General features: G+C 40.7%; 42 protein-coding genes (1 of these 42 running past the window's edge). 27 read left to right on the top strand and 15 right to left on the bottom strand.

What is annotated here, in order from left to right; translation table 11 throughout:
- Positions 1–1232, top strand: the 3' portion of a protein-coding gene (locus tag H6G76_RS19725; protein ID WP_190704288.1) for a GMC oxidoreductase. The gene continues 310 nt to the left of window position 1, outside the view; 1232 of the gene's 1542 nt are visible here — the last part of the coding sequence; the start codon falls outside the window, past its left edge; it ends in the stop codon at positions 1230–1232.
- A gap of 61 nt (positions 1233–1293) precedes the next feature.
- On the opposite strand, the gene H6G76_RS19720 is transcribed toward H6G76_RS19725, so the two are convergent.
- The 4 genes from H6G76_RS19720 to H6G76_RS19705 all read right to left on the bottom strand — a co-directional run bounded on the left by H6G76_RS19720 (position 1294) and on the right by H6G76_RS19705 (position 6043).
- Entirely contained in the window at positions 1294–2559 is a 1266-nt protein-coding gene (locus H6G76_RS19720) for a glycosyltransferase (RefSeq protein WP_190704285.1), read from the bottom strand.
- Positions 2560–2683: 124 nt separating this feature from the next.
- Entirely contained in the window at positions 2684–3943 is a 1260-nt protein-coding gene (locus H6G76_RS19715; protein ID WP_190704282.1) for a glycosyltransferase family 2 protein, read from the bottom strand.
- Between the two features lie 209 nt (positions 3944–4152).
- Positions 4153–5412, bottom strand: a complete 1260-nt coding sequence (locus H6G76_RS19710; RefSeq protein WP_190704280.1) for a glycosyltransferase family 2 protein — start codon at positions 5410–5412, stop codon at positions 4153–4155.
- A 163-nt stretch (positions 5413–5575) separates the two neighbouring features.
- Positions 5576–6043, bottom strand: coding sequence for a DUF2141 domain-containing protein (locus tag H6G76_RS19705; RefSeq protein ID WP_190704277.1), 468 nt, complete (start codon positions 6041–6043; stop codon positions 5576–5578).
- On the opposite strand from H6G76_RS19705, the gene H6G76_RS37760 reads away from it, so the two are divergent.
- Positions 6042–6173 (top strand): hypothetical protein, encoded by a 132-nt coding sequence (locus H6G76_RS37760; protein ID WP_277883113.1) that lies wholly within the window; start codon positions 6042–6044, stop codon positions 6171–6173. The genes H6G76_RS19705 and H6G76_RS37760 overlap by 2 nt on opposite strands.
- On the opposite strand, the gene H6G76_RS19700 is transcribed toward H6G76_RS37760, so the two are convergent.
- The 3 genes from H6G76_RS19700 to H6G76_RS19690 all read right to left on the bottom strand — a co-directional run bounded on the left by H6G76_RS19700 (position 6166) and on the right by H6G76_RS19690 (position 9722).
- The gene (locus H6G76_RS19700) at positions 6166–7167 is read right to left on the bottom strand and encodes an NAD(P)-dependent oxidoreductase (RefSeq protein ID WP_190704273.1); all 1002 of its coding nucleotides are present in this window, start codon (positions 7165–7167) and stop codon (positions 6166–6168) included. The genes H6G76_RS37760 and H6G76_RS19700 overlap by 8 nt on opposite strands.
- 121 nt (positions 7168–7288) lie before the next feature.
- Complete coding sequence (gene devC / locus H6G76_RS19695; protein ID WP_190704270.1) at positions 7289–8467, bottom strand: ABC transporter permease DevC; 1179 nt, start codon at positions 8465–8467, stop codon at positions 7289–7291.
- Positions 8468–8516: 49 nt separating this feature from the next.
- Positions 8517–9722 carry an ABC exporter membrane fusion protein gene (locus H6G76_RS19690; protein WP_190704267.1) on the bottom strand — a complete coding sequence of 402 codons (1206 nt, stop codon included), beginning with the start codon at positions 9720–9722 and terminating at the stop codon, positions 8517–8519.
- A gap of 714 nt (positions 9723–10436) precedes the next feature.
- On the opposite strand from H6G76_RS19690, the gene H6G76_RS19685 reads away from it, so the two are divergent.
- The 13 genes from H6G76_RS19685 (at position 10437) to H6G76_RS19625 (ending at position 36391) form a co-directional block, all read left to right on the top strand.
- Positions 10437–11777 (top strand): ParB N-terminal domain-containing protein, encoded by a 1341-nt coding sequence (locus H6G76_RS19685; RefSeq protein ID WP_190704264.1) that lies wholly within the window; start codon positions 10437–10439, stop codon positions 11775–11777.
- An 871-nt stretch (positions 11778–12648) separates the two neighbouring features.
- Positions 12649–12927 (top strand): hypothetical protein, encoded by a 279-nt coding sequence (locus H6G76_RS19680; protein ID WP_190704261.1) that lies wholly within the window; start codon positions 12649–12651, stop codon positions 12925–12927.
- A 262-nt stretch (positions 12928–13189) separates the two neighbouring features.
- The gene (locus H6G76_RS19675; protein WP_190704258.1) at positions 13190–18592 is read left to right on the top strand and encodes a type I polyketide synthase; all 5403 of its coding nucleotides are present in this window, start codon (positions 13190–13192) and stop codon (positions 18590–18592) included.
- 148 nt (positions 18593–18740) lie between these two features.
- Positions 18741–20471, top strand: coding sequence for an SDR family NAD(P)-dependent oxidoreductase (locus tag H6G76_RS19670; RefSeq protein WP_190704254.1), 1731 nt, complete (start codon positions 18741–18743; stop codon positions 20469–20471).
- Between the two features lie 272 nt (positions 20472–20743).
- Entirely contained in the window at positions 20744–22111 is a 1368-nt protein-coding gene (locus H6G76_RS19665) for a polyketide synthase (RefSeq protein ID WP_190704252.1), read from the top strand.
- A 97-nt stretch (positions 22112–22208) separates the two neighbouring features.
- A complete protein-coding gene (locus H6G76_RS19660; RefSeq protein WP_190704249.1) occupies positions 22209–25505 on the top strand; it encodes a type I polyketide synthase in 3297 nt (1098 codons plus the stop codon).
- Between the two features lie 231 nt (positions 25506–25736).
- Positions 25737–27380 (top strand): PfaD family polyunsaturated fatty acid/polyketide biosynthesis protein, encoded by a 1644-nt coding sequence (locus H6G76_RS19655; RefSeq protein WP_190704341.1) that lies wholly within the window; start codon positions 25737–25739, stop codon positions 27378–27380.
- Between the two features lie 15 nt (positions 27381–27395).
- Positions 27396–28910: a thioester reductase domain-containing protein gene (locus tag H6G76_RS19650; protein ID WP_190704246.1), complete on the top strand. Its 1515-nt coding sequence runs from the start codon at positions 27396–27398 to the stop codon at positions 28908–28910.
- 447 nt (positions 28911–29357) lie between these two features.
- Positions 29358–30239, top strand: a complete 882-nt coding sequence (locus H6G76_RS19645; RefSeq protein WP_190704245.1) for a hypothetical protein — start codon at positions 29358–29360, stop codon at positions 30237–30239.
- Between the two features lie 31 nt (positions 30240–30270).
- Positions 30271–31290 carry a fatty acid desaturase gene (locus H6G76_RS19640; protein WP_190704242.1) on the top strand — a complete coding sequence of 340 codons (1020 nt, stop codon included), beginning with the start codon at positions 30271–30273 and terminating at the stop codon, positions 31288–31290.
- A 64-nt stretch (positions 31291–31354) separates the two neighbouring features.
- Entirely contained in the window at positions 31355–31975 is a 621-nt protein-coding gene (locus H6G76_RS19635; protein WP_190704240.1) for a hypothetical protein, read from the top strand.
- Between the two features lie 90 nt (positions 31976–32065).
- Complete coding sequence (locus H6G76_RS19630) at positions 32066–34897, top strand: hybrid sensor histidine kinase/response regulator (protein WP_190704237.1); 2832 nt, start codon at positions 32066–32068, stop codon at positions 34895–34897.
- Positions 34898–34948: 51 nt separating this feature from the next.
- Complete coding sequence (locus H6G76_RS19625; protein ID WP_190704234.1) at positions 34949–36391, top strand: response regulator; 1443 nt, start codon at positions 34949–34951, stop codon at positions 36389–36391.
- A gap of 104 nt (positions 36392–36495) precedes the next feature.
- Here the strand turns inward: H6G76_RS19625 and hetI are convergent, their stop codons facing one another.
- From hetI to yidD, 6 genes are all read right to left on the bottom strand, one after another.
- A complete protein-coding gene (gene hetI / locus H6G76_RS19620) occupies positions 36496–37221 on the bottom strand; it encodes a 4'-phosphopantetheinyl transferase HetI (protein ID WP_190704231.1) in 726 nt (241 codons plus the stop codon).
- A 135-nt stretch (positions 37222–37356) separates the two neighbouring features.
- A complete protein-coding gene (locus H6G76_RS19615) occupies positions 37357–37524 on the bottom strand; it encodes a hypothetical protein (RefSeq protein WP_190704228.1) in 168 nt (55 codons plus the stop codon).
- 10 nt (positions 37525–37534) lie between these two features.
- Positions 37535–37930, bottom strand: coding sequence for a carboxymuconolactone decarboxylase family protein (locus tag H6G76_RS19610; RefSeq protein WP_190704225.1), 396 nt, complete (start codon positions 37928–37930; stop codon positions 37535–37537).
- 196 nt (positions 37931–38126) lie between these two features.
- Positions 38127–39410 (bottom strand): hypothetical protein, encoded by a 1284-nt coding sequence (locus tag H6G76_RS19605; RefSeq protein WP_190704222.1) that lies wholly within the window; start codon positions 39408–39410, stop codon positions 38127–38129.
- Between the two features lie 75 nt (positions 39411–39485).
- Positions 39486–40151 carry a hypothetical protein gene (locus H6G76_RS19600; RefSeq protein WP_190704338.1) on the bottom strand — a complete coding sequence of 222 codons (666 nt, stop codon included), beginning with the start codon at positions 40149–40151 and terminating at the stop codon, positions 39486–39488.
- A 1042-nt stretch (positions 40152–41193) separates the two neighbouring features.
- Entirely contained in the window at positions 41194–41730 is a 537-nt protein-coding gene (gene yidD, locus H6G76_RS19595; protein WP_190704219.1) for a membrane protein insertion efficiency factor YidD, read from the bottom strand.
- 224 nt (positions 41731–41954) lie between these two features.
- Here yidD and chlP point away from each other — a divergent pair, with 224 nt between their 5' ends.
- Positions 41955–43175, top strand: coding sequence for a geranylgeranyl reductase (gene chlP / locus H6G76_RS19590; protein WP_397333725.1), 1221 nt, complete (start codon positions 41955–41957; stop codon positions 43173–43175).
- Between the two features lie 622 nt (positions 43176–43797).
- On the opposite strand, the gene H6G76_RS19585 is transcribed toward chlP, so the two are convergent.
- Positions 43798–44529 carry a response regulator transcription factor gene (locus H6G76_RS19585; protein WP_190704214.1) on the bottom strand — a complete coding sequence of 244 codons (732 nt, stop codon included), beginning with the start codon at positions 44527–44529 and terminating at the stop codon, positions 43798–43800.
- Between the two features lie 154 nt (positions 44530–44683).
- Here H6G76_RS19585 and H6G76_RS19580 point away from each other — a divergent pair, with 154 nt between their 5' ends.
- From H6G76_RS19580 to H6G76_RS19545, 8 genes are all read left to right on the top strand, one after another.
- The gene (locus tag H6G76_RS19580) at positions 44684–45736 is read left to right on the top strand and encodes a YheT family hydrolase (RefSeq protein ID WP_190704211.1); all 1053 of its coding nucleotides are present in this window, start codon (positions 44684–44686) and stop codon (positions 45734–45736) included.
- Positions 45737–45908: 172 nt separating this feature from the next.
- Positions 45909–47369, top strand: a complete 1461-nt coding sequence (locus tag H6G76_RS19575) for an alkaline phosphatase PhoX (RefSeq protein ID WP_190704208.1) — start codon at positions 45909–45911, stop codon at positions 47367–47369.
- A gap of 266 nt (positions 47370–47635) precedes the next feature.
- The gene (locus H6G76_RS19570; RefSeq protein WP_242056463.1) at positions 47636–50347 is read left to right on the top strand and encodes an MASE1 domain-containing protein; all 2712 of its coding nucleotides are present in this window, start codon (positions 47636–47638) and stop codon (positions 50345–50347) included.
- Between the two features lie 103 nt (positions 50348–50450).
- Positions 50451–50960, top strand: a complete 510-nt coding sequence (locus tag H6G76_RS19565) for a nuclear transport factor 2 family protein (RefSeq protein ID WP_313934804.1) — start codon at positions 50451–50453, stop codon at positions 50958–50960.
- Between the two features lie 59 nt (positions 50961–51019).
- Complete coding sequence (locus H6G76_RS19560) at positions 51020–51259, top strand: TIGR02450 family Trp-rich protein (protein WP_190704205.1); 240 nt, start codon at positions 51020–51022, stop codon at positions 51257–51259.
- A 680-nt stretch (positions 51260–51939) separates the two neighbouring features.
- On the top strand, positions 51940–52806 hold the full coding sequence (gene bchL, locus H6G76_RS19555) for a ferredoxin:protochlorophyllide reductase (ATP-dependent) iron-sulfur ATP-binding protein (protein ID WP_313934803.1): 867 nt from the start codon (positions 51940–51942) through the stop codon (positions 52804–52806).
- Between the two features lie 29 nt (positions 52807–52835).
- On the top strand, positions 52836–53549 hold the full coding sequence (locus H6G76_RS19550; protein ID WP_190704202.1) for a DUF5331 domain-containing protein: 714 nt from the start codon (positions 52836–52838) through the stop codon (positions 53547–53549).
- A 143-nt stretch (positions 53550–53692) separates the two neighbouring features.
- On the top strand, positions 53693–55096 hold the full coding sequence (locus H6G76_RS19545) for a ferredoxin:protochlorophyllide reductase (ATP-dependent) subunit N (protein ID WP_190704200.1): 1404 nt from the start codon (positions 53693–53695) through the stop codon (positions 55094–55096).
- Positions 55097–55334: 238 nt separating this feature from the next.
- Here the strand turns inward: H6G76_RS19545 and H6G76_RS19540 are convergent, their stop codons facing one another.
- Positions 55335–55841 (bottom strand): MarR family winged helix-turn-helix transcriptional regulator, encoded by a 507-nt coding sequence (locus H6G76_RS19540; protein ID WP_190704197.1) that lies wholly within the window; start codon positions 55839–55841, stop codon positions 55335–55337.
- A 111-nt stretch (positions 55842–55952) separates the two neighbouring features.
- On the opposite strand from H6G76_RS19540, the gene H6G76_RS19535 reads away from it, so the two are divergent.
- The 3 genes from H6G76_RS19535 (at position 55953) to H6G76_RS19525 (ending at position 57616) form a co-directional block, all read left to right on the top strand.
- On the top strand, positions 55953–56444 hold the full coding sequence (locus H6G76_RS19535) for a DMT family transporter (RefSeq protein WP_190704196.1): 492 nt from the start codon (positions 55953–55955) through the stop codon (positions 56442–56444).
- 19 nt (positions 56445–56463) lie between these two features.
- A complete protein-coding gene (locus tag H6G76_RS19530) occupies positions 56464–56937 on the top strand; it encodes a DMT family transporter (RefSeq protein ID WP_190704193.1) in 474 nt (157 codons plus the stop codon).
- A 115-nt stretch (positions 56938–57052) separates the two neighbouring features.
- Positions 57053–57616 carry a DUF1349 domain-containing protein gene (locus H6G76_RS19525; RefSeq protein WP_190704191.1) on the top strand — a complete coding sequence of 188 codons (564 nt, stop codon included), beginning with the start codon at positions 57053–57055 and terminating at the stop codon, positions 57614–57616.
- Positions 57617–57671: the final 55 nt, after the last annotated feature.

Below are 57671 nucleotides of genomic sequence, written 5' to 3'. Positions count from 1 at the left end.
ATCAAGGTGGTATTTCTCCTGAATGGCCTTTAAAATATCAAGACTTTGCTCCTTATTATGACCAAGCAGAGCAACTTTACGAAGTACATGGAAAACGTGGTTTAGACCCTAACGAACCACCAACTAACTATGAATATCCTTTTTCAGCTATCAGCCATGAACCTTATGTTGCAGAAATTTATTACAGTCTCAAAAATCAAGGTTTACATCCTTTTAATCTGCCTTTAGCAGTTAAATTAAACGAAGTAAATCGTCATTTAAGTACTTGTATTCGTTGTGATACTTGTGATGGTTTTCCTTGTATGATTAATGCTAAAGGTGATGCTGATATTAATGGTATTCGTCCAGCGATCGCCTATAATAATCTCACATTAATTACCCAAGCAAAAGTCATCCGTTTACACACCAGCACATCTGGGCGAGAAGTCACAGGCGTAGAAGCAGAAATTCAAGGTCAGCGACAAATATTTTCTGGCAATATTGTGGTTGTAGCTGGCGGTGCAATTAACTCCGCAGCATTATTATTAAAATCTGCTAATGACAAACACCCGCATGGTTTAGCTAACAGTTCACAGCTTGTAGGGCGAAATTACATGGTACATAATTGTGCTGTGGTGATGACATTAAGCACAAAACCAAACCCTACAATTTTCCCCAAAACTTTAGCTGTCACCGATTTTTATTGGGGGGAAAAAGACTTTGATTATCCAATGGGTAGTGTACAATCCCTTGGCAATATTCATAAAGATAGAATTCTTGCCTATGGGCCACCATTAATGCCCAACTTTATTGCTGAAAAGATTGCCAACCATTCTATTGCTTGGTGGGTAATGAATGAAGATTTACCTGATGAGAATAATCGTATATCTGTCCAAGATGATAAAATTACCATTAACTACAAAAGCAACAATGAAGTCGCATTTAATCGTTTAATTAAACGTTGGATAGAAGTTTTAAAATCTATTGCACAAGGATCACAAACCAAACAAAATTCATTACATATTACTCAACATCTTGGTTTAGATGCGGTGGGACATCAATGCGGAACCTGTCGTTTTGGCGAAGATCCCAGCACTTCTGTATTAGATATTAATTGCCGCACTCACGATGTTGATAACCTTTATGTTGTCGATGGGAGCTTTTTCCCCTCCAGTGCTGCTGTTAATCCATCGCTAACAATTATGGCTAATGCATTGCGGGTAGGCGAACATTTGTTGGCAAGAATGAAATAGTTAACATGAGCGATCGCCCAAATAGTAATATACTATTGGGCGATTCGCTTTACCTAGTTAATCAAACAGGTATTGGTTCTTTGCCTTTTTTTGCTTGCACCACATCGTAAAGTTTGGCTTCAAACTTCTCCATGCAAGCAGACCAATCATACTGAAGTATGGAAGGACGAGCCTCTTGACTCATTGCGGCCTTGAGTTCAGGATTCTCTAGAATTGTAATCACCTTGTGAGCAAAATCTATTGGGTTATTAGGTTCTGCTAAAAAGCCATTTCGACCAGAGAATACTTGTTCTGATGTAGAGGGTGCAGTCACCGCCACTACGGGAGTTCCTGACGCTAAGGCTTCGTTGGTTGTTGTGCAGAAGTTTTCTGTTACTGAGGGATTAACAAATACATCTGCACGCGCAAACCAACCTAGCAGTTCTGTACCATGAGACTCACCCCAAATAGTAATACCAGAACCGAATTTTTCAGCACGCCGACGAATTTCGGTATCTAAGGGGCCGCTACCAACAATCACTAAATGCACATCAGGAATTTTAGCTGCAATGATGGGGAACGCATCTATTAATTGGGGGACATTTTTTTCTGCTGTCACACGTCCCACAAATAAGAGAGTCGGTCTATTGTCGTTAGGGATAGGGTTATGAACTATGTTACGAGGATGGAATTTCTCGCAATTAATCCCTTGATAAGGTAGATATTCACTAAGTTTACATTGCAGTTGTTGGTATTTAACAAGCTGTTCGCGTGAAGAAAATAGATTAAGGTCGTAAGTCTCGCTGAACTGCTTCACCAACAGAGGAATGATTGGGCGTAAAAAGCTAAAGAATACATCGCCTAAGTAATATCTGATATAGGCAACAATATCAGTGTGGAAAACGGAGATGATTGGTGTATTAGTTTGTTTGGCGTATTCCACACCAATAGGACGACCATATCCTTGTAAAAAGCCTGAGTATAATCCTCTCATTTGTGCAGCTTCTTCAACCACAATAATGTCGGGTTGAAATTCTGCCAGTAGTTTAGTATCACTCCAATTTCGATAGTTTAATGGTTGGGGTAGAGATTTATAGAATATTAAAGGCTGTGTGGGAAATGAGTAAGACGAAAGATTAGGAAAAGCCTTTAACTCATCTAGCCCAGGCATGGGGCGATCGCTTATCTTTTTAGGATACTGATCATTAATTTCTGGGTGAACAAGCAAAACTTGATGCCCTTGTTCTAGCAACCAGCGAACTCTTTGATGGACTGCAACCGAAACCCCTGTCAGAAAGGGCGCGTACAATCCTGTAAATAAAGCAATGCGTAGCTGTTGCTGATGCATAATTCTAGTTAATTTGTTATTTTCTGAGAGCTAAATCAGTGTTGAAAAACTGAACTATCTGCTCACACCGAAAAGAATTAAATCTAGGATTTACGCATTGAGAGATTCTAAGGTAATTATCAGTTTATAGAGAAACTTTGCGATCGCTTGGTTGATCTACCATCTGATAAGGAAGATATTCTACGAGGCGAATATTCCACGGACTTTGAACTTGATAAGTCACACCACGCCAATGGACTGTTGGCATCTGAAACGATGCTAGCATTGCTAACCCATAAATCCATTGTGTGAATGGAAGTGCGATCGCTATCTTGCAGATTATAGCTGCTGATAATTTTGTCACCTGTTGACCTTGAACGTGAATTTCTGGCTGTACTGCTAACTCTAAAACTAGAATCAGCATCACTAATGCCAACATATAACTCACATACCAACTGAGAGCTAAATTCGCACTCTCTCCATCTCCAATCAACAAAGCAGCCAAAAACACTACTAACAAGAAATTCGGCAACAAAATTGTAAATATCACATCAGCAGCTACAGCTGGCCACAAAGGATGGTACAAGCGAGAAGATAACAATTGGCGTTGAAACCAATATCTTAAACTCGGTAAATCACACTCTTCTCGATTCAACATAATCAGAGAAGGCACAAACTTGACTTGCAGCTTGTGTTTACCCAAGACACTACGAATCATTGTGTCTTCGCCAAAAGCTTTACTCCATTTATCTAGCAGTCCCGTTTGGCGTAGCACGGCTGTTTTGATAGCCAAAGTCCCGCCCCAAGGAATTCCATAGAGGAACATTTGTACAAGTGCAGATACATTCCAGATGTAACGTACTAAAGTACCCCAATACCGACCTGTCGGGATATACCAACGATTCCCAGTTGTTGCACCTACTTTAGGATGGTTGAGAGGTGTAACTAAATCCCGCAACCAGTTGGGATGCACTACTGTATCAGCATCAACTAAGGCCACCACCTCGTAAGACTCATCTAGTTCCGAAACAGCTTGGATGAGAGAACTACATTTAAGACTACAAGTATTGTGGACTATTTTGAGTGGCTTGATGTCAACGTTAGTTGCACTGACTTCGTTGATAGTATCTTGGGCTATTTGCCATGCAGGGTCTTCGATGCTATCAATAACCAACTTCACATCATATTGAGGGTAATTCTGATGGAATAGCGATCGCAAGCAATTAGGTAAAAATGGATCAGCACCACGAAGGCAAAGAATCACTGCCGTTTTTGGAAGTTCCTCATCTAACAATGGGTCTTGTGGTCGTGAAGAGAGACACCACAACAACGCCAGCACTGAACAAATCTGAATAGCTAACCAACTCAACAAGCACCTAGATAGGAAGATTATCAATTCATTCATTTTTGATAAACTCTACGCAATTGAATCTGAAAGATGAGCTATAAATTGCTCTTTTAACTCAGCAAAATAGACAGTCAACTGACGCAGGATTTACACAGAGTTTGTCAGACAAGCTGGGCTTTAGATCCCCAGCTTCTCTAAGAAGTCGGGGATCTTTTTATTCATGAATTCTCTTTTCTAGCCTCTAATCTCTAGCCCCCAGACCCTAATCACAAAGATATTTTGCTATCTACTGGTTGATCCAAAAAATCATAGGCGTGATATTCAACTAATCGGATGTTCCAAGGGCCTTGTACACGATAAATTGCACCCCGCCATTTAACTGTTGACCTCAACAAAGAAGAAAGCATTGCTAAACCATATACCCACTGTGTTAACGGAATGGCAATCAACATTTTTAATATTGTGCCAACTGATAACTTAGTTACTGGCTGACCTTGAGCTAAAATCACTGGCCTGACTCCTAACTCTAATGTCAACATGAGTAAGAGTAATCCCAAAGTATAAATGCTATACGAGCGAAACAATAAAGCTGCTGTTTCCCATCTTTCATCCCACAACGACACCAGCAATAAAATAATGGCTGTAGTCGGAAATAAAATGCTAGAAACCAAATCACCAACTACAGCCAGCCATTGAGGATGATAAAGTCGAGAGTATAAAAACAGCCGCTTGAGATGATCTATTAAGCCTAATAAATCGCACTCTTCACGATTGAGCATAATTAAAGAAGGCACGAACTTGATTTGCATCCCATGTTTTTTCAAAATTTTATGCATCATCAAGTCTTCATTCAAGGCTTTTCCCCACATATCCAACATTCCGGTGTGACGTAGCACTGCTGTTTTTATTGCTAAAGTACCACCCCAAGGAATGCCAAATAAAAACATCTGCACCACTGTAGATACATTACCTGCATAGCGCACTAAAGAACCCCAATACTTACCAGTAGGTGCATACCAACGATTACCAGTGGTCGCGCCTACTTTGGGATTTGATAAAGGACTAACTAATTCTCGTAACCAGTTAGGATGAACTACTGTATCAGCGTCAACGAAAGCCACAACCTCGTAAGAGTCATCCAATTCGCTAATAACTTGTAATAGCGCGCTGCACTTGAGGCTACAATTGTGACGAATTACCCTTAAGTAGTTGATTTCAACGTTAGTTGCACCTAGCTGATTGATAGTATCGTAGGCTATTTGCCAGGCTGGATCTGCTTGACTATCGACAACTAGCTTTAGATCATATTGTGGGTAATTTTGAGTTAGGAGCGATCGCAAACATTCAGGTAAAAACGGGTCGGCTCCACGTAGAGAAAGAATCACCGCCGTTTTGGGTAATTGCTCATCTACTAATGAGCTTCTTTTGCTAAAGTGCAAGTAGAACACAAAGACAAGTGCTAGACACACCTGAATAGCCAGCCAACCCAGCAAAGACTTAGACAGGAATATCGTCAACTGTTCCATTTAATTATCAGTCTCCGGCCTTGAGAGAGGTGGGGGAGCAGGGGAGCAGGGGAGCCAGCGCGTTGGGCGGGTTTCCCGACTTGAAGCGACTGGCGTGAGCAGAGGAGCAAAGGGAGTAAGTTCTTCCGTGTCTCCTCTATTCTCTTTGTCTCCCTCGTCTCATCTAGGGATCGAGTGAATATTTCATGACGATATTGATGCTGGTGTTTTTATTGACAACAAAGCTGGCATCGCGGAACTTTGGTGTACCTGTTTGCACAGAAACAGTAGGATTTTTGGATAGTCCAAAACCTTCTTTTGGGATACCGAAGAAGTCGGTGTTTAACTTGCGATCGCCATTTTGATCATCAACTATAGCTACCGCATAAGTGCCATGTTTTAAGCCAGGGAATTTTTTAATAACAGAAGTGCCTGTAATTTTAGCGCAGCCACTTTGTACTTCACTTTTATCGCTCATAGGAAATCCTTTTTCCCCGGCATAAATGCGAAAGCAAATATCACCTTTTTGATGGCGAACATTATTAACTGTGATTGTTAGTGAGGCGGTTTGTTCTGCGGTAACTGGCTTAATACAATAAATGCTAACTAAAGAAGAAAGCACAAAGTAATACCAACGTGCAATTTTACGCATGATGATTCATGAAGAGGTAATGTTTGTTGTTTTTAAACGCAGAGGTGCGCTGAGGTTAACGCGGAGATACGCTAAGTCTCTGCGTCCTTGGCGTTCTTGGCGGTTCATTAAAGCCGATTCTACTACTTAACTAGTTTTTGGATATCGGTTTTTTGCACCCATTCGTGTGTCCGGCGCAAGCCTTCTTCGAGGTCAATTTTGGGTTTGTAATCTAACAAAGTTTGAGCTTTATCGATGGAATAAGCGTAGGGACGAGTCATGAAATCGACTGATTCTGGAAGAATATCAGCTTTTTTGCGAAATAGTTTTTGTCCTTGACTGCGGATTTTGAGAAATAGCTTAATTTCATCTTTTGATACAGACATAGGAGCCTGTAAACCTTCAGTAGCAGCCAAGCGCATAAAATACTCTTTCCAGGTAGTTTCTTGACCGTCGGTGATATTAAAAACTTCTCCGTAAGCTTCTTTTTGGATGGCTAAAAAGATGGCATCAATCAGATTATCTACATATAAATGATTGATAACTCCTTTACCATCGTTGGCATAAGCAAATAGCTTTTGCCGCATCATCAAAAGTGGTCTAATTATCCAAGGGATACATCCAGGTCCGTAGACATCACCAGCACGAAGCACAATAATACCGAAGTCTGGCGGAGAATTTAGGGGTAAGAGTTCTATTTCTGCTTCGATTTTGGTCTGACAGTAAGGATTGTTATCGCTAGATAAAGGGCCGGATTCGGTCACATTATTGGGATAATCGAAGCCATATACTAACGTGCTGGAGAGGTGGACGAAAGTTTTTACGCCAGCATTCTTGGCAGCTTTCGCAATGTTGATAGTACCGTTGACGTTGATTTCTCGAAATTCTTTGATGGGGCCAGCTTCTTGGGTAAGTTGTGCTGTGTGAAGAACGATGTCTACTCCCTGACAAGCTTTTTGGGCAATTTTAGGGTCAGTAATATTGCCAACGATAATTTCTACACCTATATTTTGTGCTATGTTGCGATCGCTAGAACTTTGCAGTCCGCGCACCTTCATTCCCTGCGCTATGGCTAACTCGGCTGCACGCAAGCCGATAAAATCATCAATCCCAGTAATCAGGAGAGTTTTGTTTTCTAAGTTCATCAGAGGTTATTAACTTACTAAAGTTTGAATGTTTTAGGTGATAGGTGAAAGGTAACAAGTGCCAGAGTTATTGCTACATCAATAAAGTAGTATTTAACCTCTACTCACAACTCCCCACTCCCTAAAAAATATCTGCTGGGTCAGCAGAACGTAATTTGTTAATAGCAAGTGCGCCAGATGTAATACACATCAAAACTGCTGAAATAAACACAATCAAGGCGTTATTTGCATTCATCATGATGGGTAATTTTGTGGCTTCCATTGCAAAGTCGTACAAAATTATGGAAGTCAAAAATCCGGGAATGTATGAAAAAACAGCCAAGATTAAAGCTTGTTGAAAGACAATGTTTAACAAATAAGAGTTGGGATAACCAATTGCTTTTAAAGTCGCATAGGCAATAAATTGAGTGGCAATATTACTGTAGAGAATTTGATAAACAATCACTACGCCAACTACAGAAGCCATTGTCAACATTAGGTTAAGAATAAAACCGATTGGTGTTCTATCTGCCCAATATTGTTTCTCAAAATTTATAAAGCCTTGACGATTAAAAACTAGGACATCATTAGGTAAGTTGGCTTGCAAATTCTTTAAAACTTTTTCTTTATCAGCACCTGATTTAAGAGTAATTACACCTATATCAATTTTTTCTGCTGGACGAGTATTAGGATTTATCCGCAGAAACGTGGAGTCGCTGACAATTAAGTTCCCATCCACACCAAAGGAAGGCCCCAAGCTAAATAGTCCACCTACTCTGACGTTGTAGCCAATTGGGCCATCAAAAGGAAATATTTCAATTGTTTGTTCAGTATCTCCCTGGTCAAATTTGGCAGCAATTGGCCCAAACTCTGGACGAGAATTCCGGTCAAAAAGCATGACATCAGGAATTTTGAGTTTGTCCAAGTTTTGCTCAACTTCGGGAATATTCATCACCGGATTTCCTGGGTCGAAGCCAATCACATAGATAGAATACTTCTCACCAGTATCAGGATTTTTTAACTTCGCAAATTGCAAGTACATGGGGCTAACAGAATCAACGCCTTCAAACCCCAAAGATTGATACAAACGAGTTCTCGAAAAGCTTTGATTAGATGTCAAAGACTTATATTGTGAACTAACTAAAAATAAATCTCCGCGTAAGCTTTGATGCACGGCGGTAGCACTAGAATACAGTGCATCTTGAAACCCTAGCTGCACAAACATTAGCAGCACAATAAAGGCAATGCCAGCTACAGCAACGACAAAACGAATCTTTTGTTGGGCTAGCTGTAGCCATGCTAAAGGAATCTTGAAATTCATGGATTCACTTATTATTTATCATTTGTTATTTGTAACTTTTGACCATTGACTATATGTGAATAGATACATCCACTTGCAAGTTAGTCATCCGAGCTACTTTTTGACTATCTGCGGGATTATCGATAGATATTTTTACCTCAACAATTCTCCGGTCTGTATCAGATCGGGGATTGAGGCTAAAGATACTTTGTTTATCAACTTGCCAACCAATTTCTTTGACGGTTCCTTGTAATTTTCCGGCAAATGCAGCACTAGTAATACTAGCTTTTTGACCTACACGTACTTTTTGAATATCGGTTTGATATACTTCTGCAACTACATACATTTGCGATATCTTACCAATTTCTGCAAAACCAGAGGTGTTGATAACTTCGCCAGTCTTGGCGTGAATTTTGAGAATTCTGCCGTCAATAGGAGCTTTAATGTAAGTTAAATCTTGGTCGGCTTTGGCTTGTTTAATTGCTGTGACAGCACTTTTAACTTCAGTTTGTGCTGCTTCAACGTCTACAGAGCGTACCTCGCTAATACTGTTGAGTCTGGCTTTGCCTTCTTTAAGTTGGTCTTGCAGGGTGTTTTGTGTACGAGTAAGAGCAGCTTTTGCTTCTGTTAGTTGTTCTTGTGTTGTCTTGAGTTGTAAAGCTTTACTGTCAGCAACAGAAGCCGCGATCGCACCTTGTTTATATAGTTGCTGATAACGATCGTTTTCGGTTTGAGCGTTGTCTACTTGAGCTTGAATACGGTTAATTGTTGCCTGTTGAGTCGCAACTTCTCCTTTTAATTGAGACTCTAAATTTGCAATGGTCGCTTTTTGTGCGTCGATATCTCCTGATTTCGCACCAGCTTTTACCTGTGCTAATTTAGCTTTGGCAACTTGCAATTTATCTAAAGATTGTTGTAAGGCGGCTGTAGCACGACCATAATCTTCTAAATACGCCAATACTTGTCCAACTTTGACTTCATCACCTTCTCTCACCAACAGTCTTTCAACTCTTACACCGTTGATGGAATTCGGCGCAGACAAATAAGTAACTTTACCTTCTGGTTGCAAACGTCCTAAAGCAGTGATTGCAACTTTCACCGGGGCAGGTGTTGTTGGAGTTGTCTGAGTGGTTTGAACTGGGACACGATTTAATTTTGGGGCAACAGTGTAGAAAGTTCCTAGCCCAGCCGCAGCTACAGTGATAGAAGCTGCTAAAATTATTTGCCACCGACTTAAGGGTTTTGTAAAGAACTGGCTGTATCTTTTTAGTGCCATATTTTTATTCCAATTGTGCTATGCCAGGGAACAGCCAAAATGACTGATAATTAAGGTGAAGAATGAAGTTTGAAAAATTTCCTACTACTTCATAATTCACGCTTCATACTTTTTGTACAGTTCTATGGAAATTGTTGTACGCCTTTACACCACTATTTGTTACTAACTTTGCAGATAAATAACAGAAGGCGGTACTCTAAATCTTTCTAATTTTTATCCTAATTTTGCTTTAAATCCAGTAGTCTAAAATACGATAGTGCTAACTAAAAAATTTAACTTTATTGAAATGAAGCGTTTAGAAATACTGGATAAACTGTGTCTAATTATTGCAAAGCAATTGAAGATTGTCAACTAATTAGCATTGCTGAAGTTAGCTTTTAATGACTATCAGGAAGGTAAGAGGTAAGAGGTTACAGGTTATAGCAATAAGCCTTATGTTTTTTGTTACTAACAATGTGTGTTATTCAATACAATTCTATTTATTTTATAAATAAAAGTCCTTGTTTAAACTCACTTGTAAAGCCAGTAAATAAACACAACAATTATTCTGTAACCTCTAACCTGTTACCTGTCACCTCAATTCTGTAATCTTCATCACTTTTCATCTATTTCAGGAACAAAATTTTAGAATTAAACTCACTAAATAAAAGGTTTCATCTTAATTTTGCGTGTTATCTTGGGTGTTTTAACTGAATTTATATAAAAACAGTAATTATGCCTGAAGTTTCTATCAATCAAATTCATATAGGTTCTAACCGCCGTCCTGTTAATGCTCATAAAGTTAATGAGTTAAAAGACTCAATTAAGACTAATGGTTTATTAAATCCCATTACGGTAGATCAGAATTTGACCTTGATTGCTGGGCTACATCGCCTCACAGCTTGTAAGCTTTTGGGGTTAGAAAGCATTGAATGTAATGTTGTTAACTATCAAGATGCTGACCAAGCGCGGTTGGCGGAAATTGACGAAAATTTGATTCGCAACGAGCTAGAACCCCTAGAGCGTTCAGAACTGTGGTTAGAACGCGACCAGATTTTAGAACGGATGGGACTGCGAGCGAAGGTCGGAGATAACCAACATACTCTCAAAGGTGGTGAAACCATTTCACCACCTCCCAAACGCACTATCGAGTTAGCGAAGGAAGTTGGTTACTCTGAGCGCACCTTTCAGCATGGAAAACAAATTGCTAAAAGTATCCATCCAGATGTCAAACAGATGATTAAAGGTACACCCTTGGCTGATAGTCCCACCATACTATTAAAAATCGCCAGGGCTGGTAGCGAAGAACGCATTTTAGCTGAAGCCGCACAAAAGGCTTTGGAATTAGCCCAAAAACAAGGAGATAAACAAGCAGCAGCACAGCAAGCTCAATTAATTGCAGAAGCTAAGAAAAAGCAAAAAGAGTTACAGACATTAGCCTTTAAAAGTGCTATGGCGGAGAAAGAAGCTAAATTGACGCTGAAAAAGGTGCAACGCCAGATAGAACAAGTAATTGAGCTACCAAAAGCCAATCTAGAACCCGCCATAAAAATTGGTGAGGAATGGATGCTAGGAAGACATTTAGTTTATTGTGGCGATACTTACACTTCACAGTTTCGGAATTTGTTACCTTCAGATGCAGCACTGGCGATCGCTACTGTCTCCTCTACATGGCAACATAATTATTTAGTAGACGAAGCCAGGGTTGTGGCTGTCCTCCGTTCTGAAGGACAAATTTACGATTTTTACAAAAATAACAAAATGCCATTTCAGTATGAGTTGTTAGTAAATAACCTTTATATAGGCATTTTTTCGCATCATTCAATAGCTAAACCACAATCCCCAATTCATATAGAAGGTATTGAAAGCGTTGTTAATTACTTAATTAATTTCTACACCAGTCCCAATAATTTTGTGATTGCTCCGTTTATGGGACATGGTGAAATACTCATTGCTTGCGAAAGATTGGGACGCATCTGTTTTATTGGGGATGAAAACTCTCAATTAGTTAATCGCGGCGTGATGCGTTGGCAGCAATGGACTAGCAAGCCAGCGAAAAAAATGCTGAGTGTTTAATAAATAGAAGGCAGGATGGGAAATTTTAAAGTTGATTCTGCCTACTTACTTACCATTAAAAACTTATGAATGAGAAGTTAGTTTCTTGTGGGATGGGTGTCTTCACCCGTCCTAGATTTAGGCCGGGCAAGATGCCTACCCACAAGATATATATTTGTTATTGCCAAATCTTAAACAATCTGAACCGTCTTTGCTTCTGTAACTTCTTTGGCAGATATACATTTCAATAGTTTAAATGTTTGCAATTCGTAAAATGTTATTGAAAGATTGTTTATTATGTACTTTCCAAATATTTAATCTTTGCTTGTTAAATAACTTCTTAGTGTTGGTTTGTGGATTATTTTAGAAATTCATCAAAAAGTTAGTTCACATTATGAGGCTCTGCTGAAAAAACAAGATATATGCTGATGTATTTATTCATGATTTTTCTACTGAACACCCTGATTTTAGTAATATCTATGAAATTAAGCTGTGGTTGGGATGGAGATGGCGATCGCTGCAATCATCAAACACTAAATATAAGTTGCCAAATATACTTGAAATGCAGATTGTATTTATCATCAACATCTGTCAAAAGCCAGATTTTTTTCTTAAAATCCCTTGAAGAAATGATTTAGTTTATGTGAAGTGTGCTATTCTTTTTATTAATTCAACTCTTTTAAGCCGCACGGAAACAGAACACATTTATCGCGCTTGAAGATGAGAAACCTAATATACAAAGTCGCATCACCATCACCTTGTAACTGTTGAGTTTTTTTCGTCAAATTGCTGTGAAATTCAAAGTAGAGGTGATGTTCTTTCGGTAACGAACTTGTCAACTTTTCTGGGTCGAATTTCGTACAATATATTATCCTGGACGTTGAAACTGGCTATGGCATTTATCAAGATACAGAACGTTGTCATTAATACCAGCTACGTTGCTGCTGTTAGGCTAGATAATCAAACGAGTTTGGGAGAAAAAAGCGTTTCTGTCCTCATGGCTACTCCTAAGTTTCCAGTGTTCCAGTTGGATACAATCACACAAAACTTCTACCACTACGAATGGCTTGAATTCACTGGTCAAGCAGCTAACGCGCTCCAAGATTACTTTACCAGTTTCAACAACGTTATTGACTTGCTACCGCAATATCAAGAAAAGTGTGAAGTATGAAATAGGGAGTAGAGAATGGGGAGTAGGGAGTAAGGAGTGGAAGAGATAGGGGAAATATAAATTATTATTCCCTTCTGCCTCCTGCCTCCTGCTATAATTCTTCACCTTGATTTGTATTGTGTGGTGTTTGTTAGGAAAAAAGCATTTAGCCTTCACGCATAGGATAGCTAGTTGCTTGTCACAACAGACAGATACTTTTTGACGGGTAACAAAGACTACTGTAGCTTCACAATCCACAGTAATTAAAAACTGTCTATGTCCTATGTCTGCTTATTCAATTGATACTGCTTTGGCGGAATTAGAAGCCCAGATCAACAGTTGTGAAAAAACTTTGATTAGGTATATAGAGGAAAAAAAAATGACGACAGACAAACCAATGTCGATTAACAAACTTAACAGACGACTGGAACAAAATCCTATAGCAATCGTTGGCATGGCTTCGCTATTTGCGAAGGCCAGAAATTTGCGGGAATATTGGCAAAATATCATTAATAAAATCGATTGTATTACTGATGTTCCTCCCTCCCACTGGAGCGTAGAAGATTATTACGACCCCAACCCCAGAACCCCAGAAGATAAAACTTATTGTAAACGTGGTGGCTTTATTCCAGAGGTTGATTTTAACCCGATGGAATTTGGTATTCCCCCCAGCATTTTAGAAGTAACTGATGTTTCGCAGTTATTAAGTTTGGTCATTGCCAAAGAAGCAATGGAAGATGCTGGTTATGGAGAGTCACGCGAGTTTAGCCGCGAAACTATCGGGGTAGTTCTCGGTGTGGCGATGGCTAAACAGTTGGGAATGCCACTAGCTGCACGGTTAGAGTATCCTATCTGGGAAAAGGTTCTCAAAAGCAGTGGTTTGTCTGACGAAGATACCAAAAAAATCGTTGACAAAATTAAAGCTGCTTACGTCAAGTGGGATGAAAACGCCTTCCCCGGAATGCTGGCTAACGTCGTGGCTGGACGCATTGCCAACCGCTTGAACTTTGGCGGTATCAACTGTGTAGTTGACGCGGCTTGTGCTAGTTCCTTCGGTGCTTTGAAATTAGCTATCAGCGAACTAATCGAACATCGCGCTGACATGATGCTGACTGGTGGTGTGGATACCGACAACACCATCATGGCTTACATCTCCTTCAGCAAAACCCCGGCGGTTTCCCCTAGTGAAAGTGTCAAACCATTCGATGCGAAATCTGATGGGATGATGCTGGGTGAAGGTATTGGGATGATTGTTCTCAAGCGTTTGGAAGATGCTGAAAGAGACAACGATAAAATCTACGCCGTAATTAAAGGTATCGGTACTTCTAGCGATGGCCGCTACAAGAGTATTTATGCACCACGCAAAGAAGGTCAAGTAACTGCCTTACGCCGCGCTTACGAAGATGCTGGTTTCTCTCCTGCTACCGTTGGTCTGATGGAAGCCCACGGTACCGGCACAATGGCTGGCGACCCTACCGAATTTGGTTCTTTAAGAGACTTCTTTGGTGATCACGACCAGAAACGGCAGCACATCGCTTTAGGTAGTGTGAAATCTCAAATCGGACACACCAAAGCGGCTGCGGGTGCGGCAAGTTTAATTAAAACGGCTTTGGCACTGCATCACAAAATTTTACCGCCAACTATTAATATTACTGAGCCGAACCCCAAACTCGACATTAACAACTCGGCATTTTATCTTAATACTGAAACAAGACCTTGGATTCGTCCAGAAGGCGACGCACCAAGACGTGCAGGTGTAAGTTCCTTCGGCTTTGGTGGTACAAACTACCACGTAGTTTTGGAAGAATACGAAGCCGGACAAAATCAGCCTTACCGCATACACAGCACACCCCAAGAAATCCTGCTGTTTGCTGATAACCCAGCGCAACTACTCAGCAAGTGTGAAGCAGATTTATGGAAGTTGCAATCAGAAGGCGGTGAGAGACATTTTTCTCAGTTGGTGCAAGATAGTCAATCACTAGAAATTCCCCAAACTGCTGCGAGAGTTGGGTTTGTCGCTGAAAACCTGCAAGAAGCTTGCAAGTTACTGCAAACCAGCATCGACTGGTTGAAACTCAAAGGTGCAGCCGCATCTTGGGAACATCCTCAAGGTATTTATTACCGCGCCTCCGGGATGGAATTAGGCGGTAAAGTTGTTGCACTGTTCTCTGGTCAAGGTTCCCAATACCTAGAAATGGGTCGGGAATTAGTGATGAACTTCCCTGAGATGCAGCGTTTGCATGGTTTCATGGATAGTTTGTTAATCAAAGATAACTTGCAGCCTCTCTCAGAAATTGTCTTCCCTCGCCCGACATTTGAAGAAGCAGAGAAAAATGCTCAAGTTGCAGCACTGCAACGTACAGAATACGCTCAACCTGCAATTGGTGTATTTAGTGCTGGGTTGTATTCCATCCTGCAAAAAGCTGGTTTCAAATCTGATTTCGTAGCCGGACACAGCTTTGGTGAATTAACAGCATTGTGGGCTGCGGGTGTATTAAGTGAAGCAGATTACTTGTTCTTGGTGAAATCTCGCGGTCAAGCAATGGCAGCGCCAGAAGACCCAGACCACGACGCAGGCACAATGTTGGCTGTCAAAGAAGACATCAACAAAATTGAGCCGATACTGAAGCATTATCCGCAAGTATCAATTGCTAACTTCAATTCTCCGACTCAGGTAGTCTTGGCAGGGCCGACCGCAGAAATCGCTAAAGTGCGCCGGACTTTGCAAGAACACGGCTACGCGGCTGTACAGTTACCTGTTTCTGCGGCTTTCCACACTTCGCTGATTGCGTTTGCACAGAAATCCTTTGCGATCGCTACAAAATCAGTCAAATTCAATACCGCAACAATTCCAGTTTTCAGCAATGTTACTGGCAAGCCTTATCCCCAAGACCCTACGGGAATGCAGCGCATCCTGGAAACTCACCTGGCAAGTTCGGTGTTGTTTAAACAGGAAATTGAGAATATTTACGCGGCTGGTGGTTCTTGCTTTGTGGAATTCGGGCCGAAAAGAATTCTGACTAATTTAGTTAAGGATATTTTAGGCGATCGCCCTCATATTACCATCGCCTTGAATCCTAGCACTCAGAAGAACAGCGATCGTTCTCTGCGAGAAGCAGCAGTACAAATGCGCGTCATTGGGATGCAATTGAAGAATCTTGACCCCTATCAAGTTCAACCTGTACTACCTCCGGCGGAGAAGAAGAAAACCTTAAGTGTGCGTCTCAATGGGATTAACTACGTTTCGGAGAAAACTAGAAACGGTTTCAAGGAAGCGTTGGAGAGTGGACATAAGGTTTCGTTACCTGCTGCGCCTGCACCAGTGGTTAGTGCTACCCCGGAATTTTCTGAAACGAACCGCCAAGAACGGCAAGAAATAAGAGTTTCAGAGAGTTCAGGTGTAAGTTTTCAAGAAATAATCAAACCGGAACCCGCACCTGAAGTTACTTCCATAACAAGTATTACTGAACCAGAAATGAATCCTGCGATCCTTTCTAATCAACTAGCCCAGGAAACTGATATGCCAACACCTGAAAACTTGGTAAATTACCAGCGAATGCTAGAAAGCTTAGAGTACCTGCTGACGCAATTCCAAAAGAATCAATCTGATAACTTACAAACTCACGGTCAGTATCTCAATCATCAGATGGAATACACGAAAGCGTTCTTCCAACTGATGCAGCAGCAAAACGCTTTGTTCGCTAACGCCAAGTCTTCCCAAGAGGTAGCGCAACTGAAGCTAGTGGTTATGGAAGGTGTCGAACGCAGCATGATGCAGTTTCACGCCCAACAAGGTGAAACTCTCCGCATCCATGAGCAATATCTTCTGGAACAGGTGGAATACGCCAAAAACTTCTTTAATCTCATTCAGCAACAATATTCACAGTTGATTGCTGGTGGTGTCACAGTTGAAGCAACCCCAGTCAGTGATACACCCGTACCTGCAACCACTAAAATTGTTGCACCAACCACTCCAGTAGTTGAGCCTGTAGCAAAAAACGGCAATGGTAACGGTCATATTTCTAAACCTGTTGAAACACCAGTCGCACCAGCACCTCAACCTGTAGCAGTTGCACCCGCGCCTGTAATTGAAACACCAGTCGCACCCACACCTCAGCCTGTAGCAGTTGCACCCGCGCCTGTAATCGAAACACCAGTTGTTCCAGTGCCTGTAGTTGAAGCACCTGTTGTTTTTACTCCCACGCCGGTAGTTGAAACACCCGCACCAGTAGTCCAAATTCCTACACCTCAGCCTGTAGCAGTAGTTAGCGTACCTGTTGTAGCTACACCTGCGGTTGATGTCTCTGACTTAGACAAAAACCTGCTGGCAATTATCAGCGATAAAACTGGCTACCCAGTCGAGATGCTCGAATTAGAGATGGATATGGAAGCCGACTTGGGTATTGACTCCATCAAACGAGTTGAAATCTTGGGTGGCTTACAAGAAATGTATCCTAACTTACCCAAGCCCAACTTAGAAGAACTAGCAGAAAAACGCAGCATCGGCGACATCATTACATATCTGCAATCTAATGCTTCGGGAAATCCTAGTGTCGGAGTTGCGGTTTTACCCGCACCAGTCGCACCAGAAATGCCAGTCGCTACTACCATACCTGTAGTTCCTGTAGCACCTGCACCTGAACCAGTAGTAATTGCTGAGACTCCAGTTGTAGAAACTGTAGAAGATACCACTGATTACGCAGATATCGCCCAAACTTTACTAAATATTACCAGCGATAAAACTGGCTACCCAGTCGAGATGCTGGAATTAGAGATGGACATGGAAGCCGACTTAGGTATCGATTCCATCAAACGGGTAGAAATTTTGGGAGCAATGCAAGAAACGTATCCCAACCTACCCAAGCCCAACGTCGAAGACTTAGGTGACTTACGAACCATCGGTCAAATAGTTGAGTATCTGCAACGCCTAGTTGCGGGTGAAAAAAAAAAGCCTGATTCTAACTGGGACTTCCAGCCAGTCCAAGTAATCGATAACGTTGCGCGTCGTCCCGCGCAACTAAAAATCCTCCCGCTACCCGACAGCTTAGAGTTCAGTTTACCAGAGGGACACATCTGCTTAATTACAGATGATGGCTCCCTCACCACCTCCCACGTAGTCCAAACACTGTGCGATCGCGGTTGGAAAGTAGTAGTATTAAACTTCCCCCAAGCTATCATCGCCCAACAAGCACCATTACCTGCTGGTGTAGAACGCATCACCCTCGCAGATATGAGTGAAGAATTACTTCAACACAAATTATCAGCGATCGCAACTAATATTGGTACAATTGGCAGCTTCATTCATATCCATCCCCAGGCTGTAGAACAAGAAAAAGCGATAGTTAAGCACATCTTCTTCGTAGCTAAACACCTGAAGAAATCCCTCACCGAAACCGCTAATTATACTCGCAGTTCTTTCCTGACAGTAGCGCGCTTAGATGGAGCATTTGGGTTAGAGCATAACACCAATTATGGAGCGATCGCAGGTGGTTTATTCGGACTTACCAAAACCCTGAGATGGGAATGGCCAAAAGTATTTGCTCGCTCAATTGATTTGAGTCCGGCGATAGATGCACAAAAATCGGCTGAACATATTATTGCTGAACTGTGCGACTCGAATCTTTATATCAATGAAGTCGCTTATGGTTCCCAAGGGCGAGTTACGTTGAAGGCTTCCATTAAGTAAAGTTTCGCGCAAAGGCGCAGAGGCGCGGAGAAGAGCGCGCGGAATCTTTGAAACTCTCTTTACTTTGTGTCCTTTGCGTCCTTTGCGGTACCCTTCGGGAAGCCACTTCGCGTCTACGTTTAAATAAATTCTCAACTTCAAAATAAATATGACCACAGCAACTCAGGTTCGTTCCTCCTCAGTATTTCTCGTCAGTGGTGGTGCAAAAGGAATCACCTCACTCTGCGTTAAAAAACTCGCACAACAACAACCTTGCACATTTATACTCCTCGGTCGTTCCGAAATTTTAGAAGACGAACCAGACTTCGCCAAAGATTGTTTTGAAGATGCTGCATTAAAAAAACGCATCATGGAAAATCTTCTCGCTCAAGGTGAGAAGCCTACACCCATGAGTGTGCAGAAAATATATAACAAAATTGCTTCCAGCCGCGAAATTAAACAGACAATAGCAGAAATTAGAGCTACAGGCGCGAAAGTTGAATATCTGAGTGCTGATGTGACAAATGTTGCTGAATTACAACAAAAACTAGCAGCCACAGTTGCACGTACTGGCGCAATAACTGGCATTATTCATGGTGCTGGTAACTTAGCTGATAAATTAATTGAAAAGAAAACTGACCAAGACTTTGAAAAAGTTTATACAGCAAAAGTTCAAGGCTTAGAAAATCTACTGAATTGCGTTAACCCCAATCAACTAGAACAATTAGTATTGTTCTCCTCCGTAACTGGATTTTACGGCAACATTGGGCAATCTGATTATGCGATCGCTAACGAAATTCTCAACAAATCAGCCCATCTATTCAAACAAAACCATCCCAATTGTCACGTAGTTGCAATCAACTGGGGCGGTTGGGATAGCGGTATGGTGACACCAGAACTCAAAAAAGCCTTTGCCGAACGCGGAATTGATATCATCCCCGTAGATATTGGCGCACAAATGCTAGTTAATGAACTGCATCCCGCACACCATGACTCTACCCAAGTAGTTATCGGTAGCCCCACAATTCGCCCACCCGCGCCCTTAGATGCAGAACTCAAAAGCTACCGCATTCGTCGCCGCATCGTATTAGAAGCAAATCCCTTTTTATATGATCATGTGATCGCTGGTTCTCCCGTATTACCAGCAACCTGCGCTATGTCTTGGATGATTAATGCTTGTGAAGAATTGCATCCAGGTTATCGCTATTTAAGTTGTAAAGAATTCAAAGTCCTTAAAGGAATTACCTTCGCTAACTCCAATGTCAGCGAACACATTCTCGAAATCCAAGAACTCGCCAAAAGCGAATCTGAATTTGTCGAATTACAAACCACAATCTTAAGTAAAACACCCGAAGGCAAAACTCATTATCACTTCCGCGCCCAAATCAAAATCGTGCGGAAAATGCCAGAAGCCCCAATTTACGAATCAGTAAACTTCACCGAAGATAACATCATCACAGCCACTGGCACAGACTTTTATCAAAAAGATAGCTCCTCATTATTTCACGGAGCAGCATTCCAAAAAATCACCAGAGTCATCAATATTACTCCCGAAAAAATCACCGCAGAATGCTATTGGGCATCAATTTCTGCTCAAAAACAAGGGCAATTTCCTGTTAACTGGCACAACCCATACTCCAACGACTTAAGCACACAACCCTTATGGATTTGGCTCAACCATTTCCATCAAGAAATTTGCTTACCAGGACAACTAACTCACTCCGAACAATTCCGCGCCTTACCTTGCGATGAACCCTTCTACGTTTCCTGCGAAGTCAAAACAAAAACAGCAACAGGCGTAACCGCCGACTACTACATCCACGACCTTGAAGGTAAAATATACTCCCGCATTCTCGGAGCCAAAGCAGTCATTTGGCCTATGAGAATGATGAACAAATAATTAACATATAAACGCAGAGGCTCGCGGAGGTAAACGCAAAGTTACGCGGAGAATTATCTGGGTTTAAAATAGCAATAGTAAACTCATTTCTATTCTCTGTAACTCTCCTCTTCTTTGCGCTCTTTGCGTCCTTCGCGGTTCGTTAAAAAAATACTCTGGGAAAACACACCTTCCCAACTCTCCGCGTCTTTGCGCCTTTGCGCGAAACAAATCCTTTCCACTCCGGGGAACACCGTAAATCCTAAAAGCCCACCCTAACGAGGACAACAACAGTGGAAAAAATAGCCATTATTGGTATATCCTGCCTATTTCCCGACGCGAACAATCCCGAACAATTTTGGCAGAATATCACCGACCAAAAAAGCTCAACCTCAGAAGTTACACTCGCCGAAATTGGCGTTGATCCCACAATATTTTACGACTCTGCTAAAGGCAAACCGGAAAAAATTTATTTCCTCCAAGGTGGATTTATTCGCAACTTTCAATTCGACCCCAGCGAATATAATTTACCACCAACCTTAGTAAACAGCTTAGATAACACCTTTAAATGGTCACTGTACGCAGCAAAACAAGCAGTACAACATAGTGGCTATTTAGGTAATCAAAAAGCCCTCGCCAAATGCGGCGTAATTTTAGGAACTCTCTCCCTACCAACAAAACTTTCCAATCAACTATTATCCCCCATTTATCGCCGCACAATTGATGGTGCGATCGCTCAACTTATCCAAGACCAAGATTTCCATTTAGCAGCCATTCCCCCAACCAGCAAACCATCGCCCTACAACGCGATGATCTCTGGTTTACCAGCCGCCCTCATCGCTCAATCTCTCTCACTATCAGGCACTCATTTCTGTATAGATGCCGCTTGTTCCTCAGCCTTTTACTCCATCAAACTAGCATCGCACTATTTACAGACAGGTAAAGCCGACTTAATGCTGGCTGGGGCAATTAGTTGTTCTGATCCTCTATTCTTACGAATGCTCTTTTCTGGTATTCAAGGATATCCAGAAAACGGCATTAGCCGCCCCCTAGATAAAGCATCACGCGGTTTAGTTACCTCAGAAGGCATCGGTATGGTAGTTCTCAAACGCTACAGTGATGCTGTCAGAGATGGTGATAACATCCTCGCTACTGTTTGCGGTAACGGACTCTCCAACGATGGTAGAGGAAAACACCTACTCAGCCCCAACGCCAAAGGACAAATATTAGCTTACGAACGAGCTTATCAAGAAGCCCAAATCAGCCCAAAAGAAATTGATTATCTAGAGTGTCACGCTACAGGCACACTCTTAGGCGATACCACCGAATGTAATTCTGTCGAAAGCTTTTTTGGTGAACATCAAGCATCACCTTTAGTTGGTTCTGCTAAATCAAACGTCGGACATTTGTTAGTAGGTGCTGGGATGGTGGGCTTAACTAAAGCGATTTACAGCCTGAATCATGGTGTGATTCCACCAACTATTAATGTTGATGAACCCATCGGTGCAGACAATACTGTCATTTCACCCAAAAACATAGTCAAAACAACAACACCTTGGCCTAACAATAATTCAACTAAACGCGTAGCCTTAAGCGCCTTTGGTTTTGGTGGAACTAACTCTCACATTATTTTGGAAAAAACCGCCAAGGACACAAAGTAAAGAGATTTTTGTATGAGTCTACAAAGCTATTTCTCTTCTCTTTGCGCTCTTTGCGCCTTTGCGCGAGACAAAAAAATATCTGTTTAGGTACTCAGTAATGACCCAAGATAATAAAAACAAGATTGCCATTATTGGCATGGATGCCTTCTTTGGCGAATGCAATGGCTTAGATGCTTTTGAACGCAGTATTTATGATGGCAAACAGCATTTCATACCTCTACCCGAAAAAAGATGGTATGGTATCGACACAGAAAAAGATTTACTCCAAGACTACGGCTTATTTGAAGGTAAACCCCCCGTCGGAGCATATATCAAAGACTTTGAAATTGATACTTTAGCCTATAAGATTCCTCCTAACGAAGTCGAAAAAATGAACCCTCAACAGTTATTGCTGTTGAAGGTTGCAGAACGCGCCATCAAAGATGCGAACCTACCAGAAGGCGGAAATGTCGCAGTAATTATTGCGGCTGAAACAGAACTATCTGTCCACCAACTACAGCAAAGATGGGATTTATCTTGGCAAGTCAAAGATGGTTTGAATGCGGCGGAAATTACCTTACCATCGGAAAAGATTACTCAATTAGAAACCATCGTTAAAGATAGCGTTCACCAACAAGTAGAGATTGGTGAATACCTAAGCTATATCGCCAACATCATGGCGAGTCGCATTTCTTCACTATGGAACTTCACCGGGCCTGCTTTCACCCTCACAGCTGTAGAGACTTCGGCTTTCAAAGCTTTGGAAGTCGCACAAATGCTACTAATGACTGGTGAAGCAGACGCAGCCATTGTTGGTGCTGTTGATTTGGCTGGTGGTGTAGAGAATGTGTTGTTACGCAACCAAACAGCCAAGGTTAACACTGGTGTCAATACGTTGAGTTATGACCAAAAAGCCAACGGTTGGAATGTGGGTGAAGGTGCTGGTGTAGTTATTCTCAAACGCTACGATGTGGCGCAGGAAAATGGCGATCGCATTTATGCCACCATTGATGCTATCAGTATCGGACAATCTCTTGTTAACTCAGCTAACGAAGCCTTTCACTGTGCAGGTGTACAACCTTCTCAGGTGAACTATGTAGAGGTTTGCGCTAGTGGTATTCCTCAAGAAGACGAAGCTGAAATCACTGGTTTATTACAAGCATATCCATCGGTAGGTCATGGTTTGCATAGTGCTATCGGTAGCGTCAAAACCAATATCGGACATACTCAAGTAGCTTCGGGAATTGCCAGCTTAATCAAAACAGCGTTGTGTCTTTACTACCGCTATATTCCTGGTACTCCTAACTGGTCTGGTGTGAAAACACCTCAACAATGGGAAGGTAGTCCTTTTTATGTAGCTACAGAATCTCGTCCTTGGTTCTTGGGTAAAGATTCTGATCGTCGGATAGCCGCCATTAATGGTCTTGGTTGTGACGGTACTTTTGCTCATGTGATTATCTCGGAAGACCCTACACAAGAAGAACGCCCTAGCAGATATTTGGAGCAAATGCCATATCATCTGTTCCCGATAACAGCTAACGACAAGGACAGTATTTTTGCGGCTCTAGATAGTCTACAAAAAAGCATTGAAACTAGTTCTTCTTTATCAGAATGTGCAAGTCAAGCTTTTGCTACATACAAAGCTAACCCCCAAGCACAATACGCGATCGCCATTAACGGACGGAACAAAAAAGAGCTTCTCAAAGAAATTGAGTCAGCGCGTAAGGGTGTCAAAACGGCGTTTGAAAAAGGTACAGACTGGCAAACACCTGTAGGTAGTTATTTCACACCCAAGCCTCTCGGAAAGCATGGTGAGATTGCTTATGTGTATCCGGCGGCGGTGAACTCTTATGTAGGTATGGGTCGGAATCTCTTCCGCCTGTTCCCCCGAATCTTCAACGACCACATGGTGAAGAGTCTACACAAGCGGGCGGCGGATGTAGAACGAAGAGTATTTCCCAGAAGTTTGAGTAAGTTATCCCTCAGACAAATAGAGACTTTAGAAAAGCAATTGCTAGATGATTCCCTAGCGATGTTTGAAGCGGAAATGTTCTTTACCAGACTGCTCACCACGGTTATTCGTGATGACTTTCAACTCAAGCCGAAGTATGTATTTGGTTACAGCTTGGGTGAAACGAGCATGATGGTAGCCCAAGGGGTTTGGAGTGATTTCTTTCAAGGTAGTAACTCTTTCAACTCCTCGGCGTTGTTTGGAAATAGGTTATCTGGGCCAAAAAATGCAGTGCGCGAGTTTTGGGGTTTGCCAAATACAGATAATTTAGATAAAAGCTTTTGGGGTAACTTCGTTTTGATGGCTAGTCCTGAACAAGTGCAGGAAGCTATCAAAAACGAGCCGCAAGTTTATCTCACACAAATTAATACACCGGAAGAAGTCTTAATTGCCGGTGAGCCAGCCGCTTGTAAGCGAGTCATTGCCGCCTTGGGTTGTAATTCTTTCGTGGCTCCCTTCGATCACGTTATCCACTGTGAAACGATGCGATCGGAGTATGGGGAGTTAGTTAAATTAAATACTCTACCATCCCAGAATCTAGCAGGTGTTACCTTTTATTCTGCGGCTGAATATCAGCCTATTGTACTAGAGAGTGGTGCGATCGCGCGCAGCATCGCCACCGGACTTTGCCAACAATTAGACTTTCCTCGCCTAGTCAACCGCCTCCACGACGATGGCGCGAGAATCTTCATCGAAGCTGGTGCTGGTGGTGTCTGTTCACGCTGGATTGATAAAATCCTCGAAGATAAAGACCACATTACCGTATCCCTCAACCGTCGGGGTATGGATGACCACACTACTATTGTCAAAGCACTAGCAAAACTTCTCAGCCATCGCGTAGCTGTAGATTTATCACCACTCTACAATCTCACACCCGCGTCCAAACAAAATAAAGCCACCTTACGCACTGTGACTGTCGGTGGTAAATCAATCACCGCTAGTATTTTGACCGAAGAAAACCGCAAACTTTTCCAAGATTTGCCAGGGAAAGCTAAAGGGATTCAAACTGAAAATCTGCATTCAAATATACCATTGCCTGATGAAATTCATATCATCAAATCGCTGCAAGATACACATAAAATCTTAGGCAATGATATTTTGACTCAAAATGCAGAAGTTTCAATGAAAGATATCATTGAACACGGTTTTGCAGCAGCAGAAAAAGTAGAATCTTCTGAGTTAATCGCCACACTGACACAAGCATCTGCTACCAATCAAGATTTAAATACCCTAATCAGAATGCTGGAGTTAAATACCTCTAACTGTCAAAAGCTGAATGCTAATAATGCTCGGACAACGCAAGCACATACAGCTTTTTTACAAGCACGACAAGATTTTAGTAAGCAGATGCGTGAAATCATTCAATTGCAATTAGTTTGCGCGGAAGATTTGCTCAAAGAATAAGCTTGAATGCACGTTACCTCATGGTTTAAGGATAAAGATTTAACACACTTTATTCTTAAACCTTTCCTAAATTTAAAAAGTTCCCGCAGAGGCACAGAGACACAGAAGTAAAGAGAATTAAATGCAAAATATATCACTCAAAATATCTCTCAAACTCCGCGTCTTTGCGTCTCTGCGTGAGATAAAAAAACCAGATAAATCCGAGAGATAACTACTGTGACTACCTTCGATATGCCACTCAGCACCCAAGATAATGGCTTAAAATTCCCTACCTATACCTACAATCATAATCTTGTTTGGAAAGGTAATTTAGAAACAATATCTTTTGAACAGCAAGCTATCAAAGATAAATTACTGCTATTAGATCAACCTTGCTATATTGTTAAAATTGCAGGTAAAGTAGGTGTCACAAATGAAGGATATTTATATCCTGCTGATAATGGCACAACTTCCCAAATAGAATTAATAAGTTCAATCGCACCAATTTCTCTACAACAGTTAGGCGACCCTAGTTTTCTCTCTTGTTATGGCGTGAAATATGCCTATATGACTGGTGCAATGGCTGGTGGTATCGCCTCAGAAGAACTGGTCATTGCTTTAGGAAAAGAGAAAATTTTAGGTTCTTTTGGTGCAGGTGGTTTACCTCCAGAAAGAATAGAATCAGCAATTCAACAAATTCAACAAGCTTTACCGAATGGCCCTTACGCTTTCAATTTAATTCACAGTCCTAATGATATGGCGATTGAACGCCGGGCTGTGGATTTATATATAAAATATGGTGTGAAGGTTGTGGAAGCTTCAGCATTCTTAGATTTAACTCCCAACATTGTTTATTACCGTGTTGCTGGGTTAAGTTTAAATGCTGCTAATCAAATGGAAATTAAAAACAAAGTTATTGCTAAAATTTCTCGCCGGGAAGTTGCGATTAAATTTATGCAGCCAGCACCAACTAAACTTGTAAAAGAATTAGTTGAACAAGGTTTAATTACTGAGTTGCAAGCAAAATTGGCTGAAAAAGTGCCAATGGCTGATGATATTACTGTGGAAGCTGATTCTGGTGGACATACTGATAACCGTCCTTTGATTTGTTTGCTTCCTTCTCTAATAGCTTTAAGGGATGAAATTCAAACTAAATATCATTATTTCCAACCAATTAGAGTTGGTGCAGCCGGGGGAATTGCCACCCCAGAATCAACCTTAGCAGCTTTGATGATGGGTGCTGCTTATGTAGTTACTGGTTCTATCAATCAAGCTTGTGTTGAATCTGGTGCTTGTGAGCATACTAAAAAACTATTGGCGCAAGCGGAAATGGCTGATGTGACTATGGCTCCCGCAGGCGATATGTTTGAAATGGGTGTGAAAGTACAAGTGCTGAAACGGGGTACGATGTTCCCGATGCGAGCGCAAAAATTGTATGAATTGTACCGCACTTATAACTCAATTGAAGAAATTCCTGCGGCAGAAAGGGAGAAGTTAGAAAAACAAGTTTTCCGAAAAACTATTGCTGAAGCTTGGGAAGGAACGGCTGCTTATTTATCACAGAAAAATCCTGAAAAATTGGGTAAAGCTGTGAATAATCCTAAGTTGAAGATGGCTTTGATTTTCCGTTGGTATTTAGGCTTATCTTCTCGTTGGTCAACTGCTGGTGAAAAAGGTCGAGAAGTTGATTATCAAATTTGGTGCGGCCCGGCAATGGGCGGTTTTAATGATTGGGTGCGTGGTTCTTATTTAGCTGAACCACAAAATCGCACAGTTGTAGATGTTGCTGACCATATTATGAAGGGCGCGGCATTTTTATATCGCATCCAAAATTTAAAAATTCAAGGTTTGCAAATACCCGATTACTACACTCAGTATCGTCCAGAATGTCAATAATTTTAAGAGGTAACAATGTCTTATAGCGCAGCAGATATTCAAGCGTGGATGGTGTCTCACCTAGCTGAGTTACTGGGTGTAGAAGCTGATGAAGTTGATATCCACGAAAATCTAGAAAACTACGGGTTAGACTCAGCACAAGCAATGACTCTGGTAAGTAAGTTAGAGGAATTGCTGGGTTTTCAACCATCACCTTTGTTGTTGTGGCATTATCCAAATATTGCATCTTTGTCAGAGCGTTTAGCTGAGGAATTAGTAGAACAATCTGATGGGCAGGATACAGGGATTGTAAAACAAACAGGTGGGAATGCGATCGCTGAAATCCCCACTCTCGATTTACAAGCCGAAGTAGTTCTCGACCCAACAATTCATCCTGGTGGTGCTGTTTACACACCTATCGACAAACCCAAGAAAATCTTCTTGACAGGTTCCACGGGCTTTTTAGGCGCATTCATCATCCGGGAACTGCTAGAACAAACTGATGCAGAACTTTACTGCTTGGTACGTGCTGCTAATTTACAAGATGGTAAAAACAAGCTGCAAAAGAACCTGGAACAGTATGGAATTGGTCAGGATGAGTTAGATCCTCGCATTATTCCCGTCATTGGTGATTTGTCTCAACCTTTGTTAGGGCTTGGCGCAGAACTATTCCAAGCTTTAGCTACCAACATTGACACCATCTATCACAGTGGTGCTTTGTTGAACTACGTTTATCCTTACTCAGCACTGAAAACCGCTAACGTTTTAGGTACTCAAGAAATATTGCGCTTGGCTTGTCAAATCAAGGTCAAGCCTTTACATTACGTTTCTAGCGTGGCTGTATTTGAATCACCTTATTACGCGGGTAAGGTGGTGAAAGAAGATGATGACTTTAGCCACTGGGAAGGTATTTTCCTTGGTTACTCGCAAACAAAATGGGTAGCTGAGAAGTTGGTGAAAATAGCAAGCGATCGCGGTTTACCTGTTACAATCCACAGACCACCATTAATCGCCGGAGACAGTCAAACAGGTATCGGTAATACCCACGACTTCATCAACTTAATGGTCAAAGGTTGTCTACAAATGGGTTGCTTTCCAGATGTGGAATATATGTTGGATATGTCGCCTGTAGACTATGTGAGCAAAGCTATTGTCTATCTGTCCATGCAGCCAGAATCGATAGGTAAAGCTTTCCACTTACAACATCCCAATCCTGTTTCTTTAAAGGTATTAGTTGACTGGGTTAGTTCTTTTGGTTATCCCGTACAAATGCTACCTTACGATGAATGGCAAGATGAGTTAATTAGAAATGCTGCTTCACCAGATAATCCTTTATACACCCTACGACCATTCTTGTTAGAACGCTGGTCTGAAGAACAACTCACCATTCCTGATTTGTATCTGCAAGCTAGAAGACCAACAATTAGCTGTGAAGCAACAGTAAAAGCCTTAGCAGGTAGTTCTATTTCTTGTCCGCCAATCGATTCTAAGTTGTTTATGACCTACACAGCTTATTTAATCGAAAGCGGTTTCTTGAGTGTTGCTTTGTAATAATTTACAATTGATCAGATGACTAAAACCCAGTTTCGATAAGAAACTGGGTTTTAGCCTTAGAGATAAACCGAAAAACTTTACATTGATAATATTCTCTGCTTTAAATATAAATTATAAAGAATTTATATTATGTTGATTTTCTATTAATAAACTAGCTGCCTAATTAAGAATATCAATAAATTTTTGGCGTTTTTATGAGGAAGAAATATAATTTTATGTCATTACAAGCCTTACTGAATATAGATTACAGATTTTTTTATTTCACTATTAACTTTATGTAAAATTATCTGAAATAGCATATTTATATAGTAATAAATACTTAATTTCAATACTTTGATTTAAAGTAGTCATATTACTGATGTAAATTCGCCCAGCAAAAAATACATTAGTTTAACCATCAAAATTGGCGCAATTTTTAATTGTGCTTTTGAACTAATGTACCTTATGAAATATTTTTCGGAAAACTTTTTTGAACAACTATTTGACTTTGAAGAATTAGACCGGACAGTAGCTGCATCAATCCGTCTAGCTGTACGTAACCCTACTTCGTTATATCTCTTTTTCCAACGTTATACATATTTTAACGGCTACGTATCTTCAATGATTCCTCGGCTTGTTAGTTCAATCGCCATATCACGTTATTTGTTCAACGATCCTCATATATCTGTGGTTGAAGAAGCAGACCGGGGTATGCAAATTGCTGCCAAAGTTATGGTAGCAGCAGCCGATGAAGGAGCTTACGGAGCATCACACCGTTCTTTAGCTCAAGCTACATTGAAGGCAGTAGGTAATTATGCAGGGCTGCTTCCCGAACAACGTAATCAATTTTCTCTAATTCCTCCTTGGCTAAATGAAATTATCGATGCTGTAATTTCTGGTTATCAAGGAACTCCTGGTGATATAGCTTCTTTAATTCGAGCAATAGGATTTCATTCGGCTTCTGAAATCTTGGGTGATCTCGAATATAAGCTACTAGACAAGATTATTCGTTATGAACACCAGGGAATCGGATTTGATCAGTACCTCAGACAAGAAGCTTCTCCTGTCACCATTGATGGTCATCGATATGATCCTTGGTGTTACGTCTTAATTCATAGCAAGCATGAAGGTTCTGGTGCCGAGATACAGCATTTTGAGTGTGCTTTGGAAGCTTTAAATATGTTATTTCCCTACCGACCTGAATTAGAACATCAAAAAATTATGGAGTGGGTACTTGAGGGTTTTCAAGCTTTTGTGAGCTTACAGCAGTGTTTGTTTAGAGAAATTTATCGTGAATGTTTGGAACTGATTCAGACTTTTGAGCCAGTGAACTTGGTGTCAGCTTAAAAGCAAATTTTTAATTATCCTTTTAATTTGTATGGTCACTACTGTGAAATCTGTTGACCTGAACACTCATCTTGATCAACAGAAACCTCTTTGGAATGCCATTGCTATTGTTTATACTTTCTTGGGCTACATAGCAGGCATTGGGCTTTTCATTCCATCTACAGTTTGGTTAAATGCTTTGGGCGTTGTGCTGCTAACTCACAGCTTGATTTTTTCTGCATACCTAGCTCATGAGTTTATGCATAACACTATTTTTAAACAGCGTCGTTGGAATGTCATTTTTGGTACAGCAATGTTGTGGCTCAACGGAGGATGTTATTACGGTTTTCAAGCTCTCACCCTCCAACATATTGCCCATCATCTTGACCGAGTAGATGTGTTTACTTTTGATATTCTTGCTGCTCTCCAAAAATTACCTCGTCTGGTACGTCTAGGTATTTTGGTATTAGAGTGGTTTTACTTTCCTGTTCTCGCCTTCTGGACACGTTGGCGATATATTACCGCTCCGTGGTGGAATGTGGAGCTTCGTCAAGAGCGATCGCGGATGATCAGCATTCTTGCCATTAGGGGTACACTCTTTGTTTTACTGGGGTTATTTGCGTTCAAAGCGTTATTACTTTACAGCTTTTCTTATATTGGGATGATCACGGTGCTACGCTGGATGGATGCCTTTCAGCATACTTACGAAGCTTTTCCGCCAGGCGCACCTTTGCCAAAACGCGATCGCACTTATGAACAAGCAAATACCTTTTCAAATTTACTCTCCCGTCGTCACTTTTGGTTAAATCTGCTGTTACTGAATTTTGGTTATCACAACACTCATCATGCAGTGATGATATGCCCTTGGCACAGCTTACATCAATTAGATAGAAACCTTTCTAATAGTAATGAAGTTTATTACATTCCCCTTTTGCAACAACTGATCAATTACCATCAATTTCGCATCACTCGCCTATTAGCTGGAGTTGGAAAAGTTGTTAATGAAAATGGCAAACCCAACCTCGATCAATTCTATGGTGCGATTGAAGTTTCATTTCTGACTTTGTATTGACATTTTGTTCAAACAGAGTGTATCTGCCGATAGCAAACAGTAATTTTTTTCAGGGTAATTCAATATGGCTGGCTGGCAAGCGACAATCGGTGTAGTTGCAGGTTTTCTTTCCATACTCTGCTTTGTCCCTTACATTGTCACGATTTTGCAGGGTAAAACTAAACCCAACAGAGCAACTTGGTGGATATGGGTAATTTTGAGTACTGTAATTAGTGCCAGTTATTATTCTAGTGGTGCTGGCAACACAATTTGGCTTCCTGTATGTGGTGGAATTGGTCAATTAATCGTTGCTATTCTATCTCTTAAGCACGGAGAGGGAGGTTGGAGCCGTTTTGATCGGTTGTGTCTTTTGGGTGTTGGTATCAGTCTATTGCTTTGGTGGCAGTTCAATTCACCCTTAATTGCACTTTTGTTGAATATATTGATTGATTTTTTGGGCGCATTACCCACAATTAAGAAGTCTTACTATGAACCACAGACAGAAAATTTACTCACTTGGATTTTGTATTTAGCAGCTAGTACACTTAATCTTTTCGCTATTGAATCTTGGTCGTTTACTCTTTCAGCTTTTCCACTCTACATCTTTTTTATCAATACAACTATTGTTATCTTCCTCCTTCGCAATAAGTTACAGGCTTATAACCTTAAAAAACATAGAATATTGAAGAAAATTAATTTTATGTAATTTCTAAATAATCAAATTAATTTAAAAACATGAATTAGGAGAAGTTTAAACACTTCTGCAAGTTATCAATTAAATTTCATGCTCTTATAAATGATTGCTAATCAAGTCTCCCAAAAATCTCAAAAATTATCACTCCGCTTAATTCTAATCTTACCTTTTGTTTTGCAAATCTTTGCAGCTGTGGGGCTGACTGGATACCTTTCCCTAAGAAATGGGCAGAAAGCGGTTAATGATCTGGCAGGTAAGTTGCGATCTGAAGTCAGCGAACGCGTAGATGAGCATTTAGATAGTTATATGGCAAATCCGCGTAACCTGCTCGAAAATGATTGGAATACTATCGACACAGGCTTGTTAAATGTAGAAGATACAAAAAAATTAGGATATCATTTCTGGCGGCAGCTTCAGACATTTAACGTAGGGTATATAATTTACGGTTTCAATTCTGGTAAATTTCTTGCCAGTGGTTATTTTGATGACAAACAAATTACTATAGATGAAATTTCTCCAGAAATTCATAGTAATAATCATCTCTTCATTCATGGAACAGATAATCAGGGAAAGCGTACTAAAATTGTCGCTGAATATGTAGACTCTCAGTTTAAAAAAGAAGGTTGGTATTCAGAAGCAGTTAAAAAAGGTAAGCCTACTTGGACTTCAGTTTATAACTGGGAAGTCGCTCCATACCATTTATGTATTGCTACTAGTCGTCCCGTTTTTGATAAAACCGGAAAGTTTCATGGTGTAATTGCAGTTGAACAAAGGCTTTCACAAATTAGTCATTTCTTGCGTCAGTTGAAAGTTGGTAATTCTGGAAAAATTTTTATCATGGAGCGTAATGGACTTTTAATTGGCAGTTCTGCTACTGAAAAGCCATTCACGGTTATGAATGGCAAACCTATTCGTTTAAAAGGAAAAAACAGCAAAGACGAGCTAATTCAAGCTACTACCAAATACATCGCCAACAATTTTGGTGAACTCGGAAAGATTAAAAAGTCTACACAGATTGACTTTTTAGTAAATGGTAAGCGTCAATTTGTTCAGGTGAGTCCTTGGACAAATAATTTAGGAATAGATTGGCTAATAGTTATTGTTGTGCCTGAAGCTGACTTTATGGCTCAGATCCATGCCAATACTAAAATAACAATTATGTTGTGTCTGTTAGCTTTGGGATTAGCAATTATTTTAGGATTTTATACATCTCATTGGATTACACAACCAATCCTGCAACTGAGTCAGGCTTCAGAAGCGATCGCTAATGGCAAACTGGATCAAAAAGTTCAAGAATTCCAGGTGAGAGAACTTAGTATTCTTGCCAAATCTTTCAACCAGATGGCAACACAATTGCAAGAATCTTTTACCGAATTATCTAAAACTAATGAAGAACTAGAAATTCGAGTTGAAGAGCGTACTAAAGAACTTAAGCAAGCTAAGGAAAATGCTGATAGTGCCAATAAAGCCAAAAGCGAATTTTTGGCTAACATGAGCCATGAATTACGTACACCTCTTAACGGTATTTTAGGTTACGCACAAATCCTCCAAGGATCAAAAAATATAATGGAGAAAGAGCGCAAAGGTATTAATATTATTAACCAATGTGCTTCTCATCTTCTGACGCTGATTACAGATATTCTCGACCTTTCCAAAATAGAAGCTCGGAAATTAGAATTACATCCAACACAGTTTCATTTTGCCTCATTTCTTCAAAATGTTGCTGAAATTTGTCGCATTAAGGCTGAACAAAAGGGTGTAGAATTTGTATACAAATATGATGAAAATTTGCCCATTGCTATCGAAGCAGATGAAAAAAGATTACGTCAAGTTTTGATTAATTTATTAAGTAATGCCATCAAATTTACTGATAACGGCAGAGTAAGTTTTAAGGTAAATGTAATTATTCCTCAACCTAACCCAGTAACAAATAAAAAAGATACAAGATTTACTTCAACAATTGATACAATCCGCTTCCAAGTAGAAGATACTGGCATAGGGATGGATAGTGAAGAATTAGAAAAAATATTTTTACCATTTGAGCAGGTTGGTAGTATTAAAAAGCAATCAGAAGGAACTGGATTAGGATTAACTATCACTCAAAAAATTCTTGAATTAATGGGTAGTAATTTGGTAGTGCAAAGTCAAGTAGGCAAGGGCAGCATTTTTTGCTTTGAATTAAAAATAGCCAAAGCCAAGGAATGGATTAGCATATCTAAAAACTTACCAACAAGAAATATTATTGGTTATCAAGGTAAGAAACGAAAAATATTAATAGTGGATAATGTTGTAGAAAATCGCTCGTTATTTGTCAGTCTTTTAGAGGGGTTGGGTTTTGAACTGGTAGAAGCAGAAAATGGCAAAGATGGTTTAGGAAAGCTCATTGAGTTCCAACCTGATTTAATTGTTACTAATATTTCTATGCCAGTAATGGATGGTTATCAAATGTTATTTCATTTACGAAATTTGCCAGATTTTCAGAATATTAAGGTTATAGTTTCATCAACTCGTGTATTTGATGATGATAAGCAAAAAAGTTTTGCAGCAGGGGCAGATGATTTCCTTCCTAAACCTGTGCAATTGTTTGAACTGCTAGAAAAATTACAGAAATATTTATATTTAGAATGGATTTATGAAGAAAACCATCGAGATTTAGTAACTTCTGCTAATATCAGAAATCTTGGCAACCAAAATGATAAAATTTTAGCATTAACAAATGAATCCGACATAATTCTTCCACCAATTGAGGAATTGGCACATTTAAAAGAATTAGCTTTAAAAGGTCGGATTAAAGCTATTCACAAGCAATTAGAAAAAATAGAAAATATGGATGAAAAATATATTGCTTTTGTTAAATATGTTAATCAATTGGCTCAAAGCTTTCAAATAAAAAAAATTAGAGATTTCCTAGAAAGAGTTTCTAATATTAATTAATTTTTAATTACATTTATTAATCGCAACTTTAATCATATTCAGGGTAGATTTGTGCAGACTTCAGAAACAAATTTAATATTAATTGTAGATGATACCCCTACAAACTTAGAGGTACTTTCAGAAGCTTTAACAGATGCTGGTTTTGAAGTTGCAGTTGCAACTAGCGGAGAAATTGCCATCGAGCAAGTTGAATACGATCCACCAGACCTGATTTTGTTGGATGTTATGATGCCTGGAATTGATGGATTTGAGACTTGCTACCGACTTAAGCAAAATCCTCTGACAAAAGATATTCCAGTCATTTTTATGACTGCTCTTAGCGATACAGTAGATAAGGTTAAAGGTCTTGCTTTAGGTGCTGTTGATTATATAACCAAGCCTTTTCAGCAAGCAGAGGTGTTAGCTCGTATCCAAATTCATGTGAATTTGCGAAACTTGAATTTAGCATTAGAAGAGAAAAATATCCGTCTACAACAAGAAATTAAAGAACGTACGATCGCAGAAGCAGCTTTACAGCAGTTAACTCAAGAATTAGAGCAAAGGGTAGCACAAAGAACACAAGAACTTGCTCAAACGTTACACAACTTGCAAACAACTCAAGTTCAGCTTGTACAGAAAGAAAAATTAGCTACATTAGGTCAGCTAGTTGCTGGTATAGCTCACGAAATCAACAATCCAGTTAACTTTGTACACGCAAATATTTATTATATAAATAAATATACTCAGAGCTTGCTACAACTATTGCAGCTTTATCAAAATCAGTTTCCCCAGCCCACGCCAGAGATTTTAGCTAAGGCAGAGGAAATAGATCTGCAATATTTGATCGAAGACTTACCTAAAATCCTCTCATCTATAGAAGTTGGAACTGAACGGATTTGCGGCATTGTGAAATCTCTTCGTAGTTTCTCCCGTCATGACGAAGCCGAAGTCAAAGTTGTAGATATTCATGAGGGTATAGAAAGCACACTGATGCTTCTTCGCAACAACCTCAAGCCCAACTCCAACCATCCAGAAATTCAGCTAGTAAAGAAATATAGTAGCTTACCTAAAGTGGAGTGTTATCCGGGAAAAATCAACCAAGTTTTTATGAATATTCTGAGCAATGCCATTGATGCTTTAACAGAGATGAGGGAAAAGGATCGCCCTGATTACGGATCGCCCATGATTCAGATTCATACAGATATTGTGGGCAGCGATCGCATTATCATTAGAATCACTGACAATGGCCCAGGAATCCCAGAAAATATTCAACAACGTGTGTTTGACCCCTTTTTTACAACTAAACCTGCGGGTAAAGGTACTGGGTTGGGTATGTCAATCAGTGATCAGATTGTCACCGAACTACATCATGGTTCATTGCAGTGCATTTCCAATCCAGGAAAAGGCGCAGAATTTGTTATTGAAATTCCTATTCAGCAGCCACGGGTTTGTCGTTTAAGCTTATTTAATCAAAAACTTTTGACCGCTTCAGTACCTTCTATGTTAAATATTTAAACAATACTAGTCTCATGGCGGTAATTTAGAAAATGCTAACTTAGAGAAAAGTCAACCTTGAGCTTAACATCTAAATTTAGTGAGCCTTGTAGAAGACAGCTAGACTAATTGGCATACTCTAAACACTTCAGATTCCAGCCAGACCCAGCTACAGCCACAGCAGCACGATAATTATCAGCAGGTGTAAACTCTACAAGGCTCCAGTCTTCTGATATGAGTAATTTAGCTGGTTGTGTGGGTGTTAAAGCTATTTCTACTTGCTCTAACTGCGATATTCCGTCACCTGTGGCTTTTAAATAAGCTTCCTTGCAAGTCCAATAGCGGAAAAATACTTGTTGTTGTTGATCAGGAGGAAGCGATCGCACTACCTCATATTCTCTCGGTAAAAAGAACCTTTGGGCAAGTGCTTCTACATCAGATACAGAACGGATATATTCAAGGTCAATACCAATTTTTCGTGTATAGTTTACTGCACACAAGGCTAAACCTTGAGAATGTGACAAGTTAAACAATAAATCACTGTCAGCTAGTGGATCTGCTAATAGTGGTTTACCACGAGGTTCATAATCAAATTGTACTTGTTGCGGCGTAATGCCTAAATACAGGCTTAATATATTTCTTAAACTACCGCGACCAGCAATGAAACGCTGACAATGTTCCTGAAAATGGAATCGGTTAGCACGAGCGAGTTCATCACTAGAGAGAGTGACAACTAAATTTTCTAGCTGTGACTTAGATACATCAAGGTCAATTCGCCAAACATGAACTTCATCGGGTAATAAAGTTAAATCTTTTGGTACAGGTAGCCATAAATGATTAAGACCAGTCATTTGAGTTCTACCATCGACAATGCACTACTACCCTTCATCCTCCGCAATTCCCTCCTTAAGTCCCAACCAAAAGCCAAACTTCTCCGCGTTCAGGACTACTTATTACATGGCTTCTTGTTCTTCTAATTCTAATTCTTATAATTTTAAAAAAAGTCCTTCAGCATTCAGAACTAAATCTTCATCAGATAACGGCAGAAATTCCAAATCAACTGTCCGCTTTAAAATTTCTAATACCAACTCTAGCCGCTCTGTATCTGTCAAGCGGTCAAAAGTATTGAGAAGTTCTTTTACTAAAGCAGTCATAGTCTTTTTCCTAGACCTGATTAAATTGCTCGTCTACTGGAATTTTATAGCCATTAGCCAAGCTATTGGTCATATTTGCTGTACCAATAATCGCCATCAGTTCGCCAAACATAGCATCGTTCATACCTTTAGCACGGGCTGCTGCGCTATGAGATGAGATGCAGTAATTACAGTTATTTGTCACGCTGACAGCGATGTAAATCAACTCTCGCACTAGAGGATCAAGTTCACCAGGGCCAGCCATGACCTCTTTAATTGCTTGCCAAGTTCTTTGTAGGGTAGGAGGATGGTTGGCTAAAGCTTTCCAGAAGTTATTAATATAGTCAGTTTGGCGCGTAGCACGAATATCATCATAGACTGCACGTACTTCGTCGGTTGCTTCTTCGTATTCAATCAGTTTGGTCATATTAATTTGAATAACTATAGATTAAGCTAGCTGGGCATTAAATTTCATAGGACTTATGCATTGATCCAAAAATCCTTGGCATTTTGGCATCCCTATCTAAAGAATGGATAGTTATGCTATGAAAGTGGGATATTTTTAGGTGAAAAGTATTAATTAGTATAATCCCTCGGTAGCTAGCCGAGGGATTTTTTCTCATCTAATTTTTGATTTGGATAACTCGTTGCTTACGGCTAAGTATGCACACCACAAGAGTTAACAAGAGTATGGCTTTAATTGTTGATGGCTCATCTACTGGCTTCACTACTTGTGGTGGGTTGTCGCAAGGTGGAACACCAATAACTCCGCCACCAGGAGGTAAGCATTGGTTAGGTGGGGTTGTGGGTGTAATGGGTGGTGTAGGTGTAGTTGTCTCAGGAGTATCTGTCACCGGAGGTGACTGCCTGTTAGAGGAACCGCCTCCATCTCCATCGCTTCCTAAAGCCAGTAGTAGCAATGCTACAAGCCCACCTCCTGCTAACACTGGCAGGAAGTTAAAACCACTTCCACCTGGGATTAAATTAGTTTCAAAAGCAGCGACAGTATCTGATGGTATGAGAAATTCTTCTCCAATGCCAAGGGCTAAGTCTGGGTTTACTACTTCTGTGACAACTGTAGGTGTACCTTCCAAGGCGTTGAATACTGTTGGTATATCAATTGGTGTTCGTCCGTAGCTACCAGTATTTGTATAATTTGGTGAGTATGGGAAAGAAACTATTTCTAATATGCTTTGTTGTAACGCTTGTGTGTTGCCTGTTTGCAACGCATTTAAGCCTTGAGAGAGGTTATTCAAATAAAACTGCGTCATCTCAGGCGGCAAATTTAAATCCCGGATCTGCTGCTCTAAATTAGGTATTTTTGATGCTTCACGTAAGAGTTCATGACCAAAAGAGTATTTAAAATCTAATAACCCTTGCCGAGGGCTGAGGGAGTTATCACTTCTGGATATTGGTGACCAAGCAAAGTTCTTCGTCACTGTGCCTAAACCTAGTACAGGAGTTTTACTTACACTTTGGCCCAGAACGTATTGATACCCATCTAGAAACCGTGGAGACTGAGCTTTCCAGAATGAAGCATAAGGTATTTCTATCAGTCTAGGATTGTTACCGTAATAAGTAGCGAAGGCATTAAAGTTTGACTTCCCCCCTGCGGCTCGAATGGCTAGGTCGTAGTAACTAGGGCCGCCATTATTTGTTAGTAATTGTTGCAGGACAGTTCCGGTTTTGTTGCAGCCAGTACCCATGCCGATATCACATCGGGGAATGACTAGCATATCGTTGAGATTACGCTGTCTAAGCTGATACTGGAGATACTCTCGCTCTAGCCCTCGCTGTATTTTGCGGTTTCCTACGTTTAGTTGTGCATTAGCAGACTGGCTAACAGATACTACTACTGCCAAAGACGTTAAAAAAACCGCAGTGCTTTTGACAGTTGATTTTAGCAAGATACATCTCCTGATCAATATAAATAAAAACTACTCACACGCAATTAAACAATGCGTATCATTTTTGCTGGGATTTTATCTTCTCTTTAAAGAGGTTGGGATAGCACTTTTGGTTGAACTAGAATTTGCGTTACTGGCCAGTTCAATGTTGAGCGTAATGGCTGTCCCTTTGAGTTCTCCTGCATTCAGAGCGTGGTACAACACTAAGGCACGGTTGGGTTGGTCGAAAAGAAACCCACGACGAGAAGCTTTAATCTTGCCTTCTTTTACCAGAGAAATAAATGATTCTAAATATCTACGTATACTTTGCCGATTTTCTTGATCTCCATTTAGATGATGCTCTACGAGCTTCATAAAAAAGTCTACGGTTCGGCTGTCCTGACCTGCAATTAAACTACCGTTGTCTAAAAACGAACTACCTACTAACTTTCCTTTTAGCTCTTGAACTCTAAAGAGAGTGTAGTAACGCCCTTCTTTTTTAGGATCGTTTACATAACATACCCAAGAACCATCTTTGCTTTGGCTAAATCCTTCTTGAGCTAGGTAAGAAAATAAAGAATTATTAGTTTTTGTTTGTGTTGGTGGAAGTAAATTTTCCACAGGATCTAAAGAGCAAATTTTCTGCGTGGTGGTTTGTTGGGGTGCAACAGGAGTTTTTTGTGCGATCGCCATATTAGAAAGTACTGCAAACGCCAGCATTTGTAAGCCTAATACCCTAGAACAATGTGTAATTATCTCCATCTTCTCGCCTTTTATCTTTGCTTGGGGTGTAAATAATAAATTCTTTTTAATAGACATCAGTTGAAAGTTTATATTAGCAACTCAAAGTAAATTTTTTATTTTAAGTTGTATCTGTTTTACGGTCTTTTTCTGTAGCAATTAATAATAGTTCATCACGCTAAAAAGTGGCTACATTTTTTCTCAGTTTTGTTAATTTAGGGTTTCACCAAAGTTAACAAGATAATATGCTCGGTATCAATTTTTATCCTCGGTGTTTAAATGTATAAAGTTTTGCTACTTATAGCTCTTAAAGTTAACCTGGGTAGCATAATATACTTATAAAAAAATTTTAATACTAGTAATTATTGGCACTTTAACCTCCCTAATTTTCTGTAATTTAAAAAGCTCTGATTAATACTGCTTATATTTCAGGATATTAAGAAACAAATAGTTGGCTGCGAGTTCTTGACTAAGATTGAAAGACTTTTAACTGTCTAAAATTTGTGTATTCATGTATGGCAGGCAACAGGGAATAGGTTTAAAAGTCTTTTAGTGGCTATGTATTATGGTTAGTAGTTGTCCTAACCTTTATTTCGACTGCCATAACTTTTTAATTTGAGCATTTAAATTGTCACAACTTATACTTGATTTCGATAAAAAATTCTATCATTAGGTAGATAACATTAAAGTTTTATATAGACAAGTTTAAAAATCGAACACTATGGCTTGAATTTATAGACACTTATTACCTCAGAATCTTAGATACTTAATAAGCAAAATAAGTATATACTTATACAAAAATAAATAAATGTAAATTATTGATGCCTATTCTTGGTTGTGTAGTGCAGCTTGTTATGATGAGGCTTAAAAACTAAAAACTGGGAATCAGGCAAAATTTCCTCATCCTAGTTCCTAGTAGCTAACCCGTAATTTTAGATTGATTATTTTGATCACTGAACATACTTGTGTAGGGAGTCAACAGGCAACAGGTAATAGCAAAGAATGTTGTATATCCAAGTATTAACTATTGAAATTATGAATCGTTTATACAAGTACTTGGTAATTAACTACCACAACTACCGCAATCTAGAAAGCTACAATCAGCACCACTACAATCGAGAGAACTACAATCTAAAACACTGCAATCTATAGGGTGGCAATGAGAGAAATCACAATCTGGCAATATATTAACCGTCTCAGCACAATTGCAACTCAAATCTCCACAATCTGCACAATCACTAATATCTCCATTACTACAACTTGTGTTTAAAGATTGACAATTATCACTTTTATTGTCTCTTTTTGGTTGCCGTGTATTTACTTCATCCTCTGCTTCTGTGGATTCAGAATTATGAGATTGCGAGTGCAAAATTAGGTTAGCTTGTTTGCAAGCTTGAAATCGTTGGCGCGACTTAACTAAAGCTAGTCTTAAACCTTCTTGTGCAATCACCCGTTTGATATAGCCAGAACATGATTCACCCCCATATAAAATCCTGTGGGCGCAAACAAAGCCTTTGTGAGGGGAAATATGCTTTTGATATCCAGTAATGGCAGTAATGCTAACTCTTCTAGTTAGAGAGTCTATTAAAGAAATCTGCATGATTAGGGGCTAGAAGCTAGGGACTAGGTACTAGAGGCTTGAGATGAAATATTCAGTAATTATTCCCAATCCCTACTCACAACTCCCCACTCCCCACTCCCCAATTTTGTATCGAAATGTTAAGGAATATTGCATTTCTGTCAAAACCAGGAGGTGGAGCGCAAAATCAGCCAAAAGACCGTGGTACGATGCTTTCGGTAAATGTCAAGATTGGGAGAAGACCTTTGACACTACGGGTTGCTGTTGTGGGGTCAGGCCCTGCTGGTTCATCTGCCGCCGAAACACTGGCAAAAGCTGGGATTGAAACCTACCTGTTTGAGCGTAAGCTAGACAATGCCAAGCCTTGTGGGGGAGCTATCCCCCTATGTATGGTGGGTGAATTTGACCTACCCCCAGAGATTATTGACCGCCGGGTGCGGAAGATGAAAATGATTTCGCCTTCCAATCGTGAGGTTGATATTAATCTGGTAAATGAAGAAGAATATATAGGAATGTGCCGCCGTGAAGTCTTAGATGGCTTTTTGCGGAATCGTGCGGCAAAATTAGGGGCAAATTTAATTAACGCCACCGTTCATAAAGTCGATATACCCACAAACAATACCGACCCTTATACTATCCATTACGTTGACCATTCTGATGGCGGCGTGCAGGGCGTTACAAAAACCCTGAAAGTAGATTTAATTATTGGGGCGGATGGGGCGAATTCTCGCATTGCCAAAGAAATGGATGCTGGGGATTATAATTATGCGATCGCTTTCCAAGAGCGAATTCGCTTACCCCAAGACAAAATGGTGTACTACAACGACCTAGCCGAAATGTATGTCGGCAATGACGTTTCCACCGATTTCTATGCTTGGGTATTCCCCAAATACGACCACGTAGCCGTCGGTACTGGCACAATGCACGTCAATAAAGCCAGTATCAAACAGTTACAAGCTGGTATTCGCGCCCGTGCTGCTAAAAAGCTAGAAGGCGGGAAAATCATCAAAGTCGAAGCGCACCCCATTCCTGAACATCCCCGTCCTCGTCGTGTTGTTGGTCGCATTGCCCTAGTAGGAGATGCTGCTGGCTACGTTACCAAATCTTCTGGAGAAGGTATTTACTTTGCCGCTAAATCTGGCCGGATGTGTGCTGAAACCATAGTTGAAACCTCCAACAACGGTAGCCGCATTCCTACAGAAGACGACCTCAAGGTATATATCAAGCGTTGGGATAAAAAATACGGACTCACATACAAAGTGTTAGACATTTTGCAAAGTGTGTTCTATCGTTCTGACGCTACCCGTGAAGCATTCGTAGAAATGTGTGGTGACATGGATGTACAGCGTCTAACATTCGACAGCTATCTGTATAAAACAGTTGTCCCTGCTAACCCCATTACCCAGCTAAAAATTACTGCCAAAACTATTGGTAGTTTAATTCGCGGTAATGCCCTCGCTCCCTAAAAGAGCAATCAGGTACAAATACAACAGAGGAGATGAGGCGCAGATAATTCGGCAATTAGTGCATTATGAATTAATTTGCACCTTGGCTCCTCTGTCATTTTAATTGTGGCAATAAGATTCCCAACTTCTTTAAGAAGTCGAGAATCTGAGTTTGGCAATTTTTACGACAACTGTCTAATATAGCAGGGGGCAGCTGACAGGTGACAGGGTTAAAAGTCTTTTGCTGTCTAAGTTTTATCCTTTACCGATGTCCTAATTACCTTGGTACTGCTATAAATTAGGACAAGGAATAATCAAACATAGGCACTAAACGACTTTCCTCCCTGTTGCCTGTTGCCTATTCCCTATTGCCTTTTTCAATGAAGACTGCGCTATTTTGACTCGTGGCGGTATAGGCGCATTACTACTAACAGAATTGGATTTCGTCTACCAAGCATTGCCCTCCACAAAATGATGTCCACTGGAGGGTAGCTTTTTGTAGAGTCAGGTAGGCGAGAGAAGAGTTTCCCTTAGTACAATCACTAAACTGCATTCCACTCAGGATTACGCAGAATTTGATAGATTGAGCAAATCCAGTATTGAGTTAACTGAAGTCAAGGAATGTAGCGAGTTACTCAACTGCTTATGCAGACGCTTCCTCAACTGATGGCGGGACACTGGGCAATTCTAGACAATATCCTGCACCGTATACCGTCTTGATGTAGCGAGGATGGCGAGGATCTGGTTCGAGTTTAGTTCTTAAATGGCGAATATGAACTCGAATAGTCTCAATATCATCATCAGGATCGTAGCCCCAAACTTCCCGAAGAATTTCGCTAGGAGAAACTGTCTGTCCGTGGCGTTGCAGCAAACAGTGGAGTAACTCAAATTCTAAATGGGTCAGTTTCACCGTCTCACCAAACCATATGGCCTCAAACCTTTCAGGAACAAGTGTCAACGGCCCGTAGTTGAGAATTTCGCTGTGCTTGGCGGCTTGGGGAATGCGGTCGGTGCGTCGCAATAAAGCACGTACCCGTGCCAGCATCTCTTCTACCTCAAAGGGCTTGGTGAGATAGTCATCTGCACCAGCATTGAAGCCTTCCACTTTATCTTGAGTCTGGCTTAAAGCAGTCAACATTAACACGGGAATTTCCGCAGTCCGTTCATCCCGGCGCAGGCGTTGACAAACTGTAAAACCATCTACTCGTGGCAACATCAGGTCAAGCATAATCAGGTCTGGTTGTAGCTGGAGAGCTAACGCCTGACCTTTGATGCCATCTTCCGCTTGGTTGACATCGTAGCCAGCCATTTCTAGGTTGACGGCAACAAGCTCGGAAATTGCTGGGTCATCGTCTATGACAAGAATCCTCGGCATTCTTAAAAAATTATTGCTACTTATTAAGGAAAAATAAGAATCTTTGTAGCGATACAAAGATTTCTGTCTTGATTATAAAAAAGATTTTAAATCTAACATAAATATTAAAACTACTTAATGACAAATCAGAATTAAGGTACACGAAATTTTAGAAATGATGTGTTACTCACCCTACAATCCCGCTAAGTTTTTGCAGAATGGTCTTGCCATGACAGTTTATACTGCTTTTTGGGGCAGACGTAACTGGGAAAGCACAACTATACATCCAGAGCCGCCTTATCATAAAACAATATTTATGGGTGGGCAAGGTGTGCCGATTTTTAGTTGGGTTGCCATACCAGAAAATGCTCACAGCACAATTATTGCAACATATGGAATTACTGGCGAGTTAGAGCAAGAGTGGTCTTTGAGATTGCTAGGGCGCAAAGCCTATGCTCTAGGTTATGCCGTAGTTTTATTTGATTGGCGCGCCCACGGTAAAACCGCCCAATTGTCACCGACTTTAACCTCTGATGGGTTATATGAGGGTGAGGATTTTGTGCGTCTCGCGGCGGCGGCGGCGGCGATGGGGTGTCCGAGTAAATTTTGGTTTATGGGGTTTTCCTTAGGCGGACAATTAGCACTGTGGGGGTTAAAAGCAGCCGCAGAGTTAACTCAAGGCGATGACAATTTAGGCATTAAATACAGTGATATTGGTGGTAGTGCTGTTATTTGCCCAAGTTTGGATTCGTTGCGATCGCTCACTTACTTGACTAAAGACCGTTTTGGTAGATTATTAGAAGCCAGTATTGTGCGTGAGTTAAAAAAACTGGCTTGGCGAATTCACGATGCTCATCCCGGAACTATTGACCCAGCAGCAATTGAGAGAACAAATACTATCTGGGATTTTGACCATGAACTGGTAATTGACAGACTAGGCTTTCCCTCGGTAGAAGCATACTACAAAGCCAGTAGTGCCTTACAACTGTTACCAGTGCTGGATAAACCAACTTTAATCATCTACGCTGCCGATGACCCTTTATTTCATCCAGATATCATTCCCGATTTACAAGCCGCCTGCGCCCAGAATTCAGCCATAGATTTGTTACTTACCGAGTACGGTGGCCATGTCGGCTATTTAAGTAGCAAAGAGTGTCAGTACACAGCACAAGACCCTGATCCTTGGTGGGCTTGGAATCGAGTGTTTCAATGGCTAGAAAAGCAGTAGTCAATTTGGTATTAGATGCTGTAATGCTTTCTAGCTTTTGATTTTCGCGTTTATTAACCTATTGATAATATTTCAATAAGTGTTGGTTAACCTACCTATCATTCCAGCTTAATCTCCGCCAAATAGATTTTCACCTGATTGCCGCACTATCAGGAAAAAGAGATTAAGTAGGATGAGTTTTTCAAGACGTAGGTTTCTCACTTTAGCTGGTGCAAGCGCCGCTGGAGTAACTGTGCTTTCCCCTTTAGAAGCCTTCTATGCCAAGGTTGCCCGTGGGGAAATGAAAAGGGTAACAGGTTACGGGCTATTAGAGCCTAAGTTACCCTTAAACACATCAGAACTGACAAACACCGTCGCGGGTGATTTAAGCGGAGAGACTCTCCTGGCACTTCCTCCAGGGTTTAACTATCGTGTTCTATCAGTTACAGGTCAAACCATGAGTGATGGTACGATAGTACCCGCAGGTCATGATGGGATGGCTGCATTTCCTGGGCCACGAAACACTACAATCTTAGTTCGCAACCATGAATTAGGTGAGTCTTCCGAAAATCCAGTTGTTGGTTCACCCAGATATTCCAGAGGCGCGCAAGGTGGCACAACTACTTTGCTAGTTGGCCCTAACCGCGAACTGATCAAAGATTTTGCCTCTCTAGCTGGAACCATTCGTAACTGTGCTGGTGGCCCAACACCTTGGGGTAGTTGGATTAGCTGTGAAGAAACCTTCTCTACCACTACTAATCCTGGTACTTCTGAAACCATAAACCACGGTTACAACTTTGAAGTTGTGGCTGACGAAAATAGCGGTTTGGTCACTCCCGTTCCATTAACAGATATGGGACGCTTCAGCCATGAAGCTGTTGCTGTAGATCCCAATACAGGCGATGTTTACGAAACAGAAGATCGTGGTGATAGCTGCTTCTATCGGTTTGAGCCGAATGTGAAACCTACTAAGCCTGGTGACTTAGCTAAAGGTGGAACTCTGTACGCCTTAAAAATTAAAGACCAATTTGCTGTCAATACCAGTAATAACCCTAATTTGGGTGGTCAAGTTGGTCGGATTACTGTTGGTAAACCATTGAAAGTAGAATGGGTGAAGGTAGATAATCCTAACCCGACTACCGAAGGTAGTCGTCGTGGAGTCCGCTTCCAAGCACAAGACAAGGGAGCCGCCATTTTCTACCGAGGTGAAGGTGCTTGGTATGACAATGGACTAATTTACTTTATAGCTACTCAAGGTGGCCCTCCTGCTTTTGATTCCACCAGAGGTAACGGTCAAGTTTGGGTATATAACATTGCTGCACAAGAATTAACTCTCTTGATTGAAGCATCTCCTTCTGGAGAAATTTTAGACGAGCCAGACAACATTACCGTTGCTCCATTTGGCGACCTTTTCCTTTGCGAAGATGGTGGCGGAGAGCAATATGTTGTGGGTGTTAACCAAAAAGGTGAACTATACCAGTTTGCGAAGAATGTTCTCTTTGCAAATAACACTGATCCTGAGAAGGAAGATTTTGTTGACAATGAATTTGCTGGTGCTTGTTTCTCACCTGATGGTCAGACATTGTTCGTCAATATCCAGACCCCTGGACTGACGTTTGCCATTTGGGGGCCTTGGTCACGTCGTCGCAGTTAAAGATGAAGTTGTATGCCAACCAATTTAGATACCTTAAATAAAAATAGTTGGCAAATTCAATGAAAGGGTAAACAAACCAAATTTTTTGCATTAACTAATAGAGCCTGTCTTGGCAGGCTCTATCTTTGCTATTTTAAATATTTTTAAGTTTAATTGTGTTGGTATGATACTCAGCCTGAATGGAAGCTAAGACTTTAGATAAGATTTTAACTTCATGAAGTGAAAAATGAAGTTGTTAGCTAATTAATCTAACTTTCCTGATAGTGATGCAACTGCTGCCAGAATCTATTAAGATTGCTTCCATGCGTCGAAAGCTTTTAGTTTTATCATTGGGGCTACTTGTCTTGGTTGCGGCTCATGGGATGGCACTCATCTACCGCATTCAACCGGGGGTTTCTTTGTGGTTTCCTCCATCTGGTGTAGCGATCGCTCTGAGTTTCTGGTTTGGCATCGATGGTATCATCCTCACAGGCATTGCATCTTTTTTAATGTCGTCTTTTTGGGGTTTGCATGGTTGGGAGCAATTGATTGGCTTCATTGATATGAGCGAACCCTTGGTTGCTTGGTTACTGTACCGTCGGTTATGGAAGGGTTCTCTCACATTCAATAGCCTTAAAGATGCTACTCTTTTCATTTTAAGCACACCTGTAATAGCCAGCACTAGCCTTGCTGTACTAGGTAGTTTAGCGTGGGTATCCACAGGCAAAATGCCGATTACAAATCTTAGCCAAAGTATTCCTCACTGGTGGTTAGGCAATGCAATAGGCATTATGGGAATTGCGCCTTCCGCCCTTGTAGTACTAACTCCTTATCTGCACTCTTGGGGCTTGTTATCGAATTTTCCCGCATCAGATTCAGAATTTTTTTCGATCAGGTTTCAACCTTCCCGCCGTCTGTTATTAGAAGTCTGCACTATATTATTTCTTTGTATCAGCATTGCTTCTCTTACCGTTGCCCAAGTTTCAGCTAATAGCCAAACAGAATTTAGGTTTCAACAGTTATCTTTTTTGAGCTTTATTCCTGTGTTATGGGCTGCCACTCGCTTCGGAGTCGCTACGGGAATGCTCGTTTCTACATTCTCAATATTAGTTACTCTTTTCTCTTATTTGTTAGTTTACCCTAATGCTATATTGTTGCCGAATTTTCCTGTACAGCCAGAGGTTTTACACGTTCACAAGTTAAGTTTGTTGGTGCAGTCTGTTGTAACTTTATTAGTAGGTGTTGCAATTACAGAAAGAGCCAAAATTCAAGTGGCATTAGCTGTAGAAAAATTCCGTTTAGGAGAGTACCAAGCTCGTGCAGAATTATCTGAAAAACTCATGCAACTAAATAATTCACTAGCAGAAACTAATGCCCGGCTTGAAGATTCAAATCGAGATAAAGATAAATTACTCAAGGCTGAACAAGCTTTGCGTAATCGTCTCAGCAATATTTTAGAAAGCATGACAGATGCTTTTATTGCTGTCAATCAAGATTGGCAAATTACCTATGCAAATCAGCAAGCCGCAAAAATTAAGGGAGTAAAACTAACAAGTCTAGTTTCTCAAAATTATTGGCAGTTGTGGTCTGCAATGAAAGGTACAGAATTTGAACATGAACATTATCGAGCGATCGCTCACTCAATACCTGTACACTTTGAAGCATTATACTCTCCCGAAAATATTTGGTTAGAAATCCATGCTTACCCTTTTGAAGAAGGTCTGGCTATCTTTTTTAGAAATATTACTGAGCGCAAACAAGCAGAAGTAGAACGGGAAAATCTACTGGCTAGGGAGCAGTCTGCACGTAGTGAAGCAGAAAAAGCCAATAGGATTAAAGATGAATTTCTCGCTGTCCTCTCTCATGAATTAAGAACTCCACTCAATCCGATTTTGGGCTGGGCAAACTTACTCAGAAGGCGTACTTATGAAGATGCTAAACTAACTCATGGATTAGAAGCAATTGAGCGCAATGCCCAATTACAAATTCAATTAATTGAAGATTTACTAGACGTTTCCCGGATTCAACAAGGGAAAATGACTTTAAATATTCAGCCTGTAAATTTAGTTGATATCCTAGAAGCCGCTTTGGATACTTTGCATCTGGCAATTGAAACAAAGAGTATCCAAATTCAAAAATCATTTGATATCAATACAGCATGGATTGCAGGTGACGCAGCTCGTCTACAGCAGGTAGTTTGTAATTTACTTTCCAACGCTATTAAATTTACGCCGACCGCCGGTATAGTTGAAATTCAACTAAAACAAGTTGATACTTTTGCCCAAATTCAAATTAGAGATAATGGCAAGGGGATTAGTCCAGAATTTTTACCTTATGTATTTGATTATTTTCGGCAAGCTGACGGCACAACCACAAGACAATTTGGTGGCTTGGGTTTAGGTTTAGCGATTGTCCGCCATTTAACTCAACTGCATGGTGGATCTGTTCAAGCCCAGAGTGCTGGCGAAGGAATGGGTGCAACATTCACAGTTAAATTGCCTCTAATGGCAGATTTCATGCCGAAAAGTCAAAAAAATGTGGTTGCGAATGAAAAATTAAACTTGGCAGGGCTGCATATTCTGGTCGTAGACGACGATATAGATACTGGTGAGTTTTTAACTGTGATGCTAGAACAGTTTGGCGCAAAGGTAACTGCGATCGCATCTGGTGGTGAAGCCTTGGAATTTCTAGCTAAACAGAAAGCAGATTTGCTGTTAAGTGATATCGGTATGCCCGGAATTGATGGTTATATGCTCATGCGTTTAATTAGAGCTATGCGGCCAGAACAAGGCGGTGAAATTCCGGCGATCGCCCTGACAGCCTACGCCGGAGAAATTAATCAAAAAAAAGCTTTAGCCGCCGGATATCAAATGCACCTAGTTAAACCAGTGGAGTTAGAAAAACTGCTGGGTGCGATCGGTCAAATTCTGATGTCGTCACACCCGTCCTCAGCAGATAACAATTTGAGCGATCATGATCCTATCCAGCATCATGTCTAGATTATTTTATATATTTGATGAGTCAGCACTTCAACTTTTTTGGAGCAGCAAGCAATCTGCTGAGGATTGATGTCTGCTAGAGTGGTCGCGGCAGAACAAGTCGATGAAGGGATGGTTGAATGATCTTGGTGCTGCGTTCGAGGTTACTTGCCGCCGCTTATCTTGGTCGTTGTGCTGCTTTCTTTTTTTGACAAAGTTCTTGATATATTCAAAAATTATGAGTTCAAATCAACAACAATTTCTACAAAATCTTTACGATGCTTTCAACAACCGCGAAATTGAAACAATCATTTCGTTTATGCAACCGGACGTAAAATGGGCGAACGGATTGGAAGGCGGTTTCGTTTACGGGTGCGACGCAGTGCGCGAGTATTGGACGAATCAATTTAAGATTATTCAACCTCAACTCGAACCATTAGATTACGAAACGGACGATGACGGTAGAGATGTCGTAACAGTTCATCAAATTATTAAAGATTTGCAAGGCAACTTGCTCGCGGATATGACTGTTCAACAAATCTTTACAATCGAGAACAATTTAATAAGTCTTTATGAACTTGGCGAGAGCGAAACAATACAAGCGACAATTCAGAAGGCTGGAACGTCCAATTAGCGACGAAATTTTTAACTATTAGTTCTTCTGACAATCCCGCTTTATATGACTATTAACCAATGACCAAAAAGCCAAAATTTCCTTACCTAGTTGGTTCTAAGTGGACAGCAAGGCAAAAAGTAGACGGTTGGCGACACTTTCAAGTTGTTAACCGCAAAAATCAAGGTAAGTGGGTTTATGCCGAAATGGTTGCTTCTTGCGACCCTAATGTTCGTTTCTGGATTAACGCCAAACTCTTACAAGACCGTTCTCAATGGATTGGTGGTTGGCAATCTCTAAATGAAATCGAAGCTATGTAATCAATTGAGTATAATTACTCAAACTCAAAAAATTTTAGGAAAAAGCTTTAATTTTATAATTTTTCACAAATGAATGTCTCAGGGTTCAAAATCAGCACTGTTAATAGTCCAGTTAGTAAGCCAGAGGAATTTTCCCCATCCCTGAAACTAAGGAATTGTGGACAAATTAAGTAAATATCTAGACGCGCCAGCGATGAGGCGATCGCAGTTTTGGCAGTTTCCGTCGAAGTTGATGGTAACCCCCTGAACCTTTAGGGGTGAACGTTCCTGTAGCGAATGTCCTATTTTTCGGACTTTAAGCAACTGTATGCAGAGTTAACCGAGCAAATGAGAGGTTAAGACTTTCTGCTTAAGTCCTGAAATGAACTAAAAAGTATGTACAGCAGAGCTTTTAATATTTTTGTCTATTGTAACTATTTTAATAAATATTTTTGTATAAAATACATTTAAAAGCTTTTTATTAGTTAATATTAATTTTAATCAGACTTTTTATCATAATTAAACATAATTTCATTTTTATAAGCTTTATAGCTTCATTTTTCATATTTTATGCCCCTTTCTTTTCTATGTAATTTCGTCAATAATGACACTCAACTACCTCACACATTGCCATCGGCGGCTAGGTGAAGGCCAATGTTTGAGCCAAAAGTTTGATAAAAAACTATAAGAGGCAAACAACAGTGAAACTAGCAGTCTACGGAAAGGGCGGTATTGGCAAGTCAACAACTAGCTGTAACATATCTGTCGCTTTAGCCAAACGGGGCAAAAAAGTACTACAAATTGGTTGTGACCCAAAACACGACAGTACTTTTACTCTGACTGGGTTTTTGATTCCCACAATTATTGACACTCTTCAGTCCAAGGATTATCACTACGAAGATGTCTGGCCAGAAGATGTGATTTATAAAGGCTATGGCGGTGTTGACTGCGTAGAAGCTGGCGGCCCACCTGCGGGTGCTGGATGTGGTGGCTACGTAGTTGGCGAGACTGTAAAATTATTGAAAGAACTTAATGCTTTTGATGAGTACGACGTAATTTTATTTGATGTCCTGGGTGACGTGGTTTGCGGTGGCTTTGCCGCACCTTTAAACTATGCAGATTATTGCATGATAGTTACTGACAACGGTTTCGATGCTTTATTCGCTGCTAACCGGATTGCGGCTTCAGTTCGGGAGAAAGCCAGAACTCATCCACTCCGTTTGGCAGGGTTAATTGGCAATCGCACGTCTAAGCGCGACTTGATCGAGAAATACATAGAAGCAGTCCCCATGCCAGTTCTAGAGGTTTTACCTTTAATTGAAGATATTCGCGTATCTCGTGTTAAGGGCAAAACATTATTTGAAATGGCTGAGTCAGATCCTTCCCTGAACTACGTTTGCGATTATTATCTCAACATTGCCGACCAAATTTTGGCACGACCAGAGGGTGTAGTGCCAAATGATTCCCCTGATCGCGAATTGTTTTCTTTGTTGTCAGATTTTTATCTAAATCCGCGAAAACCACAGGTTCCTAATCACGAAGAGGAATTAGACTTGATGATTGTATAAATCATCAAATTCTCAGGATGAGGAATAATATGGCTTTCTTTAATAGCTTTACAGATTCGATAAAACAGAAGTGGTTGCAGTTCTTTCAGGCAAACCGTGAATGGATTAGCCTGCATATGGAAGTCGAATCGGTGTACACCCCTGATGGTGGGAAGCGACCACCTTCTTACCTCATCCTGGGAGTTGTGAACGCCCTGGAACCGAAACTAGCGCAGTTGATGCTGCCATTTTCCAAACTGAATGCTGATGCTGACACCTTAATTGATGTGTTGGAGTTGCATTTTGACCCAGATATTGCCCTTGGTAATCGCTTAAGTCATCCCCCAGAAGAACCAGAGACAAACCAATATGTTTCAACATCTGTTGTCGATGACAATATTGATGATGAAACTTTAGCGATTTCTCACACCAGTGGTTTTGCCTTAGATCTAAGCGAATCAAAGGAAGACCAAAATGAACAAAACGTCAAACCTGAGTCTGAACCTGCGAACGCATCTGAAGTAGATGATTTTAGCGATGTTTCCTTTGATACAGATATTACATCAGCAACCAAGCTGGATGAAGCAATTTTAGAAGATCTGAATACACCAGACGAAAATGCTTTTAGTGATGTATTGTCTGATGTTTGGGGTGATGAAACAGCATTACAAAAGGGTGAAGAAAATAATGATTTTTTAGGGGAAGAATTACCAACTGGTGTTTTTGATGAATCAGAAATTGCCCGTCTCTTCCCCAACGCTTAATAGTTACCGTTGAAAAAGTATGAAGACTCAAGGGTGAAGTATGAAATCACAAATTTAATCTTCATCCTTCATCTTTTTACTCATCCCTGTTTCAAGGGTGGCGGATAACTACTGCCTTTAAATAACAAGGGGAGAAAACCAAAATGACTGTCGCTCAACAACCAGAAGCATTAAACTTTGAGTGCGAAACTGGAAATTACCACACCTTCTGTCCAATTAGCTGCGTGGCGTGGTTGTACCAAAAGATTGAAGATAGCTTCTTTTTGGTGATTGGGACAAAAACCTGTGGCTATTTTCTCCAAAATGCAATGGGGGTGATGATTTTTGCCGAACCCCGTTATGCAATGGCAGAGTTAGAAGAAGGTGATATTTCGGCACAGTTGAATGACTACAACGAATTGAAGCGGCTGTGTGAGCAAATTAAACGCGATCGCAATCCGAGTGTGATTGTCTGGATTGGCACTTGCACCACCGAAATCATCAAAATGGACTTGGAAGGTTTAGCACCCAAGTTAGAAGGCGAAATTGGGATTCCGATTGTTGTAGCGCGTGCTAACGGTTTAGATTACGCATTTACCCAAGGGGAAGATACTGTTTTAGCCGCAATGGCAAATCGCTGCCCAAATCAGGCTCCGGTGACAGAAAATGAAAAAAATGAGCGCAACGCCATTCAAAAGCTACTCAACTTTGGGAAGAAAAAAGAAGAAGTAGTTCAAGAAGAATCAGAATACGTAGATCATCCTCCCTTAGTTCTCTTCGGCTCTCTCCCTGATCCTGTTGTTACGCAGTTAACCCTAGAATTAAAGAAACAAGGTATTAAAGTATCTGGGTGGCTACCTGCGAAACGCTTCACTGAACTACCAGTGCTAGAAGAAGGGTATTACGTTGCTGGTGTTAACCCCTTCCTCAGCCGCACTGCTACCACCTTAATGCGTCGCCGCAAATGCAAACTGATTGGCGCACCCTTCCCCATCGGGCCTGATGGTACTCGCGCCTGGATAGAGAAAATTTGCTCTGTGTTTGGCATTACGCCTAAAGGTTTGGAAGAACGGGAAGCACAAATCTGGGCAGGCGTAGAAGATTATGTCAAACTAATTCGGGGCAAGTCTGTGTTCTTCATGGGCGATAACTTGCTAGAAGTTTCCTTAGCACGGTTCCTAGTGCGTTGTGGAATGACTGTGCAGGAAGTTGGCATTCCTTACATGGATAAACGCTACCAAGCTGCGGAATTGGCTTTTTTAGAGAAAGCTTGCCAAGAAATGGGCGTACCTTTACCCAAGATTGTCGAGAAGCCAGATAATTACAACCAAGTGCAGCGAATTTATGATTTAAAACCAGACTTAGTAATTACTGGTATGGCTCATGCTAACCCATTAGAAGCGCGGGGTATTAATACCAAGTGGTCGGTAGAATTTACCTTTGCTCAAATTCATGGGTTTAGCAATGCCCGTGACATTTTAGAATTGGTAACTCGCCCGTTGCGTCGCAATAACAATTTGAAAGATTTGGGTTGGGATAAGTTAGTCAGGGAAGAAGCAAAGATTTAAAATTTCGGTTGCGAATTAGTCTATAAAAATAGAATTTTTGGGGCGGACTTTGGTTCGCCTTTTTTGTTTTTTTTCACGCAAAAGAGCCGAGAAGAGCGCAAAATTGTGTACTTATAAGTTGAAAAGCTATTTTTTTACGTGGTTAGTTTGATTTGATCTAGCACCTGTGTAATTGATGCTCAAAGTAAGCCCCAATCCAATTCCAGGGTCTGTGTAGAAGCCAAGCACAGAGAGGATGTCAAACTGATTTTGCATCCTGTTCGAGTAACATAAGTAGCTTACGCAGCATTGGGATGGATAGTTGCAATTCATCAGCCGTGAATTGAGATAAAACCTGTTTCTCTTTCTCAAACAAAATAGGCATCACAGTATTTGCAAGCTGTATTCCTTTGGGAGTCAGTTGCACCATCACGCTGCGTCGATCCTCTGCATCACGGACACGCGTTACTATGCCATCTTGTTCTAGGCGGTCAATCCGGTTTGTCATTGCGCCTGAAGACAGCATGAGCAAACTATAGAGTTCAGTCGGTTTCAATCGAAAAGGTTGTCCCTGTCGTCGTAGTGTGGCTAACACATCAAATGACCACACGTTCAAGCCATACTCAACCAGTATACTTTCTCGGTGCTTTTCCAGAAGACGGGCAATTCGCAGTACCCGCCCAATTATCCCTATGGCTGAAGTATCCAACTGCGGCAACTCCTGTTGCCATTCCTCAAGAATGATGTCAATTCGATCTTTGTTCATAGTGCCATTTTATCTTGACATCGAGATTCTTGACTTTTATCTTTATCTTAAGTATCTTGATATCAAGATATATTTGCAAGCATCTTCTATCCTCCTCACAAAACAATAGCCATGACACCCATACGTCTAGGTCTCCAGGGATCTGTCCCTAATGGTCAAAGCTACTTGTATGTTCTACTAGCATTGCTGAATGGTGCGATATTGCCGATTCAAAGCAATCTCAATGCTCAATTAGCGCGATCGCTCAATTCTGTACCCCTAGCCGCAGATATTTCTTACCTTGTCGGCTCAATTGCGTTGATTAGTTTGTTATGCACAGGTTGGTTTGGTCATCCAGATTGGTCTGCTTTAGCCAAAGCTCCCCGGTGGAGTCTAATGGGTGGTTTATTCGGAGTTTGGTATATAACTTCCAGTACTTACTTCACCTCTATTTTGGGGACTACTTTGACTCAGGGGTTAATTATCTGTGGACAAGCGATCGCAGGCTTAGTGACTGACCATTTTGGCTGGTTAGGAGTTAACCGCCGTCGCCTAACAGCTAATCGTCGCCTTGTGATGGGACTGTTAATTGTGGCAATTTTTTTGCTTTCGCTACCAACTTAATACTTTTCAGTATCATCTTATGGAAATCTTCTTAGCATTGCTTGGTGCTGGCTCGGCTGGTGGCTTCTCAACAATTAGCGCAGCTGCCAATGCTCGATTAAAGACAATACTCCACTCCCCAATAGCAGCAGCAACGATTAATTTCATAGTTGGGTTTGGTATCCTCACATTGCTCCTAGCACTTGGTATTCTCCAACCCTATAAGCTTGACTTACTTTCTGTTACTCCTTGGTGGGCATTTTTAGGCGGCTTGCTAGGTGCAATCTTCGTAACCTTAAGTAGCTTAATAGTTCCTAAATTGGGTTTAACTACAACTACTTTAGTTGTCGTCTTTAGCCAGATGTTTATGTCACTGGTCATTGATCAGTTGGGATGGTTCGGTGCTATTAAATATCCGATTACCACACCCAAGATATTAGGAATAGCCACATTAGTAGTAGCGATCGCAATTAATCAATTGGACAAAAACTATTCTGATCAAAACTTCAAGTAATGCCTTAAATAAGGTTGAACAACTGGTATTTTTTTAAATCAGTTACTTACAGTGAAATTCCCCAACCACACAGAAACATGGTTTCTCCCTCTATTCCCTTATTGCAATAAAAACTATGGAATGGCTTAATAAACCTCCTAATTGGTCGCACTCAGATCAGCGAATCATCGTCACAACCGCACCAAAAACCGATTTTTGGCGTATGACTCACTATGGTTTTATTCGTGATAGCGGACATTTCTACTTTGACCGAGTGACTACAGATTTTGTTGTCGATGTCAAGATAAAAGGAAGCTATAAAGACTTATACGACCAAGCAGGGATTATGATTCGTGCTGACGAGCAACATTGGATCAAAACTGGGATTGAGTATGTAGATGGAGTACAAAATCTGAGTGCTGTTGTCACTCACAACTATTCAGATTGGTCATTTACACCTTTGCTAAATCCTCCTAACATTTTTCAGCTACGGGTTGAGCGATGCCAAGAGGCAATTCATATTGCTTATTTAGATGAATTTTCCCGCTATGTTTCATTTAGAATGGCTTATTTTCCAGTCGAGCTAGACATTCAAGTTGGAATTATGTGTGCATCACCACAAGGAAATGGGTATGAGGTAATTTTTGAAGATTATATAGCGTTTCTCAGTCTAAAGAAGTACAGTAGCAACAATGGGTAAACCAATTATAAATATCATTTAAAGAGACTTGGTTAAAAGCATTTTCAATCGCTTT

Origin of the sequence: Nostoc sp. FACHB-152 (genome assembly GCF_014697475.1) — a bacterium.
Taxonomy (GTDB): domain Bacteria; phylum Cyanobacteriota; class Cyanobacteriia; order Cyanobacteriales; family Nostocaceae; genus Nostoc_B.
The sequence above is the reverse complement of the archived record's forward strand: the minus strand, read 5'-3'. Positions and strand labels throughout refer to the sequence as shown.

What these genes read in the sequence shown, in the direction of transcription:
- H6G76_RS19720 (WP_190704285.1), bottom strand. Translation starts at nt 2,559, where the DNA reads ATGCATCAGCAACAGCTACGCATTGCTTTATTTACAGGATTGTACGCG.
- H6G76_RS19525 (WP_190704191.1), top strand. Translation starts at nt 57,053, where the DNA reads ATGGAATGGCTTAATAAACCTCCTAATTGGTCGCACTCAGATCAGCGA.
- H6G76_RS19575 (WP_190704208.1), top strand. Translation starts at nt 45,909, where the DNA reads ATGAGTTTTTCAAGACGTAGGTTTCTCACTTTAGCTGGTGCAAGCGCC.
- H6G76_RS19530 (WP_190704193.1), top strand. Translation starts at nt 56,464, where the DNA reads ATGGAAATCTTCTTAGCATTGCTTGGTGCTGGCTCGGCTGGTGGCTTC.
- yidD (WP_190704219.1), bottom strand. Translation starts at nt 41,730, where the DNA reads ATGCAGATTTCTTTAATAGACTCTCTAACTAGAAGAGTTAGCATTACT.
- H6G76_RS19690 (WP_190704267.1), bottom strand. Translation starts at nt 9,722, where the DNA reads ATGGCACTAAAAAGATACAGCCAGTTCTTTACAAAACCCTTAAGTCGG.
- H6G76_RS19585 (WP_190704214.1), bottom strand. Translation starts at nt 44,529, where the DNA reads ATGCCGAGGATTCTTGTCATAGACGATGACCCAGCAATTTCCGAGCTT.
- devC (WP_190704270.1), bottom strand. Translation starts at nt 8,467, where the DNA reads ATGAATTTCAAGATTCCTTTAGCATGGCTACAGCTAGCCCAACAAAAG.
- hetI (WP_190704231.1), bottom strand. Translation starts at nt 37,221, where the DNA reads ATGACTGGTCTTAATCATTTATGGCTACCTGTACCAAAAGATTTAACT.
- H6G76_RS19700 (WP_190704273.1), bottom strand. Translation starts at nt 7,167, where the DNA reads ATGAACTTAGAAAACAAAACTCTCCTGATTACTGGGATTGATGATTTT.
- H6G76_RS19615 (WP_190704228.1), bottom strand. Translation starts at nt 37,524, where the DNA reads ATGACTGCTTTAGTAAAAGAACTTCTCAATACTTTTGACCGCTTGACA.
- H6G76_RS19565 (WP_313934804.1), top strand. Translation starts at nt 50,451, where the DNA reads ATGAAGGGATGGTTGAATGATCTTGGTGCTGCGTTCGAGGTTACTTGC.
- H6G76_RS19550 (WP_190704202.1), top strand. Translation starts at nt 52,836, where the DNA reads ATGGCTTTCTTTAATAGCTTTACAGATTCGATAAAACAGAAGTGGTTG.
- H6G76_RS19685 (WP_190704264.1), top strand. Translation starts at nt 10,437, where the DNA reads ATGCCTGAAGTTTCTATCAATCAAATTCATATAGGTTCTAACCGCCGT.
- H6G76_RS19600 (WP_190704338.1), bottom strand. Translation starts at nt 40,151, where the DNA reads ATGGAGATAATTACACATTGTTCTAGGGTATTAGGCTTACAAATGCTG.
- H6G76_RS19675 (WP_190704258.1), top strand. Translation starts at nt 13,190, where the DNA reads ATGTCTGCTTATTCAATTGATACTGCTTTGGCGGAATTAGAAGCCCAG.
- H6G76_RS19680 (WP_190704261.1), top strand. Translation starts at nt 12,649, where the DNA reads ATGGCATTTATCAAGATACAGAACGTTGTCATTAATACCAGCTACGTT.
- H6G76_RS19610 (WP_190704225.1), bottom strand. Translation starts at nt 37,930, where the DNA reads ATGACCAAACTGATTGAATACGAAGAAGCAACCGACGAAGTACGTGCA.
- H6G76_RS19655 (WP_190704341.1), top strand. Translation starts at nt 25,737, where the DNA reads ATGCCACTCAGCACCCAAGATAATGGCTTAAAATTCCCTACCTATACC.
- H6G76_RS37760 (WP_277883113.1), top strand. Translation starts at nt 6,042, where the DNA reads ATGATGATTCATGAAGAGGTAATGTTTGTTGTTTTTAAACGCAGAGGT.
- H6G76_RS19715 (WP_190704282.1), bottom strand. Translation starts at nt 3,943, where the DNA reads ATGAATGAATTGATAATCTTCCTATCTAGGTGCTTGTTGAGTTGGTTA.
- H6G76_RS19580 (WP_190704211.1), top strand. Translation starts at nt 44,684, where the DNA reads ATGATGTGTTACTCACCCTACAATCCCGCTAAGTTTTTGCAGAATGGT.
- H6G76_RS19545 (WP_190704200.1), top strand. Translation starts at nt 53,693, where the DNA reads ATGACTGTCGCTCAACAACCAGAAGCATTAAACTTTGAGTGCGAAACT.
- H6G76_RS19710 (WP_190704280.1), bottom strand. Translation starts at nt 5,412, where the DNA reads ATGGAACAGTTGACGATATTCCTGTCTAAGTCTTTGCTGGGTTGGCTG.
- H6G76_RS19560 (WP_190704205.1), top strand. Translation starts at nt 51,020, where the DNA reads ATGACCAAAAAGCCAAAATTTCCTTACCTAGTTGGTTCTAAGTGGACA.
- H6G76_RS19635 (WP_190704240.1), top strand. Translation starts at nt 31,355, where the DNA reads ATGGCTGGCTGGCAAGCGACAATCGGTGTAGTTGCAGGTTTTCTTTCC.
- H6G76_RS19705 (WP_190704277.1), bottom strand. Translation starts at nt 6,043, where the DNA reads ATGCGTAAAATTGCACGTTGGTATTACTTTGTGCTTTCTTCTTTAGTT.
- H6G76_RS19650 (WP_190704246.1), top strand. Translation starts at nt 27,396, where the DNA reads ATGTCTTATAGCGCAGCAGATATTCAAGCGTGGATGGTGTCTCACCTA.
- H6G76_RS19670 (WP_190704254.1), top strand. Translation starts at nt 18,741, where the DNA reads ATGACCACAGCAACTCAGGTTCGTTCCTCCTCAGTATTTCTCGTCAGT.
- H6G76_RS19540 (WP_190704197.1), bottom strand. Translation starts at nt 55,841, where the DNA reads ATGAACAAAGATCGAATTGACATCATTCTTGAGGAATGGCAACAGGAG.
- H6G76_RS19645 (WP_190704245.1), top strand. Translation starts at nt 29,358, where the DNA reads ATGAAATATTTTTCGGAAAACTTTTTTGAACAACTATTTGACTTTGAA.
- H6G76_RS19630 (WP_190704237.1), top strand. Translation starts at nt 32,066, where the DNA reads ATGATTGCTAATCAAGTCTCCCAAAAATCTCAAAAATTATCACTCCGC.
- H6G76_RS19570 (WP_242056463.1), top strand. Translation starts at nt 47,636, where the DNA reads ATGCAACTGCTGCCAGAATCTATTAAGATTGCTTCCATGCGTCGAAAG.
- H6G76_RS19640 (WP_190704242.1), top strand. Translation starts at nt 30,271, where the DNA reads ATGGTCACTACTGTGAAATCTGTTGACCTGAACACTCATCTTGATCAA.
- H6G76_RS19535 (WP_190704196.1), top strand. Translation starts at nt 55,953, where the DNA reads ATGACACCCATACGTCTAGGTCTCCAGGGATCTGTCCCTAATGGTCAA.
- H6G76_RS19660 (WP_190704249.1), top strand. Translation starts at nt 22,209, where the DNA reads ATGACCCAAGATAATAAAAACAAGATTGCCATTATTGGCATGGATGCC.